The sequence below is a fragment of the Amycolatopsis sp. cmx-4-54 genome (assembly GCF_046548895.1).
Classification (GTDB): Bacteria; Actinomycetota; Actinomycetes; order Mycobacteriales; family Pseudonocardiaceae; genus Amycolatopsis.
The window spans coordinates 1-57,671 of sequence record NZ_JAEBEJ010000021.1 but is presented as its reverse complement, the minus strand read 5'-3'; the positions used below and the strand labels follow the sequence as shown (position 1 = coordinate 57,671).

General features: G+C 69.3%; 48 protein-coding genes and 2 pseudogenes (1 of these 50 running past the window's edge). 33 read left to right on the top strand and 17 right to left on the bottom strand.

Features of this window, described 5'->3' with window-relative positions; all coding sequences use genetic code 11:
* From ACLJQ7_RS41090 to ACLJQ7_RS41075, 4 genes are all read left to right on the top strand, one after another.
* On the top strand, nt 1-486 hold the 3' end of the coding sequence (locus tag ACLJQ7_RS41090) for an ABC transporter family substrate-binding protein (RefSeq protein ID WP_410653638.1). The gene continues 1,224 nt to the left of window position 1, outside the view; only the last 486 of its 1,710 coding nucleotides appear in the window; the start codon falls outside the window, past its left edge; the stop codon is at nt 484-486.
* 287 nt (nt 487-773) lie between these two features.
* Nucleotides 774-2,579 (top strand): ABC transporter family substrate-binding protein, encoded by a 1,806-nt coding sequence (locus ACLJQ7_RS41085; protein WP_410653595.1) that lies wholly within the window; start codon nt 774-776, stop codon nt 2,577-2,579.
* 180 nt (nt 2,580-2,759) lie between these two features.
* Nucleotides 2,760-3,776: an ABC transporter permease gene (locus tag ACLJQ7_RS41080; protein WP_410653637.1), complete on the top strand. Its 1,017-nt coding sequence runs from the start codon at nt 2,760-2,762 to the stop codon at nt 3,774-3,776.
* Nucleotides 3,769-4,701, top strand: coding sequence for an ABC transporter permease (locus ACLJQ7_RS41075; RefSeq protein ID WP_410653594.1), 933 nt, complete (start codon nt 3,769-3,771; stop codon nt 4,699-4,701). Before ACLJQ7_RS41080 ends, ACLJQ7_RS41075 begins: the two co-directional genes overlap by 8 nt.
* A gap of 351 nt (nt 4,702-5,052) precedes the next feature.
* On the opposite strand, the gene ACLJQ7_RS41070 is transcribed toward ACLJQ7_RS41075, so the two are convergent.
* Nucleotides 5,053-6,834, bottom strand: a complete 1,782-nt coding sequence (locus ACLJQ7_RS41070) for an ABC transporter ATP-binding protein (RefSeq protein ID WP_410653593.1) — start codon at nt 6,832-6,834, stop codon at nt 5,053-5,055.
* Nucleotides 6,835-7,030: 196 nt separating this feature from the next.
* Here ACLJQ7_RS41070 and mshB point away from each other — a divergent pair, with 196 nt between their 5' ends.
* From mshB to ACLJQ7_RS41055, 3 genes are read left to right on the top strand one after another with little or no spacing between them, the layout of a single operon-like run.
* Nucleotides 7,031-7,873, top strand: coding sequence for an N-acetyl-1-D-myo-inositol-2-amino-2-deoxy-alpha-D-glucopyranoside deacetylase (gene mshB, locus ACLJQ7_RS41065; RefSeq protein ID WP_410653592.1), 843 nt, complete (start codon nt 7,031-7,033; stop codon nt 7,871-7,873).
* A complete protein-coding gene (locus tag ACLJQ7_RS41060) occupies nt 7,870-8,277 on the top strand; it encodes a hypothetical protein (protein ID WP_410653591.1) in 408 nt (135 codons plus the stop codon). Before mshB ends, ACLJQ7_RS41060 begins: the two co-directional genes overlap by 4 nt.
* Nucleotides 8,270-9,061 carry a hypothetical protein gene (locus ACLJQ7_RS41055; RefSeq protein WP_410653590.1) on the top strand — a complete coding sequence of 264 codons (792 nt, stop codon included), beginning with the start codon at nt 8,270-8,272 and terminating at the stop codon, nt 9,059-9,061. The genes ACLJQ7_RS41060 and ACLJQ7_RS41055 overlap by 8 nt, the downstream gene beginning before the upstream one ends.
* A gap of 1 nt (nt 9,062) precedes the next feature.
* Here the strand turns inward: ACLJQ7_RS41055 and ACLJQ7_RS41050 are convergent, their stop codons facing one another.
* The gene (locus tag ACLJQ7_RS41050) at nt 9,063-9,824 is read right to left on the bottom strand and encodes a site-2 protease family protein (protein ID WP_410653636.1); all 762 of its coding nucleotides are present in this window, start codon (nt 9,822-9,824) and stop codon (nt 9,063-9,065) included.
* 171 nt (nt 9,825-9,995) lie between these two features.
* On the opposite strand from ACLJQ7_RS41050, the gene ACLJQ7_RS41045 reads away from it, so the two are divergent.
* Both ACLJQ7_RS41045 and ACLJQ7_RS41040 read left to right on the top strand, forming a co-directional pair.
* Entirely contained in the window at nt 9,996-10,379 is a 384-nt protein-coding gene (locus ACLJQ7_RS41045; RefSeq protein ID WP_007028952.1) for a WhiB family transcriptional regulator, read from the top strand.
* 133 nt (nt 10,380-10,512) lie between these two features.
* Complete coding sequence (locus ACLJQ7_RS41040; RefSeq protein WP_410653589.1) at nt 10,513-13,779, top strand: glycosyltransferase; 3,267 nt, start codon at nt 10,513-10,515, stop codon at nt 13,777-13,779.
* A gap of 245 nt (nt 13,780-14,024) precedes the next feature.
* Here the strand turns inward: ACLJQ7_RS41040 and ACLJQ7_RS41035 are convergent, their stop codons facing one another.
* Nucleotides 14,025-14,456, bottom strand: coding sequence for a metallopeptidase family protein (locus tag ACLJQ7_RS41035; protein WP_007028954.1), 432 nt, complete (start codon nt 14,454-14,456; stop codon nt 14,025-14,027).
* 116 nt (nt 14,457-14,572) lie between these two features.
* Here ACLJQ7_RS41035 and ACLJQ7_RS41030 point away from each other — a divergent pair, with 116 nt between their 5' ends.
* From ACLJQ7_RS41030 to ACLJQ7_RS41005, 6 genes are all read left to right on the top strand, one after another.
* Complete coding sequence (locus tag ACLJQ7_RS41030) at nt 14,573-14,926, top strand: DUF3499 domain-containing protein (protein WP_073848429.1); 354 nt, start codon at nt 14,573-14,575, stop codon at nt 14,924-14,926.
* A gap of 72 nt (nt 14,927-14,998) precedes the next feature.
* Nucleotides 14,999-16,354 carry a phosphomannomutase/phosphoglucomutase gene (locus ACLJQ7_RS41025; RefSeq protein WP_410653588.1) on the top strand — a complete coding sequence of 452 codons (1,356 nt, stop codon included), beginning with the start codon at nt 14,999-15,001 and terminating at the stop codon, nt 16,352-16,354.
* A gap of 52 nt (nt 16,355-16,406) precedes the next feature.
* Nucleotides 16,407-16,628 (top strand): Trm112 family protein, encoded by a 222-nt coding sequence (locus ACLJQ7_RS41020; protein WP_240599820.1) that lies wholly within the window; start codon nt 16,407-16,409, stop codon nt 16,626-16,628.
* The gene (locus tag ACLJQ7_RS41015) at nt 16,612-17,703 is read left to right on the top strand and encodes a hypothetical protein (RefSeq protein WP_410653587.1); all 1,092 of its coding nucleotides are present in this window, start codon (nt 16,612-16,614) and stop codon (nt 17,701-17,703) included. Before ACLJQ7_RS41020 ends, ACLJQ7_RS41015 begins: the two co-directional genes overlap by 17 nt.
* A 66-nt stretch (nt 17,704-17,769) precedes the next feature.
* Nucleotides 17,770-19,032, top strand: coding sequence for a mannose-6-phosphate isomerase, class I (manA, locus tag ACLJQ7_RS41010; RefSeq protein ID WP_410653635.1), 1,263 nt, complete (start codon nt 17,770-17,772; stop codon nt 19,030-19,032).
* 423 nt (nt 19,033-19,455) lie between these two features.
* Complete coding sequence (locus ACLJQ7_RS41005; RefSeq protein WP_410653586.1) at nt 19,456-19,686, top strand: hypothetical protein; 231 nt, start codon at nt 19,456-19,458, stop codon at nt 19,684-19,686.
* Nucleotides 19,687-19,744: 58 nt separating this feature from the next.
* Here ACLJQ7_RS41005 and ACLJQ7_RS41000 read toward each other — a convergent pair whose 3' ends face one another.
* Entirely contained in the window at nt 19,745-22,756 is a 3,012-nt protein-coding gene (locus ACLJQ7_RS41000) for a BTAD domain-containing putative transcriptional regulator (RefSeq protein WP_410653585.1), read from the bottom strand.
* Nucleotides 22,757-22,898: 142 nt separating this feature from the next.
* On the opposite strand from ACLJQ7_RS41000, the gene ACLJQ7_RS40995 reads away from it, so the two are divergent.
* The 3 genes from ACLJQ7_RS40995 (at nt 22,899) to ACLJQ7_RS40985 (ending at nt 26,528) form a co-directional block, all read left to right on the top strand.
* Nucleotides 22,899-23,813, top strand: a complete 915-nt coding sequence (locus ACLJQ7_RS40995) for a cation diffusion facilitator family transporter (protein ID WP_410653584.1) — start codon at nt 22,899-22,901, stop codon at nt 23,811-23,813.
* Nucleotides 23,814-24,079: 266 nt separating this feature from the next.
* Nucleotides 24,080-25,600, top strand: coding sequence for an amino acid permease (locus ACLJQ7_RS40990; RefSeq protein WP_410653583.1), 1,521 nt, complete (start codon nt 24,080-24,082; stop codon nt 25,598-25,600).
* Between the two features lie 223 nt (nt 25,601-25,823).
* Complete coding sequence (locus tag ACLJQ7_RS40985; protein WP_410653582.1) at nt 25,824-26,528, top strand: LPXTG cell wall anchor domain-containing protein; 705 nt, start codon at nt 25,824-25,826, stop codon at nt 26,526-26,528.
* Nucleotides 26,529-26,591: 63 nt separating this feature from the next.
* On the opposite strand, the gene ACLJQ7_RS40980 is transcribed toward ACLJQ7_RS40985, so the two are convergent.
* Entirely contained in the window at nt 26,592-28,886 is a 2,295-nt protein-coding gene (locus ACLJQ7_RS40980) for a hypothetical protein (RefSeq protein ID WP_410653581.1), read from the bottom strand.
* A 92-nt stretch (nt 28,887-28,978) separates the two neighbouring features.
* Here ACLJQ7_RS40980 and ahcY point away from each other — a divergent pair, with 92 nt between their 5' ends.
* The gene (ahcY, locus tag ACLJQ7_RS40975) at nt 28,979-30,451 is read left to right on the top strand and encodes an adenosylhomocysteinase (RefSeq protein ID WP_410653580.1); all 1,473 of its coding nucleotides are present in this window, start codon (nt 28,979-28,981) and stop codon (nt 30,449-30,451) included.
* Nucleotides 30,452-30,514: 63 nt separating this feature from the next.
* On the opposite strand, the gene ACLJQ7_RS40970 is transcribed toward ahcY, so the two are convergent.
* Entirely contained in the window at nt 30,515-31,549 is a 1,035-nt protein-coding gene (locus ACLJQ7_RS40970) for a hypothetical protein (RefSeq protein ID WP_410653579.1), read from the bottom strand.
* A 250-nt stretch (nt 31,550-31,799) separates the two neighbouring features.
* On the opposite strand from ACLJQ7_RS40970, the gene ACLJQ7_RS40965 reads away from it, so the two are divergent.
* The 3 genes from ACLJQ7_RS40965 (at nt 31,800) to ACLJQ7_RS40955 (ending at nt 33,849) form a co-directional block, all read left to right on the top strand.
* Entirely contained in the window at nt 31,800-32,369 is a 570-nt protein-coding gene (locus ACLJQ7_RS40965; protein ID WP_410653634.1) for a papain-like cysteine protease family protein, read from the top strand.
* A complete protein-coding gene (locus ACLJQ7_RS40960; RefSeq protein WP_410653578.1) occupies nt 32,366-33,133 on the top strand; it encodes a hypothetical protein in 768 nt (255 codons plus the stop codon). The genes ACLJQ7_RS40965 and ACLJQ7_RS40960 overlap by 4 nt, the downstream gene beginning before the upstream one ends.
* Nucleotides 33,134-33,216: 83 nt before the next feature.
* A complete protein-coding gene (locus ACLJQ7_RS40955; protein ID WP_410653633.1) occupies nt 33,217-33,849 on the top strand; it encodes a dTMP kinase in 633 nt (210 codons plus the stop codon).
* Nucleotides 33,850-33,878: 29 nt separating this feature from the next.
* Here ACLJQ7_RS40955 and ACLJQ7_RS40950 read toward each other — a convergent pair whose 3' ends face one another.
* From ACLJQ7_RS40950 to ACLJQ7_RS40930, 5 genes and pseudogenes are all read right to left on the bottom strand, one after another.
* Entirely contained in the window at nt 33,879-34,991 is a 1,113-nt protein-coding gene (locus ACLJQ7_RS40950; protein WP_410653577.1) for an aromatic ring-hydroxylating oxygenase subunit alpha, read from the bottom strand.
* A 128-nt stretch (nt 34,992-35,119) separates the two neighbouring features.
* Nucleotides 35,120-35,284, bottom strand: a pseudogene (locus tag ACLJQ7_RS40945) (N-methyltryptophan oxidase); the annotation flags it as partial.
* A 103-nt stretch (nt 35,285-35,387) separates the two neighbouring features.
* A pseudogene (gene solA / locus ACLJQ7_RS40940) lies at nt 35,388-36,095 on the bottom strand (N-methyl-L-tryptophan oxidase); the annotation flags it as partial.
* Between the two features lie 35 nt (nt 36,096-36,130).
* Nucleotides 36,131-38,569, bottom strand: coding sequence for a GcvT family protein (locus ACLJQ7_RS40935; RefSeq protein WP_410653576.1), 2,439 nt, complete (start codon nt 38,567-38,569; stop codon nt 36,131-36,133).
* Between the two features lie 158 nt (nt 38,570-38,727).
* Nucleotides 38,728-39,513 carry an IclR family transcriptional regulator gene (locus ACLJQ7_RS40930; protein WP_410653575.1) on the bottom strand — a complete coding sequence of 262 codons (786 nt, stop codon included), beginning with the start codon at nt 39,511-39,513 and terminating at the stop codon, nt 38,728-38,730.
* Nucleotides 39,514-39,665: 152 nt separating this feature from the next.
* On the opposite strand from ACLJQ7_RS40930, the gene ACLJQ7_RS40925 reads away from it, so the two are divergent.
* From ACLJQ7_RS40925 to secA, 8 genes are all read left to right on the top strand, one after another.
* Entirely contained in the window at nt 39,666-39,986 is a 321-nt protein-coding gene (locus tag ACLJQ7_RS40925; RefSeq protein ID WP_410653574.1) for a bifunctional 3-phenylpropionate/cinnamic acid dioxygenase ferredoxin subunit, read from the top strand.
* Entirely contained in the window at nt 39,983-41,119 is a 1,137-nt protein-coding gene (locus tag ACLJQ7_RS40920; protein WP_410653573.1) for an NAD(P)/FAD-dependent oxidoreductase, read from the top strand. The genes ACLJQ7_RS40925 and ACLJQ7_RS40920 overlap by 4 nt, the downstream gene beginning before the upstream one ends.
* Nucleotides 41,120-41,343: 224 nt before the next feature.
* On the top strand, nt 41,344-42,021 hold the full coding sequence (gene mtrA / locus ACLJQ7_RS40915) for an MtrAB system response regulator MtrA (protein WP_005150760.1): 678 nt from the start codon (nt 41,344-41,346) through the stop codon (nt 42,019-42,021).
* A 7-nt stretch (nt 42,022-42,028) separates the two neighbouring features.
* On the top strand, nt 42,029-43,744 hold the full coding sequence (gene mtrB / locus ACLJQ7_RS40910; protein WP_410653572.1) for an MtrAB system histidine kinase MtrB: 1,716 nt from the start codon (nt 42,029-42,031) through the stop codon (nt 43,742-43,744).
* The gene (locus tag ACLJQ7_RS40905; RefSeq protein WP_410653571.1) at nt 43,741-45,468 is read left to right on the top strand and encodes an LpqB family beta-propeller domain-containing protein; all 1,728 of its coding nucleotides are present in this window, start codon (nt 43,741-43,743) and stop codon (nt 45,466-45,468) included. Before mtrB ends, ACLJQ7_RS40905 begins: the two co-directional genes overlap by 4 nt.
* 620 nt (nt 45,469-46,088) lie before the next feature.
* Nucleotides 46,089-46,727, top strand: a complete 639-nt coding sequence (locus tag ACLJQ7_RS40900; protein ID WP_410653570.1) for a ComF family protein — start codon at nt 46,089-46,091, stop codon at nt 46,725-46,727.
* 552 nt (nt 46,728-47,279) lie between these two features.
* Nucleotides 47,280-47,969, top strand: a complete 690-nt coding sequence (hpf, locus tag ACLJQ7_RS40895; RefSeq protein WP_410653569.1) for a ribosome hibernation-promoting factor, HPF/YfiA family — start codon at nt 47,280-47,282, stop codon at nt 47,967-47,969.
* 233 nt (nt 47,970-48,202) lie between these two features.
* Nucleotides 48,203-51,034: a preprotein translocase subunit SecA gene (gene secA, locus ACLJQ7_RS40890; RefSeq protein ID WP_410653568.1), complete on the top strand. Its 2,832-nt coding sequence runs from the start codon at nt 48,203-48,205 to the stop codon at nt 51,032-51,034.
* 228 nt (nt 51,035-51,262) lie between these two features.
* Here secA and ACLJQ7_RS40885 read toward each other — a convergent pair whose 3' ends face one another.
* Nucleotides 51,263-51,766, bottom strand: a complete 504-nt coding sequence (locus ACLJQ7_RS40885) for an Rv3235 family protein (RefSeq protein ID WP_410653567.1) — start codon at nt 51,764-51,766, stop codon at nt 51,263-51,265.
* Nucleotides 51,767-51,878: 112 nt separating this feature from the next.
* On the opposite strand from ACLJQ7_RS40885, the gene ACLJQ7_RS40880 reads away from it, so the two are divergent.
* On the top strand, nt 51,879-52,283 hold the full coding sequence (locus tag ACLJQ7_RS40880) for an HAD-IA family hydrolase (protein WP_410653566.1): 405 nt from the start codon (nt 51,879-51,881) through the stop codon (nt 52,281-52,283).
* Here the strand turns inward: ACLJQ7_RS40880 and ACLJQ7_RS40875 are convergent.
* Complete coding sequence (locus ACLJQ7_RS40875; protein WP_410653565.1) at nt 52,258-53,037, bottom strand: TrmH family RNA methyltransferase; 780 nt, start codon at nt 53,035-53,037, stop codon at nt 52,258-52,260. The two genes, ACLJQ7_RS40880 and ACLJQ7_RS40875, sit on opposite strands and share 26 nt — an antisense overlap.
* Nucleotides 53,038-53,071: 34 nt before the next feature.
* Here ACLJQ7_RS40875 and ACLJQ7_RS40870 point away from each other — a divergent pair, with 34 nt between their 5' ends.
* A complete protein-coding gene (locus ACLJQ7_RS40870; protein ID WP_410653564.1) occupies nt 53,072-54,478 on the top strand; it encodes a WS/DGAT/MGAT family O-acyltransferase in 1,407 nt (468 codons plus the stop codon).
* Complete coding sequence (locus ACLJQ7_RS40865; protein ID WP_410653563.1) at nt 54,475-54,966, top strand: DUF6912 family protein; 492 nt, start codon at nt 54,475-54,477, stop codon at nt 54,964-54,966. Before ACLJQ7_RS40870 ends, ACLJQ7_RS40865 begins: the two co-directional genes overlap by 4 nt.
* A 10-nt stretch (nt 54,967-54,976) precedes the next feature.
* On the opposite strand, the gene ACLJQ7_RS40860 is transcribed toward ACLJQ7_RS40865, so the two are convergent.
* The 4 genes from ACLJQ7_RS40860 to ACLJQ7_RS40845 all read right to left on the bottom strand — a co-directional run bounded on the left by ACLJQ7_RS40860 (nt 54,977) and on the right by ACLJQ7_RS40845 (nt 57,468).
* Nucleotides 54,977-55,174, bottom strand: coding sequence for a hypothetical protein (locus ACLJQ7_RS40860; RefSeq protein WP_410653562.1), 198 nt, complete (start codon nt 55,172-55,174; stop codon nt 54,977-54,979).
* An 89-nt stretch (nt 55,175-55,263) separates the two neighbouring features.
* On the bottom strand, nt 55,264-55,860 hold the full coding sequence (locus tag ACLJQ7_RS40855; protein WP_410653561.1) for an NAD-dependent epimerase/dehydratase family protein: 597 nt from the start codon (nt 55,858-55,860) through the stop codon (nt 55,264-55,266).
* A gap of 61 nt (nt 55,861-55,921) precedes the next feature.
* Entirely contained in the window at nt 55,922-56,716 is a 795-nt protein-coding gene (locus ACLJQ7_RS40850) for a hypothetical protein (RefSeq protein ID WP_410653560.1), read from the bottom strand.
* A 71-nt stretch (nt 56,717-56,787) separates the two neighbouring features.
* Entirely contained in the window at nt 56,788-57,468 is a 681-nt protein-coding gene (locus ACLJQ7_RS40845) for a hypothetical protein (protein ID WP_410653559.1), read from the bottom strand.
* Nucleotides 57,469-57,671: the final 203 nt, after the last annotated feature.

Sequence of the window (57,671 nt, the reverse complement as noted above, 5' to 3'; positions counted from 1 at the left end):
GCGGGGATCGAGGTCAACGCGATCGCCCCGCAGCCGAGGGAGCTCTTCTCGACGATGCTGGCCATGCCGGTGCTCGACGGGATCCAGCAGACGACACCGGAGGGCGCGGGCAACGTCGGCATCGACATCGCCGTGATCGGCCAGGTCACCGGCGGTGCGGACGTCGCTTCGGCGCTGGCGTCCACCTTCGGCTGCCGTCCCGATCAGCTCCCCGACAAGACCAAGGCCGTCGTCCCGGGGAACCCGCTGGGCTTCTGCGATCCGGCCCTGCAGGCCTCGATCGACGCCGCGCTGACCGGCGCCACCCCGGTGGCCGACACGCTTTCGGCCCTGGAGCCGGAATTGTGGCGTCGGAATGTCGCCATTCCGTTGTTCCAGCTGGCCGATACCCTCGCCATCGGCTCTGGTATTTCCGGAGTAACCGCAGGTCCTCCTATGGTGGGCCCTTTCGGGTCCGCGGTGAACTGGACACGGGGTCCGAAGTAGCCGTTTCGAGTCCGAGTCGGACCCTGGAGGGTGACCTTTCCCGGCACGTTCGAGTGGTGGACTGATTCCTCAAGGTAACCACTGTATTTCTTGATGTCAGCCGCAAGTTACCCTTTGGTCACGATCGCCCCGGAACTGGTGACTGTTCGTGCATTTCCTTTCTAGCGTGCACCCGCAGTGCGCCAAATGAGTGTTGCTTGGCGTGTCATAAGCTCCGGGCCATCTCACCGGAGCGGTGTGGGGTCCTGTTCCGATCTCAGGAGCCCAGTGCTAGGAGGGCACACTTCATGAGGAAGTCCAAGGCAGTCTCCGCCTGGTCGCTGGTCGCGGCCTCCGCGCTTGTGCTGAGCGCATGCAGCGGTGGCGACAGCGGCAATACCGACCCGAACGGGTCGTCGACCGACATCAAGAGCATGGCGACCGGCAAGGCGCAGAACGGCGAAAACTTCAAGCTCGCGGACACCCCGGGGTACGAAGGCACCGTCACGGTGGGTATCGACGACGGGTACTCGGGCTACAACAACGACACGCCTGACACCAACACGTCGTACAACACCTACATCCTGACCGCCGTGCTCGCGGGCGCCGACGTGCTCGACGGCAACAACAAGGTGCTGCTGAACAACGACGTGTTCGACTCCTGGGAGGTCACCTCCAAGTCGCCGCAGACCGTCGTCTACAAGATCAAGCCGAACGTCAAGTGGTCGGACAACGAGGCGTTCGACTGCGACGACATGTACCTGTCGTGGCTGGCGCACTCCGGCAAGGCGAAGACCTCCGACGGCAAGCAGGCCTTCCTCGCCGCTTCGACGACCGGCTACCAGCTGATCGACCAGGCGACCTGCAAGGACGACCTGACCTTCGAGACCAGGTACACCGAGCCGTACCTGGACTACAAGGGTCTGTTCAACTCGACCGCGATCATGCCCGCGCACATCGTCGAGAAGAACTCGGGCGTCGCCGACATCACCAAGCTGACCCCGACCAGCGACGCGGCCCAGCTGGCGAAGGCCGGTGACTTCTGGACCAACGGGTTCAAGGGCTTCAAGGCCGAGCACATGCCGGCTTCGGGTCCGTACAAGATCACCGCGTTCGACGCCAACCAGAAGGCCGTCACGCTCGAGAAGAACCCGAACTGGATCGGTGGCAAGGGTGGCCCCTCCAAGATCGTCGTGAAGGCGATGGAGGACACCAAGGCCATGGCGACCGCGCTGCAGAACGGTGAGATCGACGTCGCCGCTTCGACCCAGCCGGACGCCACCGCGGCGAACACCATGAAGGGCCTCGCCGCCCAGGGCATCACCTACGGTTCGGCCTCGCAGCTGACCTTCGAGCACATCGACCTCAACTACAAGCGCATGTTCAAGGACAAGGACCTGCGCAAGGCGTTCTTCGAGGTCGTCAACCGCCAGGAGATCACCGACAAGCTGCTGAAGGAGGTCCAGGCCGACGCGACCCCGCTGAACAGCATCGTGTTCATGCCGGGCGAGCAGGGCTTCAAGGACCTGTACAGCAGCAAGGCCGGTCTGGGCGCCGAGGCCGCGGCCAAGACGCTGACCGACGCCGGCTGGGTCAAGGGTGGCGACGGCATCTTCGCCAAGAACGGCCAGCGCGCGTCGTTCAAGATCTCGCACAACCAGAACACCCGCCGTCAGCAGACCGTCGAGATCATCATCTCGCAGGCCAAGGCCGCCGGTCTCGAGATCACGGACGACCAGGACGCGAACTTCCTGAAGGGTGGCCGTCTCGCGGCCAGCGACTACGACGCCGCGCTCTTCGGCTGGTCCGCCGCTCCGTTCAAGGCCGAGCAGAAGTCGATCTACATCACCCGGGTCGACGACAGCAGCCAGAACTACCAGGGCCTGTCCAACAAGACGATCGACGAGTCCTTCGAGGCGGCCGTGAAGGCCACCGACGAGGCCGTCCAGCTGGAGAGCTACCAGAAGGCCGACCAGGCGATCGCGGACGAGTACGCGACGCTGCCGCTGTTCCAGACCCCGTCCATGTGGGCGTTCAAGGGCATCGACCGCACTTACATGCAGTCGTACAACGGTGTCCTGTGGAACGTCGGTGAGTGGGAGCAGAAGAAGTAGGGCCTCCGCCCCGCTTTTTCACCACTCGCTTACGCGATCCTGGTGGTAAGGGGTCCGGCCATAAGCCGGGCCCCTTACCCGCCGGAAGTAGCTGTTGACCGTAGGGTTACCGCCACTACGGTGGACAACCGGGCAGCGGTCCAGCACTTCGGCGGCCAGGCCCGGATGAGGAGCAGTTCGTTGAACCTGGTGATCTACATTCTTCGCCGTCTGGCGATATCGATTCCCGTCCTGCTGGTCGGGACCTTCCTGTGTTTCGTCATGGTCGCCGGCACCGGTGACCCGCTCGCCGAGATGAAGAGCAACCCGGCCATGAGCAAGGAAGCCATCGCGCAGATGGCCTCTCAGCTCGGCCTCGACCAGAGCATCGTGCCCCGGTACTTCACTTGGCTCGGCAACTTCGTCACCGGCGACTGGGGCGTCTCCATCGCACAGGGCAACGCGCAGGCCCCGGTGTTCCCGAAGGTCATGGACGCGTTCGAGGTCACCTTGAAGCTCGTCGTCGGCGCCGAGATCCTCGCGCTCGTCCTCGGCGTGCTCGTCGGTGTGGTCGCGGCGGTCAAGCAGTACTCGATCATCGACTACGTCGCCACCACGCTGGCCTTCCTGCTGTTCTCGATGCCGATCTTCTGTGTCGCCATCGTGCTCAAGCGGTACGCGATCGAGTTCAACGGCTGGGTCCGCGACCTGGGACTGTCCGATGTGCTCGGTAACCCGTGGATCCGCACCACGAGTCCGGAATCGCTGAATTTCGACGGTCCAGGCGGTTTCCTGGCCAGTTATGTCGGCGCGTATCTGCTGCCGACGTTGTCCATCATGGCCATCAGCTTCGCCGCGTACAGCCGGTTCCAGCGCGCTTCGATGCTGGAGACGCTGAACGCGGACTACGTGCGGACCGCGCGCGCCAAGGGACTCCCCAACGGCCGGGTCATCTTCCGCCACGCCTTCCGGAACGCGCTCATCCCGGTGACCACGCTGTTCTCCGTCAACTTCGGTGCCGTGCTCTCGGGCGCGATCATCACCGAGACGGTGTTCAACTGGAATGGCATGGGCAAGCTGCTCGTCGAAGCCGTGACCAAGAGCGACACGCAGGTGATGATGGGGTGGCTGGTGCTCATCGCCAGCAGCATCATCGTCGCCAACCTGATCGCCGACCTGATGTACGGCATCCTGGACCCGAGGATTCGCGTTGGCTGACTTGAACTCCCTTATCGCGGCGGAAGGCTCCAAGCCCGCCGACGGCGCGCTCCCGGCGGAGCCGCTGCCCGAGCCGCAGAGTCAGGGCAAGCTGGTCCTGCGCAAGTTCCTGCGGCACAAGCTGGCGATGATCTGCACGGCGATCCTGCTGGTGCTCGTGCTGACCGTGCTGATCATGCCGATCTTCTGGCCGTACAGCTACGAGGACAGTTCCTTCCCGTCCTTCGCCAAGCCCAGTGCGGACTACCCGCTCGGCACGACGCAGGTCGGCAAGGAGATGGTGTCGCAGATCCTGCGCGGCACCCAGTACTCGCTGCTGATCGCGCTCATCGTGTCGCTCGTCGCCACCACCATCGGAACCGTTTTCGGTGCCATGGCGGGGTACCTCCGCGGCTTCACCGACTCGGCGATCTCGCGCGTGACGGACCTGTTCCTGATCGTCCCGCAGATCGCGGCCGCGGCCATCCTGGCCAAGGTGTTCGGCGGCGGTACCTGGTACATCGTCGCGATGGTGCTGGCGGCCTTCGGCTGGATGCCGATCGCCCGTATCGCCAGGGCCGAGTCGATGTCGCTGTCCCAGCGCGAGTTCGTGGACGCCGCCCGCGCGTCCGGCGCCGGGACGTTCCACATCGTGTTCAAGCACCTGGTGCCGAACATGGTCGGCCTCATCACGGTCAACGCGACCCTCGCGATCGCGCAGGCCGTGCTGATCGAGGCGGCACTGTCGTTCATCGGGCTCGGGGTGCAACTGCCGGACACTTCGCTCGGCCGGGTCATCCTCGAGAACTACGCGCAGCTGCAAGCGCGGCCGGCGCTGTTCTTCGGCCCGTTCGTCGTGCTGGTGCTGATCTCGCTGACGATCAACTTCATCGGTGACGGTCTGCGGGACGCTTTCGACCCGCGGCAGCGCCGCCAGAAGGCGTAAGGCCCTCTCCAGCGCGTGAAGGCCCCCTTCCCTCGGCTCAGCCGAGGGAAGGGGGCCTTCACGCGCTTCAGGGATTCCTCTGCGGGGCTTTCATCGCACGGCGACGCGCTCCGGGCTGTCAGGGTGCTTGCCGCGCCGGTACTTCCGTGTGACTGGACGGACGACACGCGTGATCAGGCGGACGACACGCGTGACTGGACGGACGACACGCGCGTCGCGGACGGGGCCCCGTGTGTCGTCCGTCCAGTCACGCGAGATACGGCTCCAGTCACGCGAGTGCCGTCCAGATACACGAAGGCCCTCTTCACCGCGTCCAGCGCGGCGAAGGGGGCCTTCGTGTGCTTCTGAGGGTCAGTCGGCCACCGGGGCCAGCTTGCCCGCGTTCCAGGCCGCACGCCGCTCGGCCTGCAGCACCGGGTCCGCGACCGGAGCGGCCGACAGCAGACGACGGGTGTAGTCCTCGCGCGGCGAGTGCAGCACCTGGTCACGCGTGCCGACCTCGACCAGCTTGCCGTACTGCATCACCGCGACGCGGTCGGCCAGCAGGTCGACGACGGCGAGGTCGTGGCTGATGAACAGGCAGGCGAACTGCAGCGAGCGCTGCAGGTCCAGGAACAGGTCCAGCACCCGCGCCTGCACCGACACGTCCAGCGCCGAGGTCGGCTCGTCCGCGATCAGCAGCGCCGGGTCGAGCGACAGCGCCCGCGCGATGGCGACGCGCTGGCGCTGGCCGCCGGACAGCTCGTGCGGGTACCGGTTGCGGTAGTGGCCGCCGAGCTCGACCTTGTCCAGAAGGGACGCCACGCGCTGGTTCAGGGCCTTGCCCTGCAGGAACTTGTGCAGCACCATCGGCTCGGCGATCGATTCGCCGATGGTCATCTTCGGGTCCAGTGTGGACGCCGGGTCCTGGAACACGATCGAGAAGTAGCGGCGCAGCGGGCGCAGCTCCTTGTTCGACATGTTCGTGATGTCCTTGCCCGCGATCGACACGGTGCCCGCGGTCGGGCTCAGCAGGCGGATCGCGCAGCGGCCGACGGTCGACTTGCCGGAACCGGACTCGCCGACCAGGCCGACGATCTCGCCCTTGGCGATGCTCAGCGAGACGTCGTCCACCGCGCGGTTCTTCGCCTGGCCGCGACGGCCGGGGTACTCCAGCACGAGGTTCTTGATCTCGAGCGCGGGCGCGTTCTCCTCGATCACCGCGGCGAGCTCGGAGTCCTCGAGCCGGATCTCCTCGGCGATCTTCGAGGCCTCGTCGCTGTCGGCGTCGATGCCGGAGTCGTCGAGCAGGCGGCGGCCTTCCGGCCGCTGGCCCAGCACGGGGACCGCGGCGAGCAGCTTGCGGGTGTACTCCTGCGACGGCGACGCGAACAGGTCGCGCACCGGCGCCTCTTCGACGATGTTGCCCTGGTACATCACGACCACGCGGTCGGCGAGGTCGGCGACCACGCCCATGTCGTGCGTGATCAGCACGATCGCGGTGTTGAGCGTGTCGCGCAGCTTGCGCAGCAGGCCGAGGATCTCCGCCTGCACGGTGACGTCGAGCGCCGTGGTCGGCTCGTCGGCGATGATGACCTTCGGGTCGCACGAGATCGCCATCGCGATGACGACGCGCTGCCGCAGACCGCCGGAGAGCTGGTGCGGGTACTGCTTGAAGCGCAGCGGCGGGTTCGGGATGCCGACCATCTCCAGCAGCTCGATGGCGCGCTTGTCGGCGGCTTCCTTCGAGATGTCCTGGTGCGAGCGGAGCGCCTCCCGCAGCTGCCAGCCGACGGTGTAGACCGGGTTCAGCGCGGTCATCGGCTCCTGGAAGATCATCGCGACCTGGTTGCCGCGGATCTTCTGGAGGTCCTTCTCCTTCAGATCGGCCAGGTTGCGGTCGCCGAGGCGGAGCTCGCCCGCGATCCGGCTCGTCTTCGGGAGCAGCCCGAGCACCGACATCGAGGTCACCGACTTGCCGGAACCGGACTCGCCGACCACCGCGACGATCTCACCCGGTTTGACGTCGAAACCGATGCCCTTGACGGCGTTGACCACGCCTTCGTCGGTCGGGAACGAGACGCTCAGGTCGGAGATGGACAGAACCGAACCCGAGACGCCGCCGAGGTCCGACGATGCTGCTTCAGTGCTCACCAAGATGCCCTTCGTGGGGGTACATATGGTCACGGCGCATCGGCCATGCCCTGCTAATGCGTCCTCGGCGGTAAAGCATGCCTCGGACGTGCGCGAGGATAACCGAGAGTCGCCCGACTAAGGTCGGTGCTCTCCGGCCTCCGTTCCCGACACCCTATAAAGGAAAGCGCGCCGTGTTCGAATTAGTCTTCAAGCCGTGATCTCCGATCTGCCCAAATTGCTCCTCGTGCACGCCCATCCGGACGACGAGAGCATCACCACCGGTGGCACCATCGCGCGTTACGCCGCCGAAGGCGCCGAAGTGACCGTCGTCACGTGCACGCTCGGTGAGGAAGGCGAGATCATCCCGCCGTCTCTCGACGGTCTCGGTTCGTGGGCTTCGGACCAGCTCGGCGGCTACCGCGCGGGCGAGCTGGCGTCGGCCTGCGCGGCGCTGGGGATCACGCGGCATCGGTATCTCGGCGGGATCGGCCGCTGGCGTGACTCGGGCATGGCCGGGACGCCGTCCGCGGCCCATCCGCGCGCGTTCTCCGGCGGCGACCTCGGCGAGCAGGCGGCCCAGCTCGCCGAGATCCTCGATGAGGTCCGGCCCGAGGTCGTCGTCACGTATGACGCCTTCGGGGGGTACGGCCACCCCGACCACATCCGCGCGCACGAGGTCACGATGGCCGCGGCGCCGATGGCCGCGTCGGTCGAGCGGGTCTTCCACACGGTTTCTTCCCGCGACGCCGTCGCGGCGGGCCTCGCCGCGCTGCGCGGGCGCTCCTCGTTCCGGGTCCCCGAAGACGGCGAGCTGCCGGTGACGCCGGACGAGGCCATCACGACCGTCGTCGACGTCGGCGCGCACATCCCGGCGAAGGCGGCCGCGCTGCGGGCGCACGAAACCCAGGTCAGCGTGCCCGCTCCGCCGCATCTCGCGGATCACTTCGCGCTGAGCAACGACATCGCGCAGCCGATCACCCCGCACGAGTACTTCGTGCTCGCCCACGGACCGGCCGAAGGCGCCGCGGCCGATCTGTTCGGGGGACTCACGAGGTGAACACGCCGCTCACCTCGCGGCAGCGTCTGCTGCTGGCCTTGCTGACCTTCGACGCGTTCCTGCTCGGCCTGCTCGAACTGTTCTTCCTGCCGCTCCGGCTCGACGGGATCGTGCTGCCGAAGCTCGGTGACGCGCCCATGCCGGTGACCGTGGTGCTCGCGGTGATCACCACCCCGCTGCTGGTGCGGACGACCGCGAAAGTGGTGCGGCCCTCCTTTTCGGTGATTCCGCTGCTCGTCTGGGTACTAGTCGTACTCGTGATGGGCGTGACCGGACCCGGTGGTGATCTGGTGCTGATACAGGACTGGCGGGCCTTGCTGCTGATCGGCGGCGGGGCGCTGCCGGGAGCACTGGCGCTGGGCGGCGGTCTCGGCAGGGCGGCGAAGGGAGTCAGCGATGGGTGAAGCGATTTCGGACCGTCAGGTCGTGGCGGTGCTGCGACCGTTCGTCCGGGCCTGCGGGCCGATGGTCGACGCGATGCGTGACGCGGATCCGTTCGGCCTGCAGTCCAGGGGGCGTCGCCACGAGGACTTGGACGGCGTCGAGCCCGGGCTGAAGGACAAGCTGCTCAACGGGATCACCTCGGTCAAGGTGCCCGGCACGGCGGCGTGGGCCGAGATGTCGAACTATCAGCGGACCGACTGGTGGGTGAACCGGGTCGGCCGGTTCACCGCGCTGATCACCGCGATCCCCGGTCTCGGCGGCGCGCTGGCCGACCGGCTGCCCGTGCAGGACGCGCTCGGCTCGGCGGCGCAGGGGATGTTGCTGTGCGCGATCGCGGGGGAGTACGGCGTGACCGACGTCGGCGCCCGTGTCCGGCTGATCGCGTGGGTCCTTTTCGAACGCGACATCGATCCGGTGATCGCGGCGGGCAAACACGCCGAACACGACAAGGCCGCCGAAGACGACGAAGCGGCGAAGCTCACCGAAGAACTCGACGACGCGAAGAAGAAGCACGGCAAGGTCACCCTGAAGGCGGCCGCCGGCACGCTGTGGCGCCTCGGCCGGGGTCTGCTCGGCATCGTCGACGAACTGGAAAAGCGGCCTCGTGGCCGTCTTTTCCACCGTGCGCTCGGGAAGCTGCCGGTCATCGGCATGGCGGGGGACTACCTCGGCGAGCGGTCCGGCCTCAAACGCGTCTGGAAGCGGGCGCACGAATGGTTCACCCGGCATCCCGACGGCTCCTGACCTATCGCCAGAACATGAACGCGTCCTGTCCGTATTGCGCGGCGCGCGTGAAGCCTCCGACGGAGTCGAAGACCGCGTAGGACACTTCCCAGAACAAGGCGCTGGCTCCAGGGATGGCGATCAGCACGGCGAACAGCGCCAGCGGCGCCCACGGCCGGGCCTTCGCGCCGAACTCGCGCGCGCCGGGCGAAAGGTACGGCTCGATCGCGCCCCAGCCGTCGAGGCCGGGGATCGGCAGGATGTTCAGGATGAATGTGACGATCTGAAGCAGCGCCAGGAACGAAAGGCCGATCACGAGGCCGCTCGCCATCGGCACGAGCGCGACGACGAGGGTCAGCAGGACACCGACGCCGAGGTTGCTCAACGGCCCGGCGAGCGAAACCCACGACTGGACGCCGCGTGACCGCAGGCGGCCGTGTTCGATCCAGACCGCGCCACCCGGCAGCGGGATGCCGCCGATGACGAGGAATACCAGCGGCAGGACGATGGACAGGATCGGATCCGTGTATTTCCGGACGTCCATGGACAGGTAGCCCTTGTGGGCGACGCTGTGGTCACCGCCGCGGAACGCGACGACGGCGTGGCCGAATTCGTGGAGCGTCAGTGACGCCACCCAGCCGCCGATGACGAGCAGGATCACGCCGATGGTGATGAGCGGGTCGTACTTCTGGCTGAAAATCGTGGTCGTGTCACCGAAAGCCGCCAGTACACCGCCCAGAACGGTGACCGCGAGGATGCCGAGGAAGATCGGGCTTGGCCGCACTGCTGATCTCTGCACCCCTCCAGTCTTCCGTATGCCCGATGTGAAGTTCTCGGCGTGTCCCCTTGCGCTTCTACGCGCGGGTATCCCCCGAACTCGCTACTCCGCTTGACCTGACCGCACTACACGGGTGTAATCACAGTGATGTCATTCGTCGCTGGAAGGGGGCGGCGGATGGTGTTTCAACACCGCCAGCCTGGGGAGTGCGTGGACAGCGAGGAGGCGGACGTGCGGTTGGAAGCAGATGGAAGGGAATGGGGGCAAGTCGTGGGTTGGGGTGAGGTCCCGGAGCAGCAACTGGGCGATCTCACCGAGCTTTTCGACGATGCCTCCGCGGAAGAGCAGGACTGGCAGGAACGGGCCCTCTGCGCGCAGACGGACCCGGAGGCGTTCTTCCCCGAGAAGGGCGGCTCCACCCGTGAAGCCAAGCGGATCTGCCTCGGTTGCGAGGTCAAGGACGAGTGCCTCGAGTACGCCCTCGCGCATGACGAGCGGTTCGGTATTTGGGGCGGGCTCTCCGAACGTGAGCGTAGGAAACTGAAAAAGCGAGCTGTGTGACGGCGATCTCCGGCGGCCTGTGCGTGCCGGAGATCGCTAACGCCCGCTTCCACCCAGTGGGGCCACCAACGGGTGACAGGGTCGCGTCGTAGGGTGGCGGCACTCGACTTCGCCGCCACATCTGGAGTGCCCGTTGTCCCGCACTGCCGCGTCACCTGTGTTGCGCACGGTCCCCGTTCTGGCCATTGTGGTCTGTCACGACGGCGAGAACTGGTTGCCACTGGCGCTTTCCGCGCTGCGGCGCAGCGGAGTCCGGCCGCGGCACATCCTCGCGGTCGACACCGGATCCGCCGACGGGACGGCGAAGATCCTCGCCGACGCGGCGTCCGTAGGCGAAGCGCCGGTCTTGGACGGAATTCTCACACTTTCCCGTGATGTCGGTTTCGGTGCGGCCGTCGGTGCGGCCGTCGAGCACGCCGTCGAACGCTGGGGTGATCCCGGCGGCTGGCTCTGGCTGCTGCACGACGACTGCGCGCCGGAACCCGACTGTCTCGAAAACTTATTGGCAGCGGCCGAAAATGAGCCAGGGGCGACGGTGCTCGGCCCGCTCGCGGTCGACTGGAGCGACCCGCGGCTCATCGTCGAAGCCGGGTTGTCGACCGACGCCATCGGCCACCGGCAGCAGATCTCACCGGACGAGAACGACACGGCCGTGCTCGCCGTGCCGAGCGCGGGATCGCTGGTGCGGCGCGAAGTCTGGCACGACCTGGGCGGCTACGACCCCCGCTTTTCCTTGCTGCGCGAGGATCTCGACTTCGGCTGGCGCGCCAACGCCGCCGGTGGCCGGGTGCTTTCGGTGCCGGCGGCCCGGCTCCGGCACGCCCGCGCGCTCAGCACCGGGCAGCGCGAACCGGACGCCCTCGGTCTTTCCCTCGCGACGGCGAACCGCGCGCACGGGCTGCGGGTGTTCCTCGTCAACTGCTCCCCACTGTCCTTTTGGTTCGGCCTTTTTCGAATTCCGCTGTTCGCGGTGCTGCGGGCGCTCGCGTTCCTGGTGCTGCGGCGCACCGGCGAGGCGGGCGCGGAACTCGCGGCCGCCTGGCACCTGCTGCGCGGCCGCGGCGGGCTGCGCGCGGCTCGCGCCGAACGCCGGAAGACCGGACGGCCGGGCCACGTCCGCGGGCTGTTCACCGGCCGGACGACGCGGGTGCGCAACGCGGTGCGGGCCGGTGTCGTCGGTCTCGTCCGGCGTGGCGTGGAACGGGATTTCGCCCTCGGGACGGTGCCGGAGAGCGTCGATCAGGAAGGCGCCTGGATCCCGCCGGAGGCGGTGAAGGCCGGGCAGGACCGTCCGATCGGTCCCGGTGCGCTGCCCGCCGGGGCGATGCGCGGTGTCGGCTCGCGGGGGACGGGGTTGCGGCGGCCCAGCGCGGTCGTCGCGGTCGCGGTACCCGAAAAGCCCGCGGGACCGAAGCCGTCGCCGGTGCCACGGGACGGCGGGCGGCGGCCGGAGCCGGAACTCGTGTTCGTCGAGGTGGACCGGAAACGCGTCCTTGGCGCGACCGTGTTCGCCCCGCCGGTGATCATGCTCGCGGTGCTGACGGCCCTCGCGTTCGTGATCAACGGTTCGCGGCTCGGGCTGGACCTCTTCGGCGGGAAGCTGCTGCCGGTCGGCGAGCTCGGCGAGATCTGGTCGTCGTATCTCGCGCCGTGGCACGCGATCGCGGGCGGGACGGCGAGCCCCGCGCCCGCGACGTTGCCGGTGCTGGGCACGCTCGGCGCGATCTTCACGCCGATCGGCGGGCCGGCCGCACTGGTCGCGATCCTGCTGATCGGTGACATTCCCCTCGCCGCTCTGAGCGCGTACGCCGCCACTCGGCACCTTCGCGTGCGTCGGTGGGTTCGCGCCGTCGTGGCGGCGGCGTACGGCGTGCTCCCCGCGGCCACCGCTTCGGTCGCGCAGGGACGGCTCGACGTCGTCGTCGTGCACCTCCTGCTGCCCCTGGTGATCGCGGGCATCGTCGGGCTGCTGGTCCGCGCGGACTCGCGCTGGCTGCACGTTTCCGCCCTGAGCGCGATCGGGCTGGCGCTGATCGGCGCCTTCTCGCCGCTGGCGCACGCGCTGGCGGTCGTCGGGCTCGTGATCGGGTTCGTGGTGCTGCCGTCGCCTGCCGGGCTCGCGCGGCGGATCGCCTCGGTCGGCATCGTGGTGTTCCTGCCGCTGGCGTTGCTGCTGCCGTGGCCGAGTGTGCTGCTGCGGCATCCGGAACTGCTGTTGCACGGGCTCGGCGGCGGCGTGACGGCCGCGTCCGGGGCCGACCTCGCCGGGCTGGACCCTGGCGGTCCCGGCGCGTGGCCGATCGGGGTGGCACTGGTCGCGGCCGCGATCGTCGCGCTGGTGGTCCGGCCGTCGAAGGGCGCGGGCGGCGGTGTCGCGGTCGTCGTGCTGGGTGTACTCGGGCTCGTGGCGGTGCGGTTCGTGGCCGTGACGCCGATGGCGGGCGGCGCGCACGCGACCGGGTACGCCGGGGTGCCGCTGCTGGTGATCAGCGCGGGGTTGCTGTGGACGGTGCTGGCGACCTGGCAGCGAGGCGGGTCCGGGGTCGACCCCGCGCCGTGGCTGGCGAAGGTCACGGCCGTGGCCGGGGTGCTGGTGCTGCTCGCGTTGGCGACCGGTGCGGTCGTCGCCGGACGGGAAGGGCCGTTGCGGGCGGGTGAGCGTCCCTCGCTGGCTCCGGAGATTTCCGCGGAGCTGGCGTCGAGTGGCCGCTCGGTGCTGGTGATCGGCGACGTCGCCCGGCAGACGGGTGGGCGGTTGCCGAGTTTCGGCGACGACGAACTCGCGCCGACGCCCGGTGGCGCCGACCGGCTCGCCTCGTGGCGCCGGGACCTCCTGCAAGGCTCGCCGGACGCGGTGAAACAGGCGTTCGCGGGGGCTTTGGCCTCGGGGGTCTCGTATGTGGTCCTCCCGAGCGGCGCCGACGGCGGTGCTTTCGTCGAACTCGCGCGGGACCTGGTCGCTCCGGCGGCGCCGACTTCGGACGGGCGTCCGGTGCTGCGCTTGCTGCCCGCGGGTGGGCAGGTGGCGTTGATCTCGCCGGAACTGGCGCAGGCGGCCGTGACCGGGAAGGGCGCGCCCGGCGCGTCGCCAGGGGTGGCGCCGGTGCAGGCCGGGCTGCCGGACGTGCGGGTGCGCGTCTCGGAAGGCCCGACCGGGCGGCTGCTCGTGCTGGCCGCGGAGTTCGAGGCGGGCTGGCAGGCGAGCGTGGACGGCAAGGCGGTGCCGATCGTGCGGGCTTGGGGGCACCAGGTCGCGGTCTCGGTTCCGCCCACGCCGTCGGAGGTCGTGGTGGAGCATCAGGGGACGACGCGGAACCTGTTGCTGCTGGCGCAGGTGGCGGCGGTGCTGTTCACGCTGCTGACCGCTGTTCCTACGCGGAGGCGTGCTCCGGTTTCTTGAGAGTCGGGCCCGGGCCCTTGGCCACGCCCGGGGTTCCCAATGTCGCAGCGGGGTCGCTCAGCGTCTCGAATGCGACGTTGAAAACCCTTCTGATCCCCCGCGCTCCTGGGTTGTCCACAGCCCCTTCCCCTTGTGGACAACTCAGCCCTCCGGCGCCGTTTCCGCAGGTCCCGTCGCTGCCCCGCGATACACTGGGCTGGGGACGCCCCCCGGGAAGGGCGGGGGCTGGGGTGCTGAGTTGAGGGTTATTCGCCTTCGATGACGTCGGGTTCGACGCCGAGGTAGCCCGCGACCTGTTCGACGAGGACGTCGTGGACGAGTTCCGCGAGTTCCCCGGGGTCCTTCGCGCGCGCTTCGAGGGGGCGGCGGTAGAGGACGATGCGGGCCCGCGTCGGGAGGCCGGCGCGGTCGACGCCGGCGGGCACGAGTCGCGAGAGCGGGACGGCGCCGTCGTGCAGCACGCCGTCCACTCCGGTCGGTGCGCCATCCGAGCGAACTTCGGGGACGTCGTCGACGGCGACGTCGAGCTTCGTCAACTCGTGCCGCCACCGCGCTTCGATCGGTTCGAGCGCGTCCAAAACCAGCGCGTCGAACCTTTCCGCCCTGCTAGCGGCGGCGGGAAGGGTCGACGGATACAGCGCTCCGCGCAGGCCCCGGCCGTGCCGGTCCCGTCGCATCCGCCGTCGCTGTCGGGAATCACGAGCCGTCGCCACGAACCGAAGGGTACGCGCTCGGCGATTCAAAGTGCGTGTCGCCGGTACGCCCGGCTCGTGACGCGCTATCGTTCTCGATCGTGCGGAGCGTACGAAAGTGTTCGCGAACGGGTTGTCTCGAACCCGCTGTCGCCACGCTCACGTATGCCTACAGTGATTCGACGGCCGTCGTGGGCCCGCTGGCCACGGCGAGCGAGCCGCACTCCTATGACCTCTGCGAGGCGCACGCCCTCCGGCTGACCGTGCCCAAGGGCTGGGAAGTCGTCCGGCACGAAGGCGCCTTCGCCGCCCCGGATCCGTCCGCCGACGAGCTGACCGCGCTGGCCGAGGCCGTGCGCGAGGCGGGCCGTTCCGACAAGCCCGCGCCGGAGCCCGAACCTGAGGGACCCTCGGGCAGGCGCGGCCACCTGCGCGTCCTGCCCGGCCGCGCCTGACACGAGGGCTCGCCGGTAGGCTTTCGAGCGCGCCAGAGGGCGTTGTAACGAGACTATCGGCGGGGAGCAGGCGTGCCAGACCTTTCGGGCATCGTGAAGGCCTACGACATTCGCGGCGTGGTGGGTGAGCAGCTGGACGCGGCACTCGTCCGCGACCTCGGATCGGCGTTCGCCCTGTTGATCAAGCCGGAGTCCGACTCCGTGGTGATCGGCCACGACATGCGTGACTCCTCGCCCGAGCTGTCCGCCGCGTTCGCCGACGGTGTGACCTCCCAGGGCCTCGACGTCGTGTCGATCGGCCTCGCCAGCACCGACCAGCTGTACTTCGCGTCCGGGTCGCTCAACCTGCCGGGCGCCATGTTCACCGCCAGCCACAACCCGGCCAAGTACAACGGCATCAAGCTGTGCCGCTCGGGCGCCGCCCCCGTCGGCCAGGACTCCGGTCTCGCGGAGATCCGCGACACCGTCGAGCAGGGCGTGCCCGCCTTCCAGGGCCAGCGCGGTTCGGTGACCGAGAAGGACGTCCTCGCGGAGTACGCGGCGTACCTGCGCAAGCTCGTCGACCTGTCGGGCAGCCGCCCGCTGAAGGTCGTCGTCGACGCCGGCAACGGCATGGGCGGTTACACCGTTCCGACGGTTTTCGCGGGCCTGCCCATCGAGGTCGTCCCGATGTACTTCGAACTCGACGGCAACTTCCCGAACCACGAGGCCAACCCGCTCGACCCGAAGAACATCGTCGACCTCCAGGCGAAGGTGCGCGAGGAAGGCGCCGACGCGGGCCTCGCCTTCGACGGCGACGCGGACCGCTGCTTCGTCGTCGACGAGCGCGGCGAGCCCGTCTCGCCGAGCGCCATCACCGCGCTGGTCGCGATCCGTGAACTGGAGAAGGAGCCGGGCGGCACCATCATCCACAACCTGATCACGTCGAAGGGCGTCCCGGAGATCGTCGCCGAACACGGCGGCAAGCCGGTGCGCACCCGGGTCGGGCACTCGTTCATCAAGGCCGAGATGGCCAAGACCGGCGCGATCTTCGGCGGGGAGCACTCCGCCCACTACTACTTCCGTGACTTCTGGCGTGCCGACACCGGCATGCTGGCCGCGCTGCACGTGCTCGCCGCCCTCGGCGAGCAGACGGGCCCGCTGTCCGAACTGACGGCGGAGTACTCGCGCTACGCGGCCTCCGGTGAGATCAACTCCACCGTCGACGACCAGGTCGCGCGCATGATGGCGGTCAAGGACGCGTTCGGCGCCCGCGACGGCGTCGAAATCGACGAACTGGACGGGCTCACCGTGCAGCTTCCCGGCGGCGGCTGGTTCAACCTGCGCCCGTCCAACACCGAGCCGCTGCTCCGCCTGAACGTCGAGGCCGCCGACGCCGAGGCCGTGCGGGTGCTGACCGAAGACGTATTGGCGATCGTCCGTGGGTAACGAATATGTCGTGAAAGCACCCATCGAGACGTCCCACAGGTAGGGAGTAACCATGGCCGTCACGTTCGACGCACAGTTGCTGGAGATCCTGGCCTGCCCGTCCCCCGATCACGCGCCGCTGCGGCCGGGAACGACGGCGGACCCGGAAGCCGACGCGCTGACCTGCACGGAATGCGGTCGCGTGTATCCGGTCCGTGATGGAATCCCCGTACTGTTGCTGGACGAAGCCACCGAGCCGACGACCCCGGATGGCGCTCATGCCGACGGTCCCTGACGATTCCCTGCTCGACGATCCCGCGAGGCTGGCCGAGGCCGACACCGCGGGGCTTCTCCGTGCCGCCGCGATGGCGGGCGCCCAGGTCCGGGCGACCGCCGAAGCCGCGGCCGAACTCGGGCTGAGCGATCGCTTGGACGTCGGGCGCCCGCGCTCACTCGTGCTGATCGACCGGCCGGGCGTCAGCCGGACGCTGACCCGGCTGGTCGCCGCGCTCCTGGCCCCGTCGTGCCCGGTGCCGGTGGTCGTCGCCGAGGTCGTGCCGAGCTGGATCGGCGCGCTCGACGTGGTCTTCGCGCATACCGACGACGCCGGTGACCGCGAGCTGGCCGCCTCCTTGGAACGCGCCGCCCGCTTCGGGGCGACCGTCGTGCTGTCCGCGCCCGACGAAGGGCCCGTCGCGGCCGCCGTCGCGGGCAAGGGGCTGCTGCTCGCGCCGAGGTTCCCGGTCCCGCCGGAGATGGCGTTCCCGCGCGGACTCGCCGCCGCCCTGCTCACCGCGAACGCGCTCGGCCTGCTGGTGGCCGATCTGGAGCAGCTCGCGGACCACCTCGACGCGGAGGCCGAGAAGGACTACCTGGCCAGGGATTCGTTCGCGAACCCGGCCAAGGCGATGGCGCTGAAGCTGGCCGAGCGCCAGCCGCTGCTGTGGGGGCTGGACCCGGTCGCGGTCGCCGTCGGCGAGCACGCGGCCCACGCGTTCGCCGCGCACGCCGCCCTCGTCTGTGACGTGGAGGACTATCGCCAGGCGCTGGCCAGGCCCGCTTTGCGGCGGGCGGCGTTGTCCGGGGGCGTGGATCGCGATATCTTCTCGGACCCGGAGGAGGGGGCCGTCGCGACGCCGAGGGTGTTGCTCCTCGCAGTTCGCACTGGGCCCGCCGCCGACGCGGCCCGCTATCAGGCGGAAGACCTGCTGCCCGGCGGCGACGTGATCGCCCCGGCCGAAGAGATCGAAACGGACGAGATCGTGCGTGCGGCCGTTCTCGCGCTCCGTTTCGAGCTGGCCGCGGTCTATCTGGGGCTGGCCGTCGGCAGCATCGGCGGCGCCGGGAGGTACACGCCCGCAACGGCGTGAGTCCCGAGCGCGACGTAAGCAATGAGGGCCGGCACCACCCGTGCCCGGCGAGGAGTTGAGGTGACAGTGGAGCTGCTGCGCAATGCCGTGCGGCCCTACGCGTGGGGGTCGAGAACGACGATCCCCGAGCTGCTGGGGCGTCCGGTGCCGGCGCCGCATCCGGAAGCGGAACTGTGGATGGGCGCCCACCCGGGCGACCCGTCCCACGTCATCGGCCCGGACGGCACCGAGCGGAGCCTGCTGGAGCTCGTCGAAGCCGACCCGGTCGGCCAGCTCGGCACGACCTGCGCCGGCCGCTGGGGCGGCAGGCTGCCGTTCCTGCTGAAGATCCTCGCCGCCGAAGAGCCCCTTTCGATGCAGGCGCACCCGTCTGCCGCGCAGGCGGCGGAAGGCTACGCGCGCGAGGAGTCGGCGGGAATCCCGCGCGACGCTTCGAACCGCAACTACCCGGATCCGACGGCGAAGCCGGAACTCGTCTGCGCGCTGACCGAGTTCCACGCGCTGGCCGGCTTCCGCGACCCGGAGCGCACGATCTCGCTGCTGAAGGCGATCGAGACGCCCGGGCTGGCGAAGTACGCGGTGCTGCTGGAAGCCCAGCCGGATCCGGCCGGGTTGCGGGCCCTGTTCACCACCTGGATCACCTTGCCGCAGGCGGCGCTCGACGAATTGCTGCCCGAGGTCCTCGATTCGTGTGTGAAGCACATTCGGGCACGCGGCGAGTTCGACCGCGAATGCCGCACCATCCTGGAACTCGGCGAGTCGCATCCCCGGGACGCGGGGGTGCTCGCGGCGCTGCTGCTCAACCGGCTCACCCTCAGCGCGGGTGAGGCGATCTATCTGCCCGCCGGGAACCTGCACCTGTACCTGCACGGCACCGCCGTCGAGATCCTGGCGAACTCGGACAACATCCTGCGCTGCGGGCTGACCCCGAAGCACGTCGACGTGCCGGAGCTGCTGCGCGTCGTCGACTTCGCGTGCGGAGAGATGCCGGTCCAGAGCGGCGAACGCGGCGGTGCCGATGGGCCCTCGGCGGGAAAGCCTGCCTCGGACCGGCGCATGTCGGTGTACCGCACCGACGCGCCGGAGTTCGAGCTGTCTCGGATCGAATGGGAGGCCGGGGACGGCGGCGAGGTCGCCGTCCACGACGTCGGCCCGCAGATCCTGCTGTGCACCGCCGGCGGCCTGCTGGTGACGGCGGACGACGGCGAGCAGGTCGAACTCCGCCGCGGCCAGTCGGTGTGGCTCCCGGCCGCCGACCCGGCGGCCCGCGTGCGCCCGCTGTCCGCGGAGCGCACCCAGGTCTTCCGCGCCACCGCCGGCACCTGCTGACCCTGACGCATTTAGACCCGCGTACGGGGCTTGGCCGAAGTGTGTGCGTTCCGTGTGGTGGGTTCCGCAACTATCGCCCGAAGGGGTGACCCGGCGCTTGGCGTCGGCTCGTCCCGGATGTCGATAGCCAAGGAGCAGCAGTAGTGACTTCCCATTCCGACACGGCGAGCGGACGCGCTTACCGGGTGCCGGTCTCCGCGCGCCCCACCGTCTCGCTCGCCGCGCTCGGAGCCGCCGTGGTGACCGTGCTCGTCCCGGTCGTCGACCTGGTGCTCCCGCTGCCGAGCGGTCAGGAGCTGGTCGGCTCCGCGCAGGCGCTGTCGGGGGCCGGCGGGCGAAACGATCGAGTCCGTCAAGGCCGCGGGTTCCGGTCTGCACGGCCTCGCCGCCGGCGCGGAGAGCAGGCTGCGCCTTCCGCTGGTCGTGCTCGTCTCGCTCGGCGCGCAGGTGCTGCTCACGGCCGCGCTGGTGGTCACGGGCACCCAGCCCGTCCGCGTGATGCTGACCGTCGCCGGGCCGATCAACGTCTTCGCGGTCGCGCGGCTCGGGCCCGCCGCGCCGCCGGTGTGGGGCGCCGCGGCCAACGGCGTGCTGGTGATCGGCCTGGCCTGGTTCTCCGCCGGACGGCGCGAACCACGGCTCGCCGCGGTGTGAACCCGGGCTGATGGTGACTTCCGGGTGGTGCCCGTCTGAGGGGTCGGGCACCCCCCGGTCAGGCCGGGGCGGGTTCGGTGAGCGACAACAGCAACCGGACGAGGGTCGAAGCGTTGGCGTCGTGGGGGACTTCCAATCGCTTCGCCTCTTCGCCCGCCGCCTCGGCCGCCTTTGTTTCCCCGACGGCCTCGTACGCCCTGCGCAACACGTGCAGGGTGAGGGCCGTCGCGGGCTTCCCGCCCATGGCGCGGAATTCGTCAAGACACTGGCGCAGCACGGGAATCGCACGATCGGCCCGCCCGTCGCCGATCCAGCTCGCGGCGATCGCGCGGGTGCAGGAAAGCTCCCTCGGTCGTTCTTCGAGCGCTCCGGCCAGCCGTCGCGCGTTCTCGTAAGCCTTCACCGCGTCGTCCCGCCGTCCGGCGCCCGCGAGGATCGCGCCCTGGGTGCGCAACGACTTCGCCAGCGCCGATTCCGCCGTCGTCCGGCGCAGCACGCGGACCGACTCCTCGATCGTCGCCAAAGCCTCCTCCGGGCGGCCGTCGAGCATCAGCGACCACGAAAGTCCTTGCAGGGCAACACCCAGCTGTCGTTCGTCGCCGCGTTCGCGCGCCTGTGCGAGGCTACGCCTGTCGATCTCCAGCGCCTCGGAGATCTTGCCGAGGCGGTGCAACGCCGCGGCCTCCGCCTGCCGTGCGTACGTTCCGCTTTCCTCCACAGTGGACAGTTCGCGGGCCTGGGTCGCTGCGTGCAGGGATTCGCCCGCCCTGCCGAGCCCGACGAGGCAGCGCGCCAGATTCGTCTCGACCCACGCCTGCGCGGAAATGTCGCCCAGCTCCGCCAATTCCTTCGAACATTCGCGGTAGCCCTCGGCGGCGAGCTCGTACTCGCCGCGAACGTGCAGCAGTACCGCCAGATTCGCCTCGGCGACGACCACGATATGCCTGTCGCCGGCCTCGCGGGCGGCGTCGCGCAGCGTCTCGTACGCCGTCCGCATATCGGTGTAATGACTGTGCAAGTACAGGTACGCGCTCAGCCTTTCCAGTATCCGCAACGCTTTCCGCCGCCAGCCGACGGCGCACAGCGACGAGACGGCGCCGACCAGGTTGGCCCGCTCCACGGAGAACCAGGTGCCTGGGTCGCGCAGCAGCCGCTCGACCAATTCGCCGGCCAACGGCTGCTCGGGCACGTCGTGATCCGACAACGGCATCGGCACCGTCCTCGGCAGTCGGCGGGCCGCCGTGTCGGCGAGGCACAGCGCCGCGTCCGACACCTTGGCGACCGTCGCCACCCGCTCGGCGTGGGTCTCCAGCGCCCGGCCGAGTTCCGTGGCGAACACGCGCACGAGGTCGTGGACACGGAACCGCTGCTCGCCGGTCGGATCGAGACCGGTGGCTTCGAGCAGGCTGGCCTCGACGAGTTCGTCGATGGCCTCGTCGGCGTCGTCGCCATCGGCACTGTCGATCAGCGTCGACACCGCCCACGCGGGCAGGTCGAGGGCGCGGCAGCGGCCGATCAGCCGGAACGCGCGCCGCGCCGCCGGGCTCAATGCCTGATAGCTCAACGCGATACTGCCGCGGACCTGGAGATCGCTGACCTGGAGTTCGTCGAGGCGCGAGACCTCGTCCTCCAGTTTCCCGGCGAGCTTCCCGAGCGGCAGACCGGGCCGCATCGCGAGCCTGCTGCCGGCGATCCGCAACGCCAGCGGGAGATTGCCGCAGGCCTTGGCGATGCGTTCCGCGTCCGCGCGTTCGGCGCCGACCCGGTCCGGCCCGGCCAGCCGCGCCAGCAGGGTCACCGCCTCGGCACCGGACAACGGCGCGAGATGCAGCCGATCCGCCCCCGCGAGCCCGGAAAGCCGCCGCCTGCTGGTGATCAGGACCGCGCTGCCCGGCGTTCCCGGCAGCAGCGCGCGAACCTGCTCGGGGCTCGCGGCGTCGTCGAGCACCACGAGGACCCGCCGATCGGCGAGGCGGCCGCGATAGACCGCCGCCCTGGCTTCGACGTCGTCCGGGATGGCCGGGCCGGTGACGCCGAGCGCGCGCAACAGGTCGCCGAGGACGTCGGCGAGCTCGCGAGGGGCGGAGGCGCCCGCCAGCGGGACGAACAGCTGACCGTCCGGGAAGGACCGGCGGAGCCTGTGCGCGGTGGTGACCGCGAGTGTGGACTTGCCGGCCCCCGGTTCGCCGGTGATCACCGCGACCGGGACGCCCTTGCCGTCACCGAGCAGCGCGGAGAGCTTCGCGATCTCGCTCTCGCGGCCGGCGAGATCCGCGATGTCCGGCGGCAGCTGGCAGATCGGGAACACCGGCGCCGCCTTGGCCGGGGGCACCGGATCCTCGCCGCGCAACACGGCGGCGTGCACCCGGCGGACCTCGGCGCCGGGCTCCACGCCGAGCTCCTCGACGAGGGTGGCGCGCAGGTCGCGGTGGACGGCCAGGGAATCGGCCTGCCGTCCGGCGCGGTGCAGCGCGGTCATCAGCTGCGCGGCCAGCCGCTCGCGCAGCGGATGTTCGGTGATCATCGCCTGAAGTTCACCGGCGAGCTCGCCGTGCCTGCCGTCGGACAGTTCGGCGTCGACACAGTCTTCGAAGGCGGCGAGCCGCTCCGACTCGAGCCGGGCTATGTCCGCGTCGAGCCGGGGGACGTGCAGTCCGGACAGGACCGGCCCGCGCCACTCCGCCAGCGCCCGGCGGTAGTGCGCCGAAACACGAGCCGCCGGATCGCCCGCCCGTGCCGCGGCCTTCCCCGCCGCGACGGCTTCACGGAAGGACAGCAGATCGAGGTCGGCGGGCTCGACCACCAGCCGGTAGCCGTGCGGATCCCGCTCGATCTCCAGCCCCTCGAACCGGGCTCGCAGGCGGGAGACGTACGTGTGCAGATTCGAGGAGTACGACTTCGGCGGGGTGCCCGGCCAGAGGGTCTCGACCAGGGCGTCGACCGGGACGGACGAGTTCGCGTTCAGCAGCAGGACGGCCAGCAGGGCGCGCTGGTGCTCGCCGCGCGGCGTCGTGCGCCGCCCGGGCGGGCTCTCGATCGTCAGCGGTCCGAGCACGCCGAATCGCGGCACGGGCACCTCCCCAGGTCATGAAGGGGCGAGACTAGCGAGGAGGCCCGACAATTCTGTGACCTGTCCCGCCCGCCGTGTACGGGCCTATCTGCACTGCTAGCCTTCGAACCCGGCATATCGGGACACCATTGGGGAGTTGCACGTGTCTGCAGGTGGCGGAACCAAGGCGATCATCGCCGCGCTCGTGGCGAACGCCGGCATCGCGGTCGCGAAATTCACCGGCTTCCTCATCACCGGATCGTCCTCGATGCTCGCCGAGTCCGTGCACTCGCTCGCGGACACCTCGAACCAGGGCCTCCTGTTGCTCGGGCAGAAGACCTCACAGCGCAAGGCGACCCGCACCCACCCGTTCGGCTTCGGGCGGGACCGGTACTTCTACTCGTTCATCGTCGCGCTGATGCTCTTCAGCCTCGGCTCGGTGTTCGCGCTGTACGAGGGCATCCACAAGATTTCGCACCCCGAGGCGCTGACGTCACCGCTGGTGGCGGTCGGCATCCTCGTGGTGGCGATCGGGCTGGAGTGTTACTCCTTCTACACCGCGATCCAGGAATCGAAGAAGATCAAGGGCGACGCGGGCTGGTGGGCGTTCATCCGCCAGGCCAAGACGCCCGAGCTGCCGGTGGTCCTGCTGGAGGACGCGGGCGCGCTGTTCGGCCTGGTGTTCGCGCTCGCCGGTGTCGGGCTGTCGGTCGTCACCGGGAACCCGGTGTGGGACGGCATCGGCACCGTCACGATCGGTGTGCTGCTCGGCGTCATCGCGATCATCCTGATCATCGAGATGAAGAGCCTGCTGATCGGCGAAGGCGCCTCCGAGTCCGACCTCGACGTGATCGTCGACGAACTCGCCGCGGGCAAGGTCGAGCGGGTCATCCACATCCGGACGCTGTACATCGGCCCGGACGAGATGCTGGTGGCCGCGAAGCTCGCGCTGATACCGGGGCTGGAGACCGCGGACATCGCGCAGGCCATCGACGACGCCGAAGCGCGTGTGCGGGCGAAGGTGCCGACGGCGAAGTTGATCTATCTGGAGCCGGACCTGGACCGCGCGCTGGCCTGAGCCGTAGGGGACTTTCACGCTCTTTCGCGTGCCATGAAAGGCCCCTTCCTTGCGAAATTTGCAAGGAAGGGGCCTTTCATGGCACGGGGGGAGGGCGAACTCGCGGTCAAGGGCGGGCACGGTCCGCGACCGCCGTTCGGCGCAACTGTCCGTACCGCGCCGATCACCCCCACGAACTCCAGCTACTTCGTTGCTCTCCCACCGCGCTGCCGACACGACCGGGCGATAGGGTCCCTTGAACCGCAGTCAGGTGTAGGAGGTCAAGGGTGCCCGGAAACGGTCTGTGGCGTACGAAATCCATCGAGCAGTCCATCGCGGACACCGACGAACCGGGGACCAAGCTCAGGCGGAACCTGGGCGCGTGGGACCTGACCGTCTTCGGCGTCGCCGTCGTCATCGGTGCCGGCATCTTCACCCTCACCGCGCGCACGGCCGGTGACTTCGCGGGGCCGTCGGTCTCGCTCGCGTTCGTGTTCGCGGCCATCGCCTGCGCGCTGGCCGCCCTCTGTTACGCGGAATTCGCGTCGACCGTCCCGGTGGCCGGGAGCGCGTACACGTTCTCCTATGCCACGTTCGGCGAGTTCATGGCGTGGATCATCGGCTGGGACCTCATCCTGGAGCTCGCGGTCGGCGCGGCCGCGGTTTCGAAGGGCTGGTCCGCCTACCTCGAAACCGTGCTCTCCTACATCTTCGGCAAGGGCACGAAGACGACGTTCGAGCTCGGCCCGATCCCGGTCGACTGGGGCGCCTTGCTCGTGGTGCTGGTCCTCGCGACGCTGCTCGCCGTCGGCACGAAGCTGTCTTCGCGGTTCTCCATGGTGATCACCGGGATCAAGGTCGCGGTGGTGCTGTTCGTGATCGTGCTGGGCATCTTCTACATCAAGGGGTCGAACTACACCCCGTTCGTCCCGGACGCCCAGCCCGCCGCGGAGTCGGCGTCGACCGGCGTCGACCAGTCGCTGTTCTCGCTGATCGCCGGTGGCGGCAGCAGCGCGTTCGGCGTCTTCGGCCTGCTGGCCGCCGCGTCGCTGGTGTTCTTCGCGTTCATCGGGTTCGACATCGTCGCGACCACCGCCGAGGAGACCCGCAACCCGCAGAAGGCCGTGCCCCGCGGCATCTTCGGCTCGCTCGCCATCGTCACGGTGCTGTACGTCGCCGTGTCGCTCGTGGTCGTCGGCATGGTGAACTACAAGGAGCTCGCCACCACGGCGGGTGACGGCGGCAAGAAGACGCTCGCGTCCGCGTTCGCGGTCAACGGCGTCGACTGGGCGGCCAACATCATCTCCGTCGGCGCCCTCGCCGGTCTGACCACCGTCGTCATGGTGCTGATGCTCGGCCAGATCCGGATCATCTTCGCGATGTCGCGTGACGGCCTGATGCCGCGCGGCCTGGCGAAGACCGGCCCGAACGGGACCCCGAAACGCGCGACCATCGTCGTCGGCGGGCTGGTCGCGGTCGCGGCGACGTTCTTCCCGGCCGACAAACTCGAGGAAATGGTCAACGTCGGGACGCTGTTCGCCTTCGTTCTGGTCTCGGCGGGTGTGCTGGTGCTGCGCAAGACCCGGCCCGATCTGCCCCGCGCCTTCCGGGTGCCGTGGGTTCCGGTGATCCCGATCCTGGCGATCGTCGCCTGCCTGTGGCTGATGCTGAACCTGACCGTGCTCACCTGGCTGCGCTTCCTGGCGTGGATGGCGCTGGGCGTCGTCATCTACTTCGCCTACAGCCGTCGCCGGTCACTGCTCGGCAAGCAGAACAAGGGCGAGGTGCCGACGTCCGTTTCGGACTGATCATTCTCGTTTCGGCGGCCCACCATTCCTTTGTGGATGGTGGGCCGTTTTGTCGGGACCCCCGGTTCTCGTGTGAAATCGGTGTGCGATAGCGTCCGGGCTCTGCCTCACCCCGACGGGTGAACGGGACTCGTGTAGAAGCACCGCGAGTTGACCTTCGTCCCTCAGAAGAGGCAACCGCACTTCTCTCGTTTGTCCCCCGATCGGTACAGGAGAGCTCCGAATGCAGATCATTTCCGGACGGCGTGTCCGCTCCGCTGTCACCGTCGTCGCGCTGGCGACGGCCGCCCTGCTCGGCGTCACGGGCACCGCGCTCGCGTGCCACACCGACGACCCCCGCGCGATCCCGACGCCGAAGAACGTCAGCACCTGTGAGAAGGCGAAGCTGCCGGGCACCGAGATCTCGACCAAGGACCTGACCTTCACCGGTGGCACGGAGAAGGACAAGTACCTCAACATCACCGCGGTCGGTGAAGGCGTCACCGTGACCGCGATCGTGGTCAAGGGCGGCGACGGCTACAACATCTACGAACCCGGCAAGCGCGGTCTCGCCAAGACCCCGCCGTGGGAGAAGCTGCGCTCGCCGATGAACGGCGGCGGCAAGCAGGCCGACATCAGCCACTGGTTCGCCTGCGGCGAGAAGAAGACCAAGCCGACCGAGCCGACGAAGCCGAGCGAGCCGACGAAGACCTCGACGGCCAAGCCGCCGACGACCGCGCCGACCACCACGGACAAGCCGTCCGAGACCTCCGCTCCGTCGAGCACCGCTGTTCCCGCCCCGAACGTCGGCGGTAACGGCGGCAACGGTGGCGGCCTCGCGGACACCGGTTTCAACAACGCCTGGCTGCTGTGGGCCGGTGGCCTGCTGGTCCTGGCCGGTGCCGGCGTCCTGGTGCTGCTGCGCGTGCGCCGCGGCAAGACCGACTGAAGCTAGCCAAGCGCGCGTGAAGGCCCCCTTCCCTGAGCCGAGGGAAGGGGGCCTTCACGCGCTTCAGCGCATCTGCGGGAAGTCCCCGAACAGCGATCCCTGCTCGCCCCAAGGGTTCTTCGGGCGAGGCCTGCCGAGACCGGCGGCCATCGCGACGGCGTTGTCCCATTCGGCGTCGACGACGTAGTCCGTGTGCTTGAGGACCCCGGGCGCCCAGCGGTGCCGCCCGGTCGGCCCGCGCATCGGGTCGGGCAGCCAGTGGTCGCCGCCGAGCACCAGGACGCCCTGATCGTCGGCCTCGGCGGCCAGCGGCCCGGTCCCGCCGCCGGGCAGGTAGCCGTCGCCCAGCAGTTTCCCGGACACCACGCGATGCCGCCACGTGGTGACGCCGCCGCCGAAGATGTCCGTGCCGCGGCACAGCGCGCGCCAGCGGCCGTCGAGGTCTTCGTACAGTCCGGCCAGCTGCGCCTGCGGCAGCATCGCGGGGAAGGCGCGCTGGTAACCCCATTGCAGCGGCGACCCCGCGGTCAGCAGCCCGACCCGGTCGCGGTCCTCCGGCGGGAGATCGGCGATCACGCGGGCCGCGGCGAGCACGGTCAGCAGGCTGCCGAGGTTGTATCCGGAGAGCACGACCCGGGTGCCCGGATCGGCCAGATGTTCCTTGACCCGGTCCGCGAGTTCCGGGACGACCTTGAGCGCGTAACTCGGTGGCACGGTCGGATGGGCGGCACGCGGCCAGAAGCACACGAGATCCGCCAGCGCGCCGAGGTGACGGCTGCGTTTGGGGGTCGTCGCGGCGGCGAACACGACGCGCAGCAGCCCGGCCGCCATCGCGCCCAGTGCGAACACGCCGATCGCGGAGAGAGGCTTGAACCAGTCCGGCAGCGGGCCGAAACCGAAGCGCAGCACCAGGAGCGCCCCGCCGCCCGCCGCCATCGCCAGCGCCACCGTGAGCGCGAGATGGTGCAGATGCTTGCGTTCCCACGACGCGCGGGCCCAGGCGCTCGCGGCTTCCTCTTCCTGCGCCTTGTCGATCTCCATCAGCGCGACGATCTTCGGGATGCCGCGGCGCAGCCGTCGCAGCGGGACGGCGACCGCGAAGCCCAGCACACCGAGCACGACGGCGAGCGCGAGACCGGCACCCCACAGCACGGTCACGAGCGCGTAGGTGTCGGGCAGCCGGAGGTCGCTCGCGCCGACCAGCTGCCGCAGCGCGACCGCGAGCCCGGCGCCGAAGCCGCCGCCGAGCAGACCGGCCAGCGCGACGACCGGCGCCGCCGCCCACCCGCCGAGCCAGGGCCGGAGCCGGTGCGGCAGGTGTTTCCACGTCGGCCGTCCGAGCAGGGCCGCCGGGACGAGGATCAGCGCGAACAGCACGGTCACCGCGACCATCGCCGCCCCCAGTGCCTCGACCGTCCCGTCCGCTCCGCCGAGTCCGCCGCCAGGGAGCCCCGCGGGCAGCGGAGTCCGGCGCATGACGGCGATCCCGACCAGGGCGACGGCGACGCCGATCAGTCCGCCCCGGATCACCGGCCCGGCCGAGAAACCGACCGTCGAGGCCACCAGCGTGGCGAGCACGAGCGCCAGCGCGCAGATCCAGACGATCAGGTCGAACGTCGGGGACGGCAACCGGAACGGCCCGCCGAGCAACGGAAGCGCGACACAGGTCAGGGCGGCGACGGTGTGGAGGGTGCGCAGGCCCGGCGTCCGCGGCAGGTCCTGCGGTTGCAGCGGGCTCGAACTGGGGACGCGGTGCAGCCTGTTCCGCGACCGCCAGTCCGACGACGGGATCCGGTCGAGCACGAAGATCAGCGCCAGCAGCGGCAGCACCCCGATCGCCGTCCGCAGTGGCGCGAAGTCCCGCAGGAACGACGGCGCTCCTTCGAGACAGGTCGAACCGGGCGCGAGGCACTGCGCGGCGAAAAGGTCGAGCGAGACCACGGCGAGCTGGCTGATCAGCAACATCGTCAGCAGCAGCGACGCCACCCGCAGCAGCCCCCGGCAGGCCCTGCCGAGCAGCGCCGCGGAACGTTTGCCCTCCGGGACCGGCGGGAGCATCCAATGCGCGACGTTCGCCAGCGAGAACGGGAACAGCAACGCCCAGGTCGCCTTCGCGGCGCCTCCGGAGGTCATCCCGCTCCACAGGTAGCCTTCGAGGATGCGCGGGATCGAACGGCCGAGCGCGGGCAGCACCGGACCGGGAGCGGGACGGCGCAGCCGGTCCGACGGCCGGATCAGCCTGCCGATCCCGTCGCCCGCGACGTCGACCACGGACGTCGAGTCCAGCAGGCTTTCACCGCTCGTGCCGACCAGCCCGGGTACGCGTATTTCGACGACGCGGGTATCGGGACCCGGCATGACCACGGTGGAGGCCTCCAAACCGTTCCAGTGGGCTTTGAGCCGACAACGGTACTGTTCCGATGTCATCCAACCTTGGAGGAAGCGCGCATATGACCCCCGAAAGCGTTGCCAAGCGGCACGACACCCGCAACGGCATCGAGTTCGCCGTCGCCGATCTCGAGGCCGCCGAGTTCGGCCGCAAGGAGATCCGCCTCGCCGAGCACGAGATGCCTGGCCTGATGGCGCTGCGCCGCGAGTACGCCGAGGTCTTCCCCCTGCGGGGAGCCCGGGTTTCGGGCTCACTGCACATGACCGTACAGACCGCGGTCCTGATCGAGACCCTCGTCGCGCTGGGCGCGGAGGTGCGCTGGGCCTCCTGCAACATCTTCTCCACCCAGGACCACGCCGCCGCGGCGGTCGTCGTCGGCCCGCACGGCACCGCCGAGGAGCCCAAGGGTGTCCCGGTGTTCGCCTGGAAAGGCGAGTCGCTGGAGGAGTACTGGTGGTGCACCGAGCGGATGCTGACCTGGGACGGTGAGGGTCCCAACATGATCCTCGACGACGGCGGCGACGCCACCATGCTGGTGCACAAGGGAACCGAGTTCGAGAAGGCCGGGGTCGTCCCCGCCCCGGACGAGAACACCTCCGACGAGTTCCGCGTGTTCCTGCAGCTGCTGAGCGCCTCCGTCGCGGCCGACACCGGCAAATGGACCAAGATCGGCGAAGGCGTCCGCGGGGTCACCGAGGAGACCACCACCGGCGTGCTGCGGCTCTACCAGCTCGCCGCGGCCGGTGAGCTGCTGTTCCCGGCGATCAACGTGAACGACGCGGTGACCAAGTCGAAGTTCGACAACCGCTACGGCATCCGGCATTCGCTGATCGACGGCATCAACCGCGGCACCGACGTCCTCATCGGCGGCAAGGTCGCGGTCGTCTGCGGTTACGGTGACGTCGGCAAGGGTGCCGCGGAATCGCTGCGCGGCCAGGGCGCGCGGGTGATCGTCACCGAGATCGACCCGATCTGCGCGCTGCAGGCGGCGATGGACGGCTACCAGGTCAAGAAGCTGGAGAACGTCCTCGGCGAGGCCGACCTCATCATCACCACGACCGGCAACAAGGACGTCGTGCTCGTCGAGCACATGGCGAAGATGAAGCACCAGGCGATCCTGGGCAACATCGGTCACTTCGACAACGAGCTCGACATGGCCGGCCTGCAGCGTTACCCGGGCATCCGGCGCATCAACATCAAGCCGCAGGTCGACGAGTGGGTCTTCCCCGATGGCAAGAGCATCATCGTGCTGTCCGAGGGCCGCCTGCTGAACCTGGGCAACGCGACCGGGCACCCGTCGTTCGTGATGTCGAACAGCTTCTCCAACCAGGTGATCGCGCAGATCGAGCTGTTCACCAAGCACGAGGAGTACGACAAGGAGGTCTTCCGCCTCCCGAAGAAGCTCGACGAGAAGGTCGCGAAGATCCACCTCGACGCGCTCGGCGGTGAGCTCACGAAGCTGACCAAGGACCAGGCCGAGTACATCGACGTGGACGTCGAAGGTCCGTTCAAGACCGACCACTACCGGTACTGACGGCTGCGATGAAAGGCCCCTTCATGGCAAATTCTGCAATGAAGGGGCCTTTCATCGCACGCGCTAGCGCCACTCGACCTCGATGCCGGCCAGCCCCGGCCCGGCGTCGCTGAAGAAACCGCTGGTCACGCCGCCCATGTCGAGGGGCAGCTCCTCGGACTCGACGGGTACGGCGTCGTCACGCGTCCGGAACTGCCGGGTGCAGCGGGCGGGCAGCGCGCCGAGCGCGAACTTCAGCTGCACCAGGTAGCTCGAGCACTGGTCCCGCAGCATCCGGAAGTATCCCGGCGACGCGGTGCCGGAGTCGTCGCGGACCTCGAAGCAGAACACGTGGATCTCGCCCTCGGCGAGCTTCCGGTCGAAGAGCAGCTCGGTGGCCATCGTCTCGGCTCCGGCGTTGCGCCGGATCCGGCCGACCCGGCAGCCCTCGGCGGTGATCAGCTCGACGTCGCCGATATTGCAGCCGGGGTCGCCGTTGTAGACGGTGACGTACCGGTCCGGGCCGTGCCGCCGGGCCCGGCACACCAGCCGGGTCTGGAGGCCGACCTGCCGGTGCGCGGCGTCGAAGGTGATCGTGTCGTGCACCGAGAGCATCTCGAGGTCGGCGTTGTAGCGGTTGGACGACGGGTACGCGCCCAGTTCGGCCAGCAGCTGGTCGACGATCGAGCCCATGTCGCCGGACCGGATGTCGTGGAACGACGCGGCCATCTGGTGCCCGCGCGCCCGCGCCGTCCGCGGGCCGATCAGCACGACGAGCGCGTCGGCGGGCAGTTGCAGCACCGATTCCAGCGCGCGTACCGCGGGGAGCGCCTTGGGTACCTCCGGTTGCCGCAATCCGCGCTGCCAGTAGCTCAACGTCGACTGTCCGATTTGGACACCGCGGAGCCCGAGGTGGGCGCGGAGCCGGGCGAGCGACAGACCGCGGTAGGCGATCGCCTGCCGGAGCGCGTGGTGGAATTCGCCGCTGCGGAGGGCCTCGACGAGTTCTTTGGGCAAGGCTTCGAGCGGTTGACGGCGCGTGCCGTCGATGATCGTCGGGGTGTCATCGTTCGAGGCGGGCTTTCCCACCGAGAACGTATCGGCACCGTCTCGTGTCACCGCTCGTCCCTTCACCAGACCAGTGTGTGCGCTGAGCGTGAACACCGCGGAACGTTCACGTTAGCAGCGCACTGTGAACACTACGTCCCCCGTTCGGGGTGGTTGACCCCGGAAGAGTGACCGTTCCGGGGTGTGGAAACGCCCCGGAACGGTCCGTTCCGCCGAGTGCCCATCTTGCTCTGTGTGAGCCTGCTGTTCACCGTTGTGACCACATTGGTTCGCCATGGTGACCAGGAGGCCCGTCGTGCCTGTGTTCTCGAGGAGGTTTTGCGCCGCCGGCGCCGCGAGTCTCGCCGCGTGGCTGGCGATCCAGACCCCGGCGAGCGCGCTGCCGTCGCCGCCTGCCCGCCAGCACCCCATCGCCATGCAGGCGCAGGAAAAGTCCCAGTGGTGCTGGGTGGCTTCCGGCAACACCATCGCGGCACACCACGGCGTGACCGTCACTCAGAACCAATTCTGCCGGATCGCCCACGACGAGCGACGCCGGGAGTGCGCCGACAAGCCGGGAACGCTGGGCGACGTCCGGCGCGCCTTCGGCAAGCTCGGCTTCTCCGCACCGGGGAACTACCTCGAGGGCCGCATCCCCTACGCCGCCGTCCAGGCGCAGACCGGCGAGGGCAGGCCGGTCCAGACCCGGGTCGGCTGGGCCGCGGGCGGCGGCCACATGCACGTCCTCTACGGCCACGACACCGGCCGGAAGTGGATCTCGTGGGGGGATCCACTGCCGACCGGCAACCGCTACAACTGGTCGACCTACGACTTCTACTCGGCGAACAAGTCCTTCACCTGGACCCACACCCTGACCGGGATCCGGCGATGAGCGCGCGACGGTTCCTCGGGCTCGCCGGGCTGGTCGCGGTCGCACTGCTGGTCTCGGCGCCCGGAGCGCGTGCGGACCACTTGTCCGGTGAAGAACTCGCGGCCGCGAAGGCGGCTGCCGACGACCCCACGCTGCGTGCCGAAATCGGTCGCTTTTTCACACAGACGGGTGAATCGGGTCAGACGCCGACGGTGAGCGTCGTCGACGAATCCTTCCCCGTTTACGAGCTTTCGAGGGATTTCGTCGCCGGTGACGGCGCGGTCGCCGGGCGGCTCGCCTACGTCGCGGTGCCGGTGACGGCGTCGGACGGGCGGACCGCGACGGTCTGGTCGGTCCGCGGCGACGACGGTGTCTGGCGCGTCGGCAACATCGCCTCGGGCGACCGCGAAAGCGAACTGGCCAAGAGACTGCCCGCCGGCGCGACGCTGCTCCACGAACCCCAGGTCGACGCCTGGTACGCGCTGCGCGACGGCCGGGTGACCCTGCTCGACTCGGGCGCCAGCGGCTACGCGAACGGTGCCTCGGCCACCCTCGCGGAGTACCAGAAGACCGTCTCCGGCCGGTACGGCGCCATGCTCGCGAACTCGCCGTACGCCCAGGAGGGCAAGGCCGGCGGCTACAACGCCCAAGTGATGCCCCGCGGCGACGGCGGCCCCGCGCCCGACGCGCAGGACACCGGTTTCGTGCCGCTGCTGATCTTCGGCGGTTTGCTCCTCATCGGTGTCGCCGGCTTCTTCCTGCACTCGAAGAGGCGCATCCCCTAGCGGACCGGTGGGCCGGACGTGAGATGACCCGTCTGGCCCGCCGGTCGACCACGGCGTTTTAAAGTGGGCCCGTGGGACGACTCGTGGTGATCGAAGGTCTGGACGGCGCGGGCAAGCGCACCCTCGCCGACGCGCTGACCGGCGCGCTGAACGCGGCAGGGGCGAGCGTCACGTCCATCGCGTTCCCGCGGTACGGCGAAAGCGTGCACGCCGACCTCGTGAAGGAAGCGCTGCACCGCGGCCACGGGGATCTCGCCGACTCCGTCTATGGCATGGCGATGCTCTACGCGCTCGACCGGCGGGGCGCGGCCGACGAGATCCGCGCCCGTCTCGGCGACCACGACGTCGTGCTGCTCGACCGGTACGTCGCGTCGAACGCGGCGTACGGCGCGGCCCGGCTCCACCAGGGGGCGGACGGCGAGTTCGTGCGCTGGCTCAAGGACCTGGAGATCGACCGGTTCGGCCTGCCGGTGCCCGTCGCGCATCTGCTGCTCCGGGTCGCCGCCGACGTCGCCGCCGACCGCGCGCAGCGCCGCGCGGAGAGCGACGCCGACCGCGCGCGGGATTCCTTCGAGACCGACGACGCGCTCCAGAAGCGGTGTTCGGTGGTCTACGACGAACTCGCCGCGACGGGCTGGCTCGCGCCCTGGCACGTTCTCGACGGCGTCGCCGGTGTCGACACCCCGGCTCTCGCGGCCTCCCTCCTCCGCACTTAGTCCTCTGAATGCGGTCCTTGCGCGCGCAACTACCGCATTTCGTCCTCTAACTGCGTGAGGAGCCAGGTGTGGAACTCGCCGATGTGGTGTTCGGACGGCATCAGCACCCCGCCGCCGCGGTAGGCGCGGGACGCCATCGCGGGCTGGCAGCGTTCGCAGGCGTCGAAATCCTGCTCGTTGACGCGGTGGAACAACTCCACCGACCGTGACACGTCCCGTCCCGACGCCACGACCTCCTCGGAATAGAGCCAGTCGCATTCGACGACCGTCCGGTCCGGCGCGAGCGGGTACATCCGGTGGAAGATCACGTGGTCCGGCACCAGGTTCACGAACACCTGCGGTCGGATGGTGATCGCGTAGTACCGCCTGTCCTGCTCGTTCGCGACGCCGTCGAGCCGGTCGAAACCCGTCGTGCCGTCGATGGTGAAGCCGTCGACGGCCTCGCCGAATTCGGCGCCGTGCCCGACGTAGTACTGCGCCGCGTAGCCGCCCGCGAACTCCGGCAGCACCTCGGTCAGCTCCGGATGGATGGTCGCGCAGTGGTAGCACTCCATGAAGTTCTCGACGATCAGTTTCCAGTTCGCCTCGACGTCGTAGGTGATCCGGCGCCCGACCGACAGCTTGTCGAGGCGGTACCGCTCGATCGACTCCAGATCGCCCAGCCGTTCCCGCACCGCGCCTTCGACGTCGGTTTCGAACGACGGCGGATCCGCGGCGAGACAGACCCATGCGTAACCCAGCCATTCGCGCAGGCGCACCGTGTGCAGCCCGTACTCGGAACGGTCGATGTCGGGAAGGTTCGCCAGGTTCGGCGCCGCGATCAGCTTGCCGTCGAGTCCGTACGTCCACGCGTGGTACGGACACTGGAACGCGCGTTTCACCGTGCCCGACTCCTCGGTGCACAGCCGGGCCCCGCGATGGCGGCAGACGTTGAGGAACGCCCGCAATCCGCCGTCCCGGCCGCGGCTGACGAGCACGCTCTCCCGTCCGATCCGGACGGTCCGGAAGTCGCCCGCCGACGGCAGATCCGCCGCCCGGACCGCGCAGAACCACTGGCGTTCGAAGATCTTCTCCTGTTCGGCCGCGAAGATCGCGGGATCGGTGTAGTAGCCGCCGCTCAGCGTGGGAATGAGGCTCGTCATCTCGTGACTCCGGTGAACCGGGCGGGATCGAACAAGGCGACCGGATGCCCGGTCGTACCGGCCACGACCAGGTCGGCGAGGATCTCACCGACCACCGGGACGAACTTGAAGCCGTGCCCGGAGAACCCGCAGGCGACCACCACGCGGTCGTGCGCGGGATGGCGGGAGATGACGAAGTGCTCGTCGGGGGTGTTCGTGTACATGCAGGTCGCCCCGCGCAGGAAAGCGCCGGGCAGGGCCGGCATCTTCCGCCCGACGAACTCCGAGATCTCCTCGACCTCCTCGGGGTGCACCGTCCGGTCGATGGTCTCCGGCGTGCACGCCCGGCCGCCGCGGAAGAACGCGACCTTCACGCTCCCGGCGTCGTCGTGCGGAGGGGAAACCGTAGAACTGGCGGCCGTTCCCGTCTTCCCAGACGTAGATCGGATGCCGTCCGGCGTGGAACGGCGCCGCCCCGCCCGACGGCGCGAACCAGTATTGGACCTGCCGTTCGACGGTGAAGTCGATGCCGAGTTCGGCGAGCAGTTCTGGCGCCCACGCGCCGGGGCAGATCACCAGCTGGTCCGCCGTGTAGAAGATCTGGGACGTCCCCACCCGGACACCGGTGGACGTTTGCCGCCACGAAAGGACCTTCTCTTCGTGGTGCAGTTCCGCCCCGGCCCGCGCGGCGAGCTGAAGATGCGCGGCCACACTGCTTTCGGGCACCACGAACCCGGCGTTCTCCTCGTACAGGGCGATCTCGTGATCGTCGGGGTTCATCGTCGGGAACCGGCGCCGGATTTCCGCCGCGTCCAGCAGTTCGTGCGGCAGATCCCATTCCCGCGCACTGGCCAGGCTTCCCGACACCGTCCTCGACTCGGGACCGCCCAGCATGATCCCGCCGCACCGGGTGAAGATCTTCCGGCCGGAGTCGCGTTGGATCCCGTCCCACAGTTCGTGCGCCCGCAGCAGGAGCGGGACGTACGCGGGATCCTCGAAGTACGCCTGCCGGGTGATCCGCGAGCCGCCGTGGCTGGACCCGAGGTTGTGCACGGGCGCGAAGCGGTCGATGCCCAGCACGCGCTGCCCTCGCCGGGCGAGCCGGTACGCCGCGGCGCTGCCCATCCCGCCGAGGCCGATGACGATGACGTCGTAGTGGCTCATGCGGCGCTCCTGATCCGGTTCATGCCGGGGTCGAACAGCGGTTCACGCGCGACGACGGCCGGGATCCGCTCGCCGAAGTACTCGATCTCCAGCGGCCTGCCCGGCTGAGTGAACTCCACCGGGAGCCAGGCGTACGCGATGTTCTTGCCGACGGTGTAGCCGTACGCGGCGCTCGTGACGTACCCGGCGGGGCGGCCGTCGGCGTACACCGGCTCCTTGCCGAGCACGACGGAGTACGGATCGTCGACGGTGAGACAAGTCAGCTTCCTGGCCACCGTTTCCTCCGAGCGCCCGGCCAGCGCGTCCCTCCCGATGAAGTAACCCTTGTCCATCCGCACGGCGAAGCCGAGGCCGGCCTCGTAGGGATCGTGCTCGGCGGTGACGTCCGTTCCCCACAGCCGGTAGCCCTTCTCCAGCCGCATACTGGAGAAGGCTTCCCGGCCGGCGGCGATGATCCCGTGCGCCTGCCCGGCTTCCCAGAGCGTGTCCCACAACCGGCGGCCGAGATCCGCGCTCGTGTACAGCTCCCAGCCGAGTTCGCCCACATAGGACAGTCGCATGGCGGTCACCGGCACCAGGCCGACATACGCCTGCTTCGTCTTGAAGTACCCCATCGCTTTGTGCGAGAAGTCCGTTGTGGACAGTGGCTGGAGCACGGCCCTGGCGAGCGGGCCCCAGAGCCCGATACAGCAGGTGCCCGGCGTGGTCTCGTGGAGCTGCACGGTGCCGTCGCCGGGGAGATGCCGTCTCAGCCAGTCGATGTCGATCGCGCTATTGACGCCGACCTGGAACCTTTCGGCGCCGAGCCGGGCGACGGTCAGGTCGCTGCGCACGCCGCCGTCCTCGTCGAGCAACAGCGTGTAGGTGACCGAACCGGGCTTCTTGTCGAGCTGGTTCGTGGTCATCGTCTGCAGGAACGAGCTTGCGCCGGGGCCGGTGACCTCCACCCGTTTCAGCGACGTCATGTCGAACATCGCGACCCGTTGCCGCGCGACCAGCGCTTCGGCGCCGCCGATCGGCGACCAGTACCGCGCGGCCCAGCCGTCGCGCTCCGGGACGAGGCCGACCTCCGGGAGATCCGCGTTCGCCTCGTACCAGTGCGGCCGTTCCCAGCCGCTCGCTTCGAGGAAGAACGCGCCGAGCTCCTTCTGCCGTTCGTAGAAGGGACTCGTCCGCAGCGGCCGCGGTTCCTCCATGGGCTGCAAGGGATGGACGACGTCGTAGACCTCGGTGAAGCTCTGGCAGCTGCGCGCCATGACGTACTCCGGGGCGAGCTGCACCCGCTCGAACCGGGCGAGGTCGCACCCGTGCAGATCCACGCCGGGCAGGCCGTCGACGAGCCACCGCGCCATGGCGCGCGCGACTCCGGCCGAATGCGTGATCCACACGGCTTCGGCGACCCAGAACCCGTCGAGTTCCGGATGTTCCCCCAGCAACGGCATGCCGTCCGGGGTGAAGGAGAACAGGCCGTTGACACCTTCCTCGACCTTGGTCTCGCCCAGCGACGGCAGCAGGTCGACGGCGGCGGCCCAGGACGGCTCGAAATCCGCGGGAGTGAACGCGAGTTCCGACGGCATCCCCTCGCCGGCGCCGATCTCGTGCGGAGGCAAGGGCATCGGCCGGTGCCCGTACGCGCCGATGCCGATCCGGTCGACGTGCTCGCGGAAGTAGAGGTCGGCGTCCTGGTGCCGCAGGATCGGCCGCGTGGCCTCTTCGGTCACGCCGGCGAGTGAAGGCAGCGGGCTGGTGCGCGCGTACTGATGCGCCATCGGGACCAGCGGGATGGCGAGGTCCACCAGTTCGCCGAGCAACGGCCCCCACATCCCGGCGCACGAGAGCACGATGTCCGCGCGGAAGCTCCCGGTCTCGGTGGTGACGCCGGTGACCCGGCCGCCCGACCGTTCGATTCCGACGACCTTCTGGCGCGCCACGAACTTCGCGCCGCGACTTATCGCGCGGCGGGCCTGCGCCTCGGCGGCGCCCAAGGGTTTGGCCAGGCCGTCGGAGGGGATGTGGAATCCGCCGAGCACCTTGGCCGGATCGAGCAGCGGATGCAGCGCGGCGCATTCGCCCGCTTCGACGAGCCTGCTTTCGACGCCGGACGCGGTGGCCCAGCCGTGCCGCCGTTTCAGGTCGGCGAGGCGCTCGGGTGTGGTGGCCACCTCCAGCCCGCCGACGGGCCGGAAGCACGGGTTCCCGTCGAGTTCGAGCGCGCCGTACTTCGCGACGGTGTACGCGGCGAACTCGGTCATCGTGCGGCAGGAGCTGGTCTGGAAGACCAGACCGGGGGCGTGCGAACTCGACCCGCCGGTGGTGAACAGGTCGCCCTGGTCCAGCACGGTGAGGTCGGTCCAGCCACGTTCGGTGAGCTCGTCGGCGAGCGCGCAGCCGACGATACCGGCGCCGATCACGACGACGCGGGGTCCTGGGGGCATGGTTCGGGGTACCTCCTGCCCGCCCTAGAGAGTCCACAAAGGACACGAGGGCATCGGGGTGACAGGCGCTGTTGCGGATGAGGCACGTTGTTCCGTCTTCAGCAACAAAGTGCGGCACACGTGGGCGCGCTGTCAAGAGCCCGAAAAGGTCGGCCTCTTCACTCCGCGAAGTACCCCAGCTGTGCCGAAAGATCCGCCGACGCCTCGGTCAGCGGCCGCACGATCTGCCGCACCCGCTGCTTCGAAAGCCGGTACGACGGGCCGGAAGCGCTCATCGCCGCGACGACGTCGCCGCCGGGACCGAGCACCGGCACCGCGACCGCGTGCATCCCCAGCTCCAGCTCCTCGAAGCAGGCCGCGTACCCGTCCTCCGCGACCCGCTCCAGCTCGGCGGCCAGCTCGTCGGGATCCACCGTGGTCCGCGGCGTGAACCGTTCGAGCTTCCGCCGGAGCAAACGTTTGCGCTCGACGTCATCCAGGTACGCGAGCAGCACCTTTCCGCTGGACGTCGCGTGCAGGGGAGTGCGCTGCCCGGTCCAGTTCTGGGTGGAGATCGCGGCCGAGCCGCGGGCCTGGCTGACGTTGATCGCGACGCCGTCGTCGGCGATCGCGATGTTGACCGTCTCGCCGAGTGTCTCCGCCAGGCCCTGGCAGGTCTGCCTGCCCAGTTTCGCCAGGTCCATCCGCGCGGTGGCGGCGCCGGCGAGCCGGACGACGCCGAAGCCGATCGCGTACTTCCCGCGTTCGCCGAGCTGCTCGACGAGTCCGCGGTTCTCCAGGACGCTCAGCAGACGCGACGCCGTCGACTTGTGGACACCGAGTTCGCCCGCGATCTCGGTGATCCCGGTTTCCCCGTTGCGCGCCAGCAGTTCCAGCACACTGATCGCACGGTCGACGGACTGCACCTGACTGGGCGTTGCGTTCCCCGCGTCCTGGCTCCGCATGACGCAACAGTAGCCGTTTCGCCCCGATCCGCTCGGCTGAGTGGGCGAATCCCTTGACGTACCGGCCCTTCGGGGGTGATTGTTGCGCAGAGCACGTCCCGTCTCGTAATACGCAACATCAACAAACCGTCGGTCCTTTCCCGGAGGCCCCGATGATCCGTGCCTGCTCCGTCTCCGAACTGCCCGAAGGCGAAGCCCTCCGCTTGCCGGGCCCCGTTCCCGTCTCGGTCTTCCATGCCGAAGGGGGCGGCTATTACGCCCTCGACGACACTTGCAGCCATCAGGACGCGTCGCTCGCGGACGGCTGGATCGAGGGCTGCTACGTCGAATGCCCGCTGCACGCCGCGCGATTCGACCTGCGGACCGGTGCCCCGGACTGCTTGCCCGCCAAGAACCCCGTGCGTACCTATCCCGTCGTGATCGCGGACGGCGTGATCTATGTGGACACCGAGGCGCGCCGGGAAGTGGCTTGAGAACGGTCGCCGTCGTCGGCACCTCTCTGGCCGGGCTTCGTGCGGCACAGGAGTTACGCGGGCGTGGTTTCGACGGGCGGCTGGTGATGATCGGCGCCGAACCGCCGTACGACCGGCCGCCGCTGTCGAAGGATTTCTTGCTGGGCAAGGTTTCCGCCGATGACCTCGCGCTCGCCGGACAGGACGATCTCGACGCGCTGGCCGCCGAATGGCATCTCGGTGTCCGCGCCGAGAAGCTCGGCCGCGAAGGCGTGACGCTCGGCGACGGCACCACGATCGCCGCCGACGGCTACGTCATCGCGACCGGCGCGGTGGCCAGAACCCTTGACGCGGCAAGGAATCTGTCCGGCGTCCACACCTTGCGGACCCTCGACGACGCGGTCGCGCTGAAAGCCGCTCTCGCGGCGGGACCCTGCTCGGTCGTCGTCATCGGCGCGGGATTCATCGGCGCGGAGGTCGCGTCCGCGTGCCGCCTGCTCGGGCACGAAGTGACCGTGGTCGAGGCGATGCCCGTGCCGCTCGCCGGCGTTCTGGGGGTGCGGATGGGCGCGGTGTGCGGACAACTGCACGCCGAGAACGACGTCCGGCTGATCACGGGTGTACCCGTCGCGGGGTTCGCCGGTGCCGGCCGCGTCACCGGCGTGCGGCTCGCCGACGGCCGTGAGCTCCCCGCCGATCTGGTCGTCGCCGGAGTGGGGTCACGGCCCGCCACCGAATGGCTGACCGGCTCCGGGCTCGCCGTCGACGACGGGGTGCTGGTCGATTCCGGCTGTGTCACAGCGAATCCCCGAGTGATCGCGGTGGGTGACGTCGCGCGGTACCGCTGCCCCCGGCTCGGCAGGCGGGTCCGCGCCGAACACTGGACGGCGGCCTCGGAACAGGCGGGCGTCGCGGTCGCGAATCTGCTCGCCGGCTCGACCGTCACGCATTTCGCACGACACGGTTACTTTTGGTCCGATCAGTACGGACGGCGGCTCCAATTCGCCGGAGTGGCCACGGAAGACGTGCGGATCGCCGAAGGTGACGTCGCTTCGAAGCGGTTCGTCGCGACCTATCACCGCGGCGACGTGCCGGCCGGGGTGTTCGCGATCGACTCGCCGCGGCCGTTCACCAGGCTCCGGCGTGCGCTCTAGCGTCTGTCGGTGAACCCGCGTCCGCGATCGACGTCGGCGGGACGCTGTCCGGTCAGCCATCACGCGTTGGTCACTTTTCCGGGTACATCCCCAGCTCCGCCAACAGGCTCCAGGGCCAGAAGACCCTACTCGGATGGAGCAATTTGCCCGATTCGATGATCTTTCTGGTGGTCACATCGCCGGGTCGCGCGCCCGCGCCGGGAAACTAGTGCGAACATAGGTTTATGAAGGCACGTGTTCTGGTCGTCGACGACGACCCTGCTCTCGCGGAGATGCTCACCATCGTGCTGCGTGGGGAGGGGTTCGACACAGCCGTCGTGGCCGACGGCTCACGGGCGCTGCCCGCGCTTCGTGAGCTGAAACCGGACCTGGTCCTCCTCGACCTCATGCTGCCCGGGATGAACGGCATCGACGTCTGCAAGGCGATCCGGGCCGAGTCCGGCGTGCCGATCGTGATGCTCACCGCCAAGAGCGACACCGTGGACATCGTCCTCGGGCTCGAGTCGGGGGCCGACGACTACGTGGTCAAGCCCTTCAAACCGAAGGAGCTCGTGGCCCGCGTCCGCGCCAGGATGCGCCGCACCGAGGCCGAGCCCGCCGAGTCGCTGACGATCGGCGACCTCGCGATCGACGTCCCCGGCCACGAGGTGACCCGTGAGGGCAAGGCCATCCCGCTGACCCCGCTCGAGTTCGACCTGCTGGTCGCGCTCGCCCGCAAGCCGCGTCAGGTGTTCACCCGCGAGGTGCTCCTCGAGCAGGTGTGGGGATATCGCCACGCCGCCGACACCCGCCTGGTGAACGTGCACGTCCAGCGGCTGCGTTCGAAGGTCGAAAAGGACCCGGAACACCCCGAGGTGGTGTTGACCGTTCGCGGCGTCGGGTACAAGGCCGGCCCCCCGTGATCACCCCATGAACGGACGCTTGCGAAAGCTCGCCCAGACCACGATGCGCCACTTCCGGCGCATCGTGGTTTTCGTGCGCCGCAAGGTCGTCTCGTTCAACGAACTGTGGCGGCATTCGCTGCAGTTCCGGGTCACGGTGTCCACGCTGGCGCTGTCGTCGGCCGTGGTGTTCGTGCTGGGCATGGTGCTGCAGAACCAGATCACCGAACGGTTGCTGGAGACCAAGCAGAACGCGGCGATCGCGCAGACGAGGGCGGTCGTCGAGACCGCGGGCGGCGAACTGATCGGCGTCGGCACGGAAAGCCCCGAAGCGCTGGCCGCGCGGATGAAGAACGCGCTGAAGAAGATCACCAGCACGACGACCTCGCAGGACAGCGCAGGGTCGGCCGCCGGCACCTTCGAGCCGGTCCTGGCCGCGGGTGGCCGTGACCAGTCGAACAAGCCGGTGTTCGCGGGCCCCTACGACCGGGTCCCGGAGCGGCTGCGCCAGTTCGTGGAGACCGAGCAGGTCAGCCACCTGATCCACACGGTCACCGACGCCGACGGCGGCAAGACGACGTATCTGATCGTCGGCGCGCCGGTGAGCACGATGATCAACCCGCTCCAGCTCTACCTGCTGTACCCGCTCACCAGCGAGCAGAACACCGTCTCGACCGTGCAGAACACGCTGCTCGTCGGCGGACTCGTACTGCTGCTCCTGCTGGCCGGGATCACGAACCTGGTCACCAGGCAGGTGGTCCGCCCGGTCCGGCAGGCCGCCGCCGCGGCCGAACAGTTCGCGGGCGGGGAACTCGACCAGCGCCTCGCCGTGCTGGGTGAGGACGATCTCGCCAAACTCGCCGTGTCCTACAACGAGATGGCCGCGAGCATCCAGCGCCAGATCCGCCAGCTGGAGGAGTTCGGCGGGCTGCAGCGCCGGTTCACCTCCGACGTCTCGCACGAGCTGCGGACCCCGCTGACCACCGTCCGGATGGCCGCCGACGTCCTGCACGCGTCGCGCGAACAGTTCCCGGCCGGGCTCGCGCGCTCCACCGAACTGCTCGTCGACGAACTCGACCGGTTCGAGGCGCTGCTCGGCGACCTGCTGGAGATCAGCAGGCTCGACGCGGGCGTCGAGGAGCTCTCGGCCGAGCTGATCGACGTGCGGCCGATAGCGACCAGGGCCGTCGAACAGGTCCGGGTGATCGCGGGCAACGCGGGCAGCTCGGTCGAGCTGGTCCTGCCGGACGAGGAGGCGTACGCCGAGGTCGACGCCCGCCGCGTCGAGCGGATCCTGCGCAACCTGCTGGCGAACGCGGTGGACCACAGTGAAGGGAACCCGGTGGTGCTGACCCTCGCGGTCAACGAGACCGCGGTCGCCATCACCGTGCGGGATCACGGTGTCGGGCTGCGGCCGGGCGAAGCGGAACTGGTGTTCAACCGGTTCTGGCGGGCCGACCCGTCCCGTAACCGCCGGACCGGCGGCACCGGGCTCGGCCTCGCGATCAGCCAGGAGGACGCCCGGTTGCACGGCGGCGTGCTCGACGCGTGGGGCGAGACCGGCGACGGCGCCTGTTTCCGGCTCGCGCTGCCGCGGCGGCAGGACACGCCGATGGGGGAGAGCCCGCTGGTCCTGCCACCGCCCGATCACATTCCGACGGACACGCACGGGTCGTCCGCGCTGCTCGAAGTCCGGCCCGCCCCCGACGCGATCCTCGCCGAGCCAGAGGAGGTCGGCCGGTGAACCGGCTGCTGCCCCTGCTCGCGGTGTTCTTCCTGCTCGCGGGCTGCGCGAACATCCCGCTCGAATCCCAGCCCGTCGTCGTGTCCGGGGACAAAGCCGGGCAGGACGCGGCCGACGTCGCCGAGCCGGCGGCCGGGATCGACTCGCTGACCGTCACCCGCCAGTTCATCCGCAACTCCGCGACACCGGGCACGGCGAACGCCGACGCGCGGGTGTACCTCGACGAGGAAGGCCGGCGCAACTGGAAGCCGTCGCCAGGGCTGACGATCATCGACGACACCTTCGGCACCGTCTACGACACCGCGTCGCCGTCGGGGAACCCGGACGAGCAGCTGGTGAACGTCCGCGGGTTCAAACTCGGCAACCTGAGCCCCGACAGCGCGTTCATCCCGGTGAAGGCCGAGTACTCGCAGCAGTTCAAGCTGCGGAAGCAGCCGAACGGCCAATGGCGCATCGTCGACGCGCCGCAGGAACTCGCCGTCACCTATGAGGATTTCGCGCTCAACTACTTCCGGGTGCCGATCAGCTTCTACTCGCCCGACTCCGGCGCCTTCGTCCCCGACCTCCGCTACGTCGCGGCGAAACCGCAGGCCGGATTGCCCGGCCGGGTGATGGACCTGGTGTTGCAGGGACCGTCCGAAGGGCTGAAGGGCGCGGTCAAGGATCTGCTCGGCGACCAGGTCACCACCGAAAGCAACGTCCGCAGCACGGACGACGGGACACTGGACATCAACCTGACCGGTGTCGGCGGGGCCAGCCCCGCGGACCGGAACCTGATCGCCGCGCAGATCGTCCTCTCGCTGCAGACGGTGACGCTGAGCCGGATCAGGCTACTGGCCGACGGCAGCGCGCTGGTGCCGGATCACGAGTACTGGCGTGCCAGCGAGCTGCCCAACTACAACGTGGACATCGCGCCCAACTCGGAACTGCAGGGACTGATGACCGTGAACGGCCGGGTCCGGTCGCTCGAGAACGGGCAGCCGGTCGGCGGGCCCGCGGGCAACGGCGGGTACAAGGTCGTCAGCGCCGCGCAGTCCGTCGACGGGAAACGGCTCGCGGTGGTCGAAGAACGCGACGGCAGGCAGTGGCTCCGGGTCGGCGATTTCGGGCACGAGCTGGCTTCGGTGGACCTGTTCGGCGGCAGCCTGAGCCGCCCGACCTGGCGGCCGGTCGCCCGTGGCGGCGGGGTCTCCGGCGAGGTCTGGACGGTCGTCGACCACAACACCGTCGCCAGGGTCACCCTGGCCGCAGACGGCCGCTGGGTGAAGGCCGGCGTCGACGCGACCATGCTCACCGGCCTCGGCCAGATCACCGAACTGCGCCTTTCGCGCGACGGTTCGCGGCTGGCCGCGGTGGTCAACGGGCAGCTGGTGGTCGCCTCGATCGTGCGGACGGCGGACTCGGTGGCCCTGCGGGCGCCGCGGAAACTGCAGGAACGCGACCTCAAGGACGTCGTCGACGTCGACTGGGCGACCCAGGACCACCTGATCGCCGCGACGTCGTCGACCTCGCTGCCGGTGGTCAAGGTGCCGCTGGACGGGCAGCGGATGGACGCTTTCAACAGCTCGAACCTGACCCCGCCCGTGCACGGTGTCACCGCGGCGCCGAGCAGGCAGAACCTGGTCGCGGACGCGGGCGGGTTGTGGGTCGCCTCCGAGCTGGGCGAAGTCTGGCGGCCGCAGGCGCACACCGTCACCGACGCGGACCCGTTCTACCCGGGCTGAGTGGTCGCCCAAGTACATGAAGGCCCCCTTCCTTGCGCTAGACGCAAGGAAGGGGGCCTTTATGTACTTGGGCAGGTGTGAGGTCGCTTCGCGATACTTCGGGCGGGCTCGCACGTTGCGAAAGCCACTTTCGCAACGTTGAAGGTTGCGAAAGTGGCTTTCGCAACGCCGACCGGCGCCACACGAGCCCCTGCAGCCCCTCCAGTGGGGAGCAAGGGACCTTTAGTACCGCTAGCTTTCCTAGCGGCGCTACTAACCCGATCGGGGCGACAGAAGGCCGTGAAGGCCTCCTTGAGGGACTCTGGGTCCCTCAAGGAGGCCTTCACGGATCGGCCCAGGCGTACGAAGGGCGGCGAAGCCCCCGAAGCGCGTGAAGCCCCGAAGCCCCCGAAGCGCCTGAAGCCTCTAACTAAAGCCCCCCGAAGCATCTGAAGCCGCCGAAGCCCCGAAGCCGCCGAGGCCCCCGAGGCCCCTAAAGCACCTGAAGCACCTGAAGCGCCTGAGGCCTTCTCCAAAACTGCGCCCATGACCGGTCCCCTTAGGACGAAAAGGGTCCAAACCGGACCTCTCACGACACAACGCGACCCGGAACTGTCGGAGCCCCGTCCGACACTCGCCCCATGTCCAAACTCCTGGATCTCCTCATCCCCGCCCGCTGCGCGTCTTGCGGAGCACCGGGCGCGCCCTGTTGCGCCGCTTGCCAGACCGTTTGGGGCTCGCTCAGCGAGATCGCCCGTGGTCCGACCGCCGGTCTCGTGCCCGTGTACGCCCTGGCCCCGTACGCCGACGAGGCCCGTCGCCTGATCCTCGCCTACAAGGAACGCGGTCGCCGCGACCTCGCCCCTTCCTTCGGGCGGGCGATCGCCGAAGCCCTCGTCCAGCTGCCCGATCCGGAGCCCGAACCTTGTCTCGTCCCGGTCCCTTCGCGACGGCACGCCTCCCGTGTGCGCGGCGGCCCGCACGTCCGGCGCGTCGCCGAGGAATGCGTGAAAGTGCTGGCGGCCAAGGGAAACCACGCGACCGTGGCACCGGTCCTCAGACTCGGAGCCGGTGCTCGTGACGCCGTGGGACTCACGCGCGCCGAGCGGGTGTCGAACCTGGACGGACGCCTTCGCCTGGTCCCGGGACTCCGTCCGGGCAAGGTCGTTCTCCTTGACGACGTCATCACAACCGGAGCGACCGCCGCCGCTTGTACGCGCTTTTTGGACATAAGCGGAATTCACGTTTCCGCGGTGGTGGCGCTGGCCGCCGCCGGGTGATCGGGCCGTCACCTACAAGAGTGATGAATGATCGGGAACGGGAATGGGTACAAGGGCGTTGACGGGATATGCGGGAGCTTGAGGGGAACACTCCGACGGCCCGCCACTCCACCGGGGTGGCGGCGGATTCCCTCGGGTGCGGTGCCCTCGGCACCCTCCGCGTTTTCCCGTCCGAAGGCTTGCGCCGTCCGCGTGAAAACAAATCACGGGGACGGTGCCCGACAGGCCGGATCGTCGCGCTGGCCGCACGGTCTTCGTCGCGTGCGGTGACGAGGTCTCACGTCGTGATATCCCCCGGCTCGGGGGCTGTTGCTCGCGGCGTGATGCAGCTAACGTGCAGCGCTATCAGCAATCCCGGCAGGCAGGGAGGTGACCAGCCCATGTCCCTGGCGCCGGAGCCGCGCTGAGTCCGCGCTCAGGCATCCGACACGAGACGTCGTGCCCGTATGCCGAGTTCTCTCATCGCCCGCGATCCGGGCTTCGTCCCCGCATTACCGGCGCCCTGGTGAACACATCTACAGCTCGCAGTCATTTCAGCGAGGGAGGTCGTGTATGGACATCGTCGTTAAGGGCCGCAACGTGGAGGTGCCCGACCACTATCGGGCACTCGTCAGCGAAAAGCTGGCCCGGCTAGAGCGCTACGACAAGAAGGTCATCCGTTACGACGTGGAGCTCTTCCACGAGCCCAATCGCCGGCAGTCGAAGAACTGCCAGCGCGTCGAAATCACCGGTAAGGGCCGAGGCCCCGCCGTACGCGCCGAAGCGTGTGCCGGCGACTTCTACGCAGCGCTGGATTCCGCACTGAACAAGCTCGAAAACAGATTGCGGAAGACACACGACCGCCGGCGCGTGCACTACGGCCGCAGCCGCCCGGAATCCGTCGCCGAGGCGACTTCGCTGGCGGCCGCCGGTGGAATGACCACCGACACCCGACATCTGGCGGGTACCGCTGTGCTCGAAGCGCCGGAGGCCGAACCCATGGCCAACGGTTTCGCTGTCGAGAGCGGTGACTTCGAGATGCCCCAGCAGCAGCGCTGGGATGACGGGGTGACCGAACACCAGCCCGGTCGCATCGTCCGCGAGAAGAAGCACGACGCGGAGCCCATGACGGTCGACCAGGCTCTCTACGAGATGGAACTGGTCGGTCACGACTTCTATCTGTTCAACGACTCCGACGCCGGGTGCCCGAGCGTCGTCTATCGGAGGCGAGGCTTCGACTACGGCGTCATCCGGCTGAGTTAGCCGGCCCCACGTCCAGAGGGCGGCCCGCACGCGTCCCGTGCGGGCCGCCGTCATGTCCGGATCAGGCGTGGTGCGGCCTCGTCCCGTCAGGTACCGACCGACGGTGCGTGCGCGAACACCGAGGTGTTCCCTACGATGGGGGCGGACGGTGGTGCGTTACCAGGCGCCACCGCGTACGAGATTGCCCGGGACCGGCTCGGGTGCGATCACAATCAGCTAGTGAGGTCGACCGGATGGTGCTGAACCGCCTGCTCCGCGCGGGCGAGGGCAAAATGGTGAAGCGGCTGCGACACATCGCCGATCACATCAACACCCTCGAAGACGACGTCAAGGACCTTTCGGACTCCGCACTGCGGGCCAAGACCGACGAGTTCCGTAAACGGCACGCGGACGGCGAGTCCCTCGACGACCTCCTGCCCGAGGCCTTCGCGGTGGCGAGGGAGGCGGCCTGGCGCGTGCTCGGCCAGCGGCCCTACGACGTCCAGCTGATGGGCGGCGCCGCGCTGCACCTCGGCCAGGTCTCCGAGATGAAGACCGGTGAGGGCAAGACCCTGACCCAGGTCCTCCCCGCGTACCTGAACGCCGTCTCCGGCAAGGGCGTGCACGTCATCACGGTGAACGACTACCTCGCCAAACGTGACGCCGAGTGGATGGGCCGTATCCACCGCTTCCTCGGCCTCGAGGTCGGGGTCATCCTGGCCGACCAGACGCCCGAGGTCCGCCGTCAGCAGTACGCCGCCGACATCACGCACGGCACGAACAACGAGTTCGGCTTCGACTACCTTCGCGACAACATGGCGTGGAGCCTCGAAGACTGCGTGCAGCGCGGCCACAACTTCGCGATCGTCGACGAGGTGGATTCCATCCTCATCGACGAGGCCAGGACGCCGCTGATCATCTCCGGCCCGGCCGACCAGTCCTCGCGCTGGTACATCGAGTTCGCGCGGATGACCCCGCTGATGAAGCCGGACGTCCACTACGAGGTGGACATCCGCAAGCGCACCGTCGGTGTCACCGAGAAGGGTGTCGCGTTCGTCGAGGACCAGCTCGGCATCGACAACCTCTACGAGGCCGCGAACACGCCGCTGGTCGGCTACCTGAACAACGCGCTGAAGGTCAAGGAGCTCTACAAGCGCGACAAGGACTACATCGTCCGCGACGGCGAAGTCCTCATCGTCGACGAGTTCACCGGCCGCATCCTGCACGGCCGCCGCTACAACGAGGGCATGCACCAGGCGATCGAGGCCAAGGAAGGCGTCGAGATCAAGGCCGAGAACCAGACGCTCGCCACGATCACGCTGCAGAACTACTTCCGGCTCTACGACAAGCTGGCGGGTATGACCGGTACCGCCGAGACCGAGGCGGCCGAGTTCCACCAGACCTACAAGCTGGGTGTGGTGCCGATCCCGACCAACAAGCCGATGGTCCGCGCCGACCAGGCCGACCTGATCTACAAGACCGAGCAGGCCAAGTTCGAGGCCGTCGCCGAGGACATCGCCGAGCGGCACGAGAAGGGCCAGCCGGTGCTGGTCGGCACCACGAGTGTCGAGAAGTCCGAGCATCTGTCGAAGCTGCTGCTCAAGCTGGGTGTCCCGCACGAGGTCCTCAACGCGAAGCACCACGACCGGGAGGCGCTGATCGTCGCCCGCGCCGGGCGCAAGGGCGCGGTCACGGTCGCCACCAACATGGCCGGCCGCGGTACCGACATCGTGCTCGGTGGCAACCCGGACCTCATCGCCGACGAGGTGCTGCGTGAGCGCGGTCTCGACCCGGTGGAGCACTCCGAGGAGTACGAGGCCGCCTGGCCGAAGGTGCTCGAGGAGATCCAGGCCGAGACCAAGGCCGAGGCCGACGAGGTCCGCGAAGCGGGCGGGCTGTACGTGCTCGGTACGGAGCGGCACGAGTCCCGCCGCATCGACAACCAGCTCCGCGGTCGTTCCGGTCGTCAGGGCGACCCGGGCGAGTCCCGGTTCTACCTGTCGCTCGGCGACGAGCTCATGCGCCGCTTCAACGCGACGATGGTCGAGCGGGTCATGACCACCATGCGGCTGCCGGACGACGTGCCGATCGAGCACAAGATGGTCTCCAAGGCGATCAAGAGCGCTCAGACGCAGGTCGAGCAGCAGAACATGGAGATCCGCAAGAACGTCCTCAAGTACGACGAGGTCATGAACGAGCAGCGCAAGGTGATCTACGCCGAGCGCCTGCGCGTCCTCGAGGGCGAGGATCTCCGCGAGCAGATCGAGCACATGCTGGTCGACGTCATCAACGCGTACGTCACCGAAGAGACCGCCACGGGCTACTCCGAGGACTGGGACCACGAGAAGCTGTGGACGGCGCTGAAGCAGCTGTACCCGGTCAAGGTCAGCTGGGAAGAGCTCACCGAGGACGACGACCTCGACGCCGACAAGCTGCGTGAGGCGCTGCTCGAAGACGCCCACCGCGCGTACGACGAGCGCGAAGCCGAGATCGACGCGAAGGTCGGCGAAGGCGCGATGCGCAGCCTGGAGCGCCAGGTGATGCTCACCGTGCTCGACCGCAAGTGGCGTGAGCACCTCTACGAGATGGACTATCTCAAGGAGGGCATCGGCATGCGGGCCCTGGCGCAGCGCGACCCGGTCATCGAGTACCAGCGCGAGGGCTACGACATGTTCCGCGCGATGCTGGAGTCGTTGAAGGAGGAGGCCGTCGGCTTCCTGTTCAACCTTCAGGTCGAGCAGGCCGAGCCCGCCGCGCCGTCACCGGAGTCGGCGTCCGCGCTGCCCGCCGGTGTCGGTTCCGGGAACGGCCAGGCCGCCAACGGTGACGGCAGGCACGCCCGCCCGACGCCTCCGCAGGCACCGGCGACCGACACCGAGTCCGTGCCGTCCGCCTTGCGGGGCAAGGGACTCGGCGGTGGTTCGCAGTCCGGGCTGACCATGTCGGGCCCGTCCGAGGACGGTGGCGTCGAGTCGCATTCGGACAGTGCCGGTAGCGCCGGTGGTGACCAGAGCGGAACCCGCCGGGAGCGTCGCGCCGCGCAGCGCGCCTCCCAGAAGAAGGGCAAGAAGGGCCCGCGCCGCTAACCGCCCCAAGCGCGTGAAGGCCCCCTTCCCTCGGCTCAGCCGAGGGAAGGGGGCCTTCACGCGTATCACCCGCGTCCGTGCGCTTCACGGGCGTCAGTCGGGCCCGATCGGCGGCGCGGGGTGTTGCGAAAGCCACTTTCGCAACCTTCAACGTTGCGAAAGTGGCTTTCACAACATGGCCACCGGACAGCTGCGAGCCGCCCGCCCGCGCAGCGGCCTTCACGCGCATCAGGCCGCGAGCGCCGAGACCCGGCGCGGCGGCTTCAGCAGGTGGAAGCGGGTGCACACCCAGCCCGACGGTGTCCGTTCGAAGCGGGCGGCCAGCGCGAGGCAGCGTCCGTTCTGCTCGACGGTCGCGCAGGCTTCGACGACGCCGTCCGCCGGATGCCCCAGATGGACCGACTTCGGCCGATAACCGCCCGCGGGACGGCGACGGCCGCTGTCGAGCAGCGCGCTGTGCAGTGCGGGGTCGAGGATGGGCCGCACCTGCACCGCGGGACGACGCCCGTCACAGGCTTCGAGGATGGTGGTCAGCAGCCTGCCGACCTGCCGTCGGTCCGGGGTGTCCGGTCCCGGCTGTGGTTCCTCCACGATGGCTTCGCCGAACAGCGGCAGATCCAGCACGAGCTGGTTGTCCGGCGCCGCCGCCCGGTGCACCAGGCCGTCCGGCCTGCCCGCGACCCGGTACGGCGGCTCACACGGTTCAAGCCGTCTCAGTACGTACGACTTCATCTGACAGTCCCCCTCCGCGGCCCCTTCGGCCGCGCCCAGCAACTAAGGGGCGGGCGGTGGGCCGAGCCGAGACAAGGACCGCCCGAGAGGATGAACCGGGCGGTGATCGCTTGTGTACGGTGGGCCGGTGTTGAAAGGGCTGGTCATCGACTACGTCGGGGTGCTCACGGACGACGGCGCGGACGAGCTGTACGCCTTCCTGCTCGCGGCGCGGGAGCGCGGCATCAAAACGGCCTTGCTCTCGAACGCTCCCGGCGCGTCGGACGACGCCAAACGGTCGCTCGGCCCGTTCTTCGACGCGCTCGTCTTCTCCGGCGAGGTCGGCGTGGCCAAACCCGAACGCGAGGTCTACCTGCTCACCGCGGGGCTGCTCGACCTGCCCGCCGGCCGGTGCGTGTTCGTCGACGACGCCGCGCACAACGTCCGCGCGGCGGTGGCGGCCGGGATGGCGGGGGTGCACCACACGTCGGTCGAGGAGACGCTGTCCGAGCTCAGAGCCTTGTTCCCGAAGCCTTAGCCCGGCGCACCAGCTCGAAGGACAGCACCGCGGCGGCGGCCGAGACGTTCAGCGACTCGACCTCGCCCGGCATCGGGATCGACACCCATTCCGACACCAGTTCGCCGACCTCGGCGCCGACGCCGTTCGTCTCCCCGCCCAGCACGAACGCCGCGCGCTGCGGCAGCTCGACGTCGAACACCGAACTCCGGGCGGAAGCGCCCAGCGCGAAGATCCCGTAGCCGGCTTCGGTGAGCATTTCGGCCGCCTCACGCGCGCTGCCGCAGCGCAGCACCGGCGCGCGGAACGCGACCCCGGCCGAAGCCTTGACCACCATCGGGTCGAGCGCGGCGACCCCGCGCCGCGGCACCACGACCCCGTCCAGCCCGGCCGCGGTCGCCGTGCGCAGGATCATCCCGACGTTGGCCGGGGTGGTGATGCCGTCGAGCAGCAGCACCCGCGACGGCGGCCTGCCGTCGGACAGGGCCGCGTGCAGCGAGCGCATCCGCGGGGCGACGACGTCGGCCAGCACGCCCTGGTCCTGTTTGCCGTTGCCGGCCAGCACCTTGACCCGATGCGCGCTCGCGCGTTGCACCGGCACCCCGGCGGCCTTGGCGGCACGCTGGATCTCGGCGGCGTTCGGCCCGCGCACGGTGTCGGCGAGGATCACCTTGTCCACCTCGAGCGCCGCGTCGTCCAAGGCCTCGAGCACCGGTTTGCGCCCGTACACCGTCAGGAACCGGTCCTTCGGCGAGATCACCGACTCATCACCCACACCGGCGAGTGTCCCACTGTGTAAGGATCGGCCCATGCCCGACCGCCTCTCCGCGCTGGACGCCTCGTTCCTCTACGTGGAAGACCACTCGACCCCGATGCACGTCGGCGGGGTGGCGATCTTCGAGCGGCCGCGCGACGGCTTCACCCACGAGCAGCTGCTTGACCTGATCGGCCAGCGCCTCGCGTACCTGCCGCGCTACCGGCAGCGGGTGCTGGAGGTGCCGGGGCATCTCGCCCGGCCGGTGTGGGTCGACGACGTCGACTTCGACCTCAACTACCACGTCCGCCGGTCCGCGCTGCCGCAGCCGGGTTCCGACGGTCAGCTGTTCGACCTCGTGGCGCGGCTGATGTCGAGGCGGCTCGACCCGGGGAGGCCGCTCTGGGAGGCGTATTTCGTCGAGGGCCTCGCGGGCGACCGCGTCGCGCTGGTGACCAAGACGCACCAGTCCGTCGTGGACGGGATAGGCACCATCGAGATCGGGCAGCTGATCCTCGACGCCACCCCGCAGGAGCCGGAACCGTTCGACGACACCTGGCATCCGCGCCGGGAACCGAGTCGCACACAGCTGATCCTCGACGCGGTCGCCGAGACCGTGCAGCGGCCGACGGAGCTGGTGGAGAACGTCCGCTCCATCGCCCACGACGCCACCGCGATGGCGGGCAAGGTCACCGAAACGGTCGGTGACGTCGCTTCGGCGCTGAAGACCATGGTGAGTCCGGCGCCGTCGGGGCCGCTCAACGTCCGCACCTCCGGCGGCCGCATGTTCGCCGTGGTCCGGACGCGGCTGGAGGATTTCCGCAAGGTCCGCGCCGCGCACGGCGGCACGGTCAACGACGTCGTGCTCGCCGCGATCACCGGCGCGCTGCGGGAATGGCTGCTCTCCCGCGGCTCGAACCTGACCGCGACGACCACCGTGCGCGCACTGGTGCCGATGGCCGTCCGCGACGCCGAGACGGCCGAGTACTCGACGCCCGCACTGGTCGGGAACCAGGTCGACGCCTATCTGGTCGATCTCCCGGTCGGGGAGCCGAACGCGGTCCTGCGGTTGCAGCACATCGGCCACGCGATGGCGGACCACCTCGACTCCGGCCGTTCGGTCGCCGCGCGCGGGCTGCTGACGGTCGGCGGGTTCGCCCCGGCGACGCTGCATTCGCTGGGCGCGCGGGCGGCAGGGTCGATGTCGGGACGCATCTTCAACGTGCTGATCACGAACTCACCGGGCCCGCAGGTGCCGCTCTACGCGGGACAGGCGAAGATGGTGGAGATGTTCCCGGTCATGCCGCTGGTGCGAAATCAGGCGCTGGCGATCGGGGTCACCTCGTATCACGGGGGTGTCTACTTCGGACTGAACGGCGACCGCAAGGCCGTGTCCGATGTGGACCTGCTCGCCGGGATGATCGAGGAATCGTTGGAAGAGCTGAAGGGTGCGCACTGGTGAGGGTCTATCTACCGGCGACGATCGCGATGCTCCGTGAGCTCGAAACCACCGGCGAGTTCCGGGCGCGGAGTGGGACGGGATTCGCGCTGACCCCGGCGCTGCGGGAGTCCTACGCCAGCGGATCCGACGAAGAGCTCGAGTACGCCGCGCTGCTCGACGCCGCGAGGGCGTCGCTCCGGCTGATCGAGGCCGAGGAGAAGCCCGAGCCGCGGCGCGTGGTGATCTCGGCCGACGTCGACGAGGTCACGCTGCGCCCGGATCTCGACGCCGCCGTCGTCCGGCTGTCCGGGCCGGTGAAGATCGCCGACGTGGCCGCGATCCACGTCGACGCGGCCGAAGCGGCCGAGTCCGTGCAGGCCGCCGCCGCGGTGATCGACCAGGCCGACCTCGGCGACCCGGACGCGGAGTTCACCCTCGGCGACGCCGAAGACCACGAACTCGCCTGGTACGCGCCCCAAGAGCTCCCGTTCCTGCTGGAACTCCTCTAGCCCCTCCGCGTCAGAACCAGGACGGGCCGGGCACCGGGCGCTCGGGGCGCCAGCCGGTCGCTTCGGTGAGCCGGGTCGAGACGACGCGCTGCGAGCGCGCCAGCACCGCCATCAGGCCCAGCCGGCTCGCCAGCCACTTCGGCAGCGCGCGCGGACGGCGGACACCGGCCGCCGAGGCCATCGCCTCGCCGAGTTCCTGTTTCCGCACCGGATCCGCGGCCAGGTTGTAGACGCCGCTCGGCGCCCGCAGCGCCGCTATCGCGCCGGCCGCCGCGTCGTCCGGGTGGATCGCCGCGGTCAGTCGGTCCGGCGGCCGATGATCAGCGGCGAACCGCGCCGCGCGGCCGCCAGCATCGTCGTGGTCATCGGGTCGTCGGCGACCAGGAGCCCGATCCGCAGCCGGATCGCGGTCCGCCCCTCGTCCGCCAGTTCCGCGATGTTCGCGTGCGCCTCCGTCGAAGACGCGATATTGCCGCGCGGCGCGAGGGGCGCGTCCTCGTCCAGTTCCTCGTCGCCGCCGTCGGCGTAGACGAACGAAATCCCTTCCTGCACCACGATTCCCACCTCTCCGACCCGTCGCACGGCGTCGGCCAGGGTTCGGCTGCCGGTGATCCGCACGCGGTCGTTCTCGGCCCAGCCGGACAACGTCATCGCGTGGCGCGCGTCCGGGATGCGGGTCGCGACGTTCAGCACCGCGTCGTGCCCGTTCAGCGCGCCCGCCAGGGAATCGACGTCGAACAGCGAACCCCGCACCGGTTTCGCGCCGGTCGCGCGCACAGCCGCGACGCGGTCCTCACCGCGGGCCAGCCCGCTCACCTCGTGACCTTCGGCCAGCAGCCGCCGCACCAGCGGACGCCCCAGCACCCCGGTCGCCCCGATCACCATCACACGCATGTTCGTTCCTCCTGTCCCGCCTTCACGAGAGGGACGAGACGCGCGCGGAGAACGTGACAGGTCAGCCCGCCGGGATCTCCCCGATCTCCTCCGGCGGCGGCGCCTGGATGTCGGCCTGCGTGCCCCATTCGCTGTAGCGCGTGACGATCCGGGCCATCGCGCTGTCCGGGACACCCGATGCGGCGAGAACCGGCGCGAGGTCGAGCACGATCCGCACCGGCCGGTGTGCGTCGTCGAGCCAGATCTCCATGGGGATCTTCCCGAGTTTCCCCTGTAGTTCCCCGACGGCCTCGGCCGACAACCCGGCGGGAAGATCACCGCCCAGCGCGGCCATGTCGACGTCCAGCCGGTAGCGCTCGGCGGGGACCCCGTCGAGTTCGGTGTGCCCGGATTCGACGAGGGTGCCGGCCTTCCGCACCTGGTCGAGCGTGCGGCCAGGATCGTTCTGCTTCGTCAGCTGGTCGATACTGCCGCCGGCGACCTGCGAAAACGGGTCCGCGCCGTCGGGGGAGACCTTCACCCACGGCTTCCCGCCGGGGACCTCCTCACGGGCGGCGTCCGGGACCTTGGCGAAGACGATCTTGTCGACGAGGCGGAGTTCGAGAGGCTCGCCGAGGAAGTCCGTGGTCATGGCCAGCGCGGTGCCCGTCCCCGCGACCTTCGCCTCTCCCTGGCTCTTCGATCGCATCGTGCCCGCGGTGACCTCGGTGACGAACTTCGCGGCCTTTCCGTCCATGGCGGACGTGGCTCCGTCGGCGAGTGCGCGGGCATCGGCGAACGCCACGGCTCCGCTGTCGCACGCGCCGAGCAGCGCGCCGAGTACGAGCACGACGGTGGACAGGGCCGTTTTCCGCATGAGGACCTGCTTTCAAAGGCGGGTACCCAAGCGAAACACAACCGCGGTCCGCACCCCGTTCGGGGGACGGGTCAGCGGCTGTCGCCGACTGCTTCGGGCGGCGGCGCGATGATCACCACGTCGGAAGCCCAGCTTTCGTACTTGACCGTCGCCTTGCCCATGGTGACCTGCACCGGGCGTTGCTCGGCGTCCAGCCACACCTCGGCGGGGGCACCGCCGAGATCGAGGACGTAGTGCGTGGCAGCCGTGCCGTTCACGTCGGCCTGGCCGGATTTGGTGACCTTGCCCGATTTCGCGATCCGGTCGATCGTCCGGGTCGGATCCATCGTCTCGACGACGTTCGTCAGCAACGCGCCGTTGGCCGCGGAGAGCGCGTCCTTGCCGTCGGCGGTGATCTTGACCCATTCCTTGTCGGTCTTGAATTCCTGGACCTGGGTGTCCGACAGGTGGTAGTAGAGGACGCCGTCGGCGAAGATCAGGTCCCGTTTCTCACCGGCGATCTCGGCGACCATGGAGAACTTGCTGTTCGGCCCCTCGTAGAGCCCTGAACTGGTGACCACGACCTTGCGGCCGTCGTCGGCGGTGGTCTCGAGCGCGATCTTGGACGAGCGGGCCTTCTGCGTGCCCGCGGCGGCGGCCGAAGCCAGCTGCGCCGCGTCGTTCACCGGCTGTGCCGCCGGTTTCTCTTCGCCGGAACACCCGCCCAGCAGCAGGAGAGCGGTACAGACGACGGCGAATCCGGTGGCACGCATGGGACTCCCTCGGGTGAATGGTCTGTACCACTACCGTAGCGCCTGTCGCGTGAATTTCCACCGTCCGATGGTCCCGGAAGCGCGTGAAGGCCCCCTTCCCTCGGCTCAGCCGAGGGAAGGGGGCCTTCACGCGTGTCTCCCGGGTCAGTGCCCGGAGGTGATCTCCTTGCGGTCCTGAGAGGGCTCGCCACCGATGTCGTCGA

What these genes read in the sequence shown, in the direction of transcription:
- ACLJQ7_RS41085 (WP_410653595.1), top strand. Translation starts at nt 774, where the DNA reads ATGAGGAAGTCCAAGGCAGTCTCCGCCTGGTCGCTGGTCGCGGCCTCC.
- ACLJQ7_RS41055 (WP_410653590.1), top strand. Translation starts at nt 8,270, where the DNA reads ATGGGTGAAGCGATTTCGGACCGTCAGGTCGTGGCGGTGCTGCGACCG.
- ACLJQ7_RS41045 (WP_007028952.1), top strand. Translation starts at nt 9,996, where the DNA reads ATGGTGTTTCAACACCGCCAGCCTGGGGAGTGCGTGGACAGCGAGGAG.
- ACLJQ7_RS41035 (WP_007028954.1), bottom strand. Translation starts at nt 14,456, where the DNA reads ATGCGACGGGACCGGCACGGCCGGGGCCTGCGCGGAGCGCTGTATCCG.
- ACLJQ7_RS41020 (WP_240599820.1), top strand. Translation starts at nt 16,407, where the DNA reads ATGGCCGTCACGTTCGACGCACAGTTGCTGGAGATCCTGGCCTGCCCG.
- ACLJQ7_RS41015 (WP_410653587.1), top strand. Translation starts at nt 16,612, where the DNA reads ATGCCGACGGTCCCTGACGATTCCCTGCTCGACGATCCCGCGAGGCTG.
- ACLJQ7_RS40985 (WP_410653582.1), top strand. Translation starts at nt 25,824, where the DNA reads ATGCAGATCATTTCCGGACGGCGTGTCCGCTCCGCTGTCACCGTCGTC.
- ACLJQ7_RS40980 (WP_410653581.1), bottom strand. Translation starts at nt 28,886, where the DNA reads ATGCCGGGTCCCGATACCCGCGTCGTCGAAATACGCGTACCCGGGCTG.
- ahcY (WP_410653580.1), top strand. Translation starts at nt 28,979, where the DNA reads ATGACCCCCGAAAGCGTTGCCAAGCGGCACGACACCCGCAACGGCATC.
- ACLJQ7_RS40960 (WP_410653578.1), top strand. Translation starts at nt 32,366, where the DNA reads ATGAGCGCGCGACGGTTCCTCGGGCTCGCCGGGCTGGTCGCGGTCGCA.
- ACLJQ7_RS40950 (WP_410653577.1), bottom strand. Translation starts at nt 34,991, where the DNA reads ATGACGAGCCTCATTCCCACGCTGAGCGGCGGCTACTACACCGATCCC.
- ACLJQ7_RS40935 (WP_410653576.1), bottom strand. Translation starts at nt 38,569, where the DNA reads ATGCCCCCAGGACCCCGCGTCGTCGTGATCGGCGCCGGTATCGTCGGC.
- ACLJQ7_RS40930 (WP_410653575.1), bottom strand. Translation starts at nt 39,513, where the DNA reads ATGCGGAGCCAGGACGCGGGGAACGCAACGCCCAGTCAGGTGCAGTCC.
- ACLJQ7_RS40925 (WP_410653574.1), top strand. Translation starts at nt 39,666, where the DNA reads ATGATCCGTGCCTGCTCCGTCTCCGAACTGCCCGAAGGCGAAGCCCTC.
- mtrA (WP_005150760.1), top strand. Translation starts at nt 41,344, where the DNA reads ATGAAGGCACGTGTTCTGGTCGTCGACGACGACCCTGCTCTCGCGGAG.
- mtrB (WP_410653572.1), top strand. Translation starts at nt 42,029, where the DNA reads ATGAACGGACGCTTGCGAAAGCTCGCCCAGACCACGATGCGCCACTTC.
- ACLJQ7_RS40900 (WP_410653570.1), top strand. Translation starts at nt 46,089, where the DNA reads ATGTCCAAACTCCTGGATCTCCTCATCCCCGCCCGCTGCGCGTCTTGC.
- hpf (WP_410653569.1), top strand. Translation starts at nt 47,280, where the DNA reads ATGGACATCGTCGTTAAGGGCCGCAACGTGGAGGTGCCCGACCACTAT.
- secA (WP_410653568.1), top strand. Translation starts at nt 48,203, where the DNA reads ATGGTGCTGAACCGCCTGCTCCGCGCGGGCGAGGGCAAAATGGTGAAG.
- ACLJQ7_RS40885 (WP_410653567.1), bottom strand. Translation starts at nt 51,766, where the DNA reads ATGAAGTCGTACGTACTGAGACGGCTTGAACCGTGTGAGCCGCCGTAC.
- ACLJQ7_RS40870 (WP_410653564.1), top strand. Translation starts at nt 53,072, where the DNA reads ATGCCCGACCGCCTCTCCGCGCTGGACGCCTCGTTCCTCTACGTGGAA.
- ACLJQ7_RS40855 (WP_410653561.1), bottom strand. Translation starts at nt 55,860, where the DNA reads ATGCGTGTGATGGTGATCGGGGCGACCGGGGTGCTGGGGCGTCCGCTG.
- ACLJQ7_RS40850 (WP_410653560.1), bottom strand. Translation starts at nt 56,716, where the DNA reads ATGCGGAAAACGGCCCTGTCCACCGTCGTGCTCGTACTCGGCGCGCTG.
- ACLJQ7_RS40845 (WP_410653559.1), bottom strand. Translation starts at nt 57,468, where the DNA reads ATGCGTGCCACCGGATTCGCCGTCGTCTGTACCGCTCTCCTGCTGCTG.